Genomic DNA, 57,671 nt, shown 5'->3' with positions numbered 1-57,671 from the left:
GCCGACCCCGCCGCCACCGCCGCCTGGGCCGCCTGGTACGACGCCCAGGAAGGCGTCACCGCATACCCGATGACGACCAAGAAGCCGGCCGACGTGGCGAAGATTCCCGAGCTGTGCAAGGCGTTGGCGCCGCACCGCGGCGTGCCGACCAAGCCGCTGCGCATCATGATCATGGGCATTCCCAACGTCGGCAAGTCGACGCTGATGAATGCCCTGCTCAAGAAGCGCGTGGCCAAGGTCGGCGACGAGCCGGCTGTCACCAAGGCCCAGCAGAAGCTGTACCTGGACAAGAACACGGTGCTGGTCGACACTCCGGGCATGCTGTGGCCGAAGATCGCGATGGAAAGCGACGGCCTGATGCTGGCCGCCAGCCACGCCGTCGGCACCAATGCCGTGATCGAGGAAGAAGTGGCCGAATTCCTGGGCGGCTTCCTCCTGGAGCGCTACCCGCAGCTGCTGACGGCCCGCTACGGCTTCAAGACCGAGGGCCTGGACGGCTTCGGCGTGATCGAAGGCGTGGCCCAGAAGCGCGCCTTCCGCGTGCGCGGCGGCGACTACGATTATGAAAAGGCCGCGCACACGCTGCTGGTCGACTACCGCAGCGGCGCGCTGGGCCGCATCAGCCTGGAAACCCCGACGAGCCGCGCCGAGGCGCTGGAACGCCACCGCATCGAGATGGAAGAAAAGGCGCGCATCGCCGCGGAGAAGGCGGCGCGCAAGGCGGAAGAGGCGGCGCGCGGCAAGCGCGGGACCTGATATCCGGAGCACGTCGCGCTTCGATCTCGCGGCACGAACTAAAAGCCGGCGCAATGCCGGCGACGCACACGGTGACCAATGTTCCGCTCAGTCTTCGATAAGACGGATTAGCCCAGCGCCGGCCGACCCTTGCACGACGACCGAGCTAGTCGACGAGGTGAGATTTTTGCTGGAACAGCGATTGCGCCATGCGGTATTGAGTTTCTTGCGTACTGGATTCTCGAAAGCATAGAACGACATTGCACCGATACTGATGGCCAGCGCGGACATGAGGAACGCATTGCTGCCATATTCGATCGTCAAAGCGTGTAACGGTTGCTGCCAAAGGTAGAGAGAGAAAGAGCAAGTGCCGAACCACCGTAGTACAGCGTTTGACAGGATGGCCGTGACGACTCCAGGAACCCGGTCCATGAAATTGATGGCGCACGCCAGAAGAATCGGCGCGAGCGTGATATGGAGCCCTTTGTACTGGTAGCTCACAAAGCACCAATACGCGATGGCGATGCTCGCCAGAGGCAACCAGAACGGTATCATCGAGTAGATACGCAGGGGCGCATGGTAACGGATGTACCTCACCGTTGCGCCGCACAGCAAGCCGAGCGAGGCGACCTCGGTTCGTACCGAGAAATGGCTTGCACCGCTTGGCGGATACGAAAAATACCAGTTACCGATCGCCCAAGCGCCGATAGTAGCGGTCGCAAGCATAACGCCTGCTAACCAAGGGGTCTGTGCACGCCGGGTCAGCAGCGCAATCAACGCCAGGAAAACATAGCTGTGCTCTTCGACATTCAATGACCACAGATGCGCAATCGCCCAGTGCTCATTCGATATGGCCATGCCATACGGCAGATACGTACGCAAAAAACTAACGGTACTCGAGATTTCTGCGAACGAAGGAAGAAACGGATCAGGCTGTAGTGTGGCGGAGTAAACGAGCAGCCCAGCAATGAACAGCAGAAATGTCGGGTACACCCTTACACAGCGGCTTACGAAAAAATCCGACAGTGCTGTTTTCTTGATGAACAAAATATTGCACATCAAGTAGCCGGAAAGGACAAAAAAGAGGTGGACACCGAAAACGCCCACCCACCAGTATTTGCCGTGGCCATAGAAATGACCAAAATACACGGCCAAGATGGCCAAGCCGCGCCAGCCATCGAGGTAGGGAACGTGCTTATCGGAGCTGATCATGACAATGTTGCCGAAGTGAAAACCAGCAACATTATTTTATAAGTTATTTTAATGCAACAACTTTTAATCTTTTGTCTATCTGGCGCGACAGTCCCGTATCGATAGCTGCCGAATTCATTCTGCAAGCCTGCCAAACCTGAAACTCGACACCGTCAACCCGCCGAAGAAATGCTCTTCGTGGTACACGCACGCCGTCTCCTCGCGCTCGGCGGCGCCCAGCACCACCCACAGCGGCACCAGGTGATCCTCGCGCGGATGCGCATGGCGCGCGTAGGGCGCGTCGCTCCAGTGCAGCAGCGCCTGCTCGCGGTCCTCGGGCGACAATTCCAGCAGCACGTGCTGCAGCCAGGTGTCGAAGGCGCTGGAGGCGAGGGCGCCACCCTGGCCGAACAGGCGCAGGTTGTGGAAGGACAGGCCGCTGCCCAGGATCAGCACGCCCTCGTCGCGCAGCGGCGCCAGCGCGCGGCCGGCGGCCAGGTGGGTGGCGGGGTCGTAGTCGCGGCGGATCGACAATTGCACGACGGGCACGTCGGCATCCGGATAGATCGGCGCCAGCATCGAGAAGGTGCCGTGGTCGAAGCCGCGCTGGGCGTCGAGCGTCGTCGGCTGGCCGGCGTCGTTCAGCAGTTGCGCCACGCGCGCCGCCAGCTGGGGGTCGCCCGGCGCCGGGTAGCGGATCTCGTAGGTATGGGGCGGAAAGCCGCCGTAGTCGTAGATCATGCCCGGCGCCGCGCCGGACGAGACCATGAATCCGCCCTCCGTTTCCCAGTGCGCCGTCACGACCAGGATCGCCTTCGGGCGCTGGCCGACCTGGCGGCGGATGTCGACGAGGGAGGCTGCCAGCTTGTCGTAGGTGGGGCCGTACTGCTCCTTCATCCACGGCCACGGGCCGCCGCCGTGCGAGACGAAATAGGTGGGCAGGTGGGACATGGAGGCTCCTCGTGGACGTCGAAAGCTTCCATGGTAGCCGATCCGTGGTGCGTGCGTTGGATGGCGCCCCATCGTCGCCCCTGCGCAGGCAGGGGCCCAATCTGGCGCGCGGCACGGGAAATTGGGCCCCCGCCTGCGCGGGGGCGACGGGTCGTCGAGCTTCCTAGCGCGCCAGTTCCATCAGCGCCGCCAGGCGCGCGCCGCGCATGAACCCCAGCACGACCACGCCCAGCTGCGTCAGCAGGAAGGCCGCCACGGTGCCGCCCGCGCCCAGGGCCGGCACGTGCATGCGCGCCAGCAGCAGTACCGCGGCGATGGCCAGGCCGATGGCCGTGACGACGACATAGCTGCCCAGCACGGACAGCGGGCGGCGCAGCAGCAGTTTCAATCCGCCCCACCAGGCCAGGAAGGCGGAACGGCGCTGCGGCGCGTTGCCGAGGATGGCGCGGCCGGCATCGATGCTGGCATGGACGATGACCAGCAGGATCACGGTGGCGAACATGGCCAGGTGCGAGGCGTGGCTGGCGTCCGCTTCCAGGATCGCCGTCTCGGCCGTCTTGCCGGCGGCATTGAACGCCATGCCGGCGACGGCGCCCGCGATCCCCAGCGGCACGACTGCCCATGCCAGCATGCGCAGCAGGCGGCCGTAGTGGGCGGCGCCGGCGGACAGCAAGGGCACGAAGCGCAGGCGTTGCGGAGCGCGCACGGCGGCGATCGTCATGCCCGTCAGCAGGGGGGACAGCAGCAGTGTCAGCGCCAGCGCGACGAGGCCGCCGGCGCCCAGCGCGGCGCCGTGGCGTTCGCGGCCGACCACCAGCAGGTCCGAGATGGCCAGCATGTCGAGCTTCTCGGCCAGGCGCGCGGCGTGGACCGAGTGGTCGAGGTTGGCGGACAGCAGCTGCCACAGGGGCAGGGCGGCCACGATGGCCGGCAGCAGCAGCAGGATCGCCCACCACAGCAGCAGGCGCCATTGCAGGGCGGCGCCCGTGCTGCGCAGGGCGGAGACGAAGCCGGCGCGGCGCGGCAGCGCGGCATGCTGGGAGGCCAGCGAAGGGGCGTCCAGGGTCGATTGGGTATTCATCATACGTTCGCGATCAGGGAAAGAAGGTACTGGACGATGCTGGCGGCATCCATGCTCCAGCGGCGGCTGGCGCTGCCGTCGGCCTCGATGGTGCGGCTGTCGTCCAGCTTGCTCGTGTCGAGGTAGTGGACGCGCTGCGGGTCGAGCTCGGCGGATACGGCCTTGGCCGGCTTGGTCCAGCTGAACTTGTGCCACTTTTCGTTGGCGTCCCAGCGCACCGTCTCGCTGCTGCCGTCGGCGAATTTCACGACCAACGTCTGCGGCACGGCGGCGCCGTAGCGGCGCACCAGCACCTCGGTGCGGTAGGGGTAGGGACCCGTGCCTTCCTTGGCGTTCGGGTGCGCCTTCTTCCATTGCGCGCGGGTGTCTTCGATGCGCTTGTCGAGGTCGGCCTGCTTGTCCTCGGCCCAGTTGGCGCCGGCCTGGCGCGTGCCGGGAGCCGGCAGCACTTCGCGGCTGGCGAGCTCGCCGATGCGGTCGTCGATGCGCGCGCTCGCATACACCTGCTGGTCGAACACGGCTTCGATGGCGGCGCGCTGGCCCGTCACCTCGGCCAGCGTCTCACGCAGGTCGGCCGCGCTGGGGTGGCGGAACTTCCAGCGCCGGTAGTATTCCTTGAAGGCGCGCTCGGTGGTCTCCTTGCCGATCCTCGCTTCCAGGTCGCGCATCAGGATGGCGGTACGCGTGTAGACGGGACCGATGTCCTGCAGGCGGTCGTAGGCGTTCTGGCCGACGGGGTCGGCCGGATCGTTGCGCGGCGCGGCCAGGCGCTCGACGTCGAACACGGGGAAGCTCGGCGCGAAGCCCAGCTTGCGCAGCCGCGGCGTGGTGGCGAAGACCGGCTGGCCGCGGTCGCGCAGCATGCGGTCGTCCCAGAATTCGTTCAGGCCTTCGTCCAGCATGGGCTCCTCGAATTCGTTCGAGGCCAGGATGCCGTAGAAGTAGCCGTGGCCGAATTCGTGGATGGTGACGAAGTCCAGGCCGTACTGGTTGATGGTGCCCGGATCGACGTTGGCATAGCCCTCGGCCGTGAAGAAGGTCGGGTATTCCATGCCGCCCGCTTCCTCGGCGTTGTGCGGCGGGATCACGACGGTCAGCGTCTTGTACGGGTAGGGGCCCAGCGTGTTCGAGAAATAGGTCAGCGAATCCTTGGACGCCTTCAGCGCCGGCTTCGCGCTGGCTTCGTATTCGGGCGGGTAGAGCACGGTGATGGTCACGGTCGGGCTGCCGGGGCCGGTCCAGGTGTCGACCAGCGGCTTCGCCGTGCGCTTGTCGGCCGTCCAGGCGAAGTCGTGGACGTCGCCCTGCACGTAGCGATGGGTCAGCATGCCGTTCTTTTCCACCGGCGCGCCCTGCCGTTCGCCGGTGGCGCCGACCGTATAGGCCTTGGGCGCCGTGATGCGCACGTCGTAGCTGCCGAAGTCGGCGTAGAACTCGGAATTCAAGTGGAACTCATGCACGTTCCAGCGCGGCGCGGTGGCGCCCCGTTCGCCCGGCAGTTCCAGCACGCCGATCTTCGGGAACCACTGGCCCACCAGGTGGAAGCTGCCGAAGTAGCCGGTGCGCGCCATCACGCGCGGCAGCTTGGTGAGGAAGTCGATGTCCAGCGTGGTGGACGCGCCCGGCGCCACGGCCGCGGGCAGGTCGAAGCGCACGACGGTGTGGTCGGTGGCGGGGCCGTTGTCCGGGTGGACGAAGGTCCAGGGCACCTTGGCGCCGGACTGGGCCACCGATCGCAGCGCGATGTGGCCCCATTCGCCTTCCTTGATGTCGACGCCGGAGCGGAACGCGGCGTCGCGCTGCAGCTTCTCGGTGAAGAAGGTGCTGCCGCTGCCTTCGAAGGCGTTCATGTACAGGTGCAGGTAAACGCTTTTCACTGCCACCTGGCTCCGGTTGCGCCAGGTGAGCTTCTGGCGGCCCGTGACCGTGTGCTTGTCCGGGTCGAGGGTGGCGTCGATGTCGTAGTGGACGACGCGGTCCGACAGCGTCGCCTCCGTGCCGGTGCGCATGCCGCCCCAGGCGTCGGGGCTGCTCGGCACGCGCACGGCGGCGGCGTCCGGGGCGGCCAGGGCGATGCCGTCGGCCGACGGGGCCGGCGCCGCCGGGACGGTGGCGGGCGCGGCCGATGGCGCCGCGGGAGCGCCCAGGTGGTTGGCGGCAATGGTGACGCCAACGGCGCCCGCCGCCAGCACCACGCCGGCGGCGCCGGCACGCAGCCAGCCTCCCGGCGCCGGGTTGAAACGCAAACGCATGCAATAACCCCTTCGTGTCGAATTGTTGTGACGACTATAGATGAGTTGCCGGGCGAACAGGTGGTTTTTGCGACGGAATGCACGCAGACCTGGTTGGAATGCATGGGAGGAAGGTGGACGGGCAGGTATAATTCGCCGGTTCTGGTGCCCGCCGCGCGTCCCGCGCGAAGGTTAAACGGGAAACATGGAGCGCGTCCGCCGCCGGCGACGCGCCAACATGTGCTGCCCCCGCAACGGTAAGCAAGCATCGCCGCATGGCCGCCATGCGGCGACAAGCCACCCCGACAGCCACCGTGCCGCGCGCATGGGAAGGCGGGGCGGTCCGCCTTGCCAGCCCGGATACCGGCCAGACGAGGGGGAAGCCGGCCATGCGCCGCCGCTTCCATATGCTTGCCGGCGTGCGGGGACGCGCGCCGGTGCAACGATCGCATTCGAACAACATCCAATGAACCAAGCTGCCTTCTCCGGTAGCGCGCCGGCCGTCAAGCCGCTCGCGCTGGCCTGCGCCTTCGCCTTTTCCGCCCTGCCGGGCGCTTCCGCCATGGCCCAGGCCGATCCGTCCACCGTCGTCATCACGGGCGCGCGCTTCCCCAGCGTCGACCAGCTCCAGCCGATCGGCGCCACCGTCATCACCCAGGACGACATCCGCCGCGCCGGCGTCAACGACGTCAATGCCGCCATCCGCAAGATCGGCGGCGTGTTCGGCCGCCAGAGCCTGGATTCCTCGCCCGACTTTGCGCTCGACCTGCGCGGCTTCGGCACCAACAGCGCCCAGAACATGGTCATCATGGTCGACGGCGTGCGCCTGAACGAGAACGAACTGGCCAACTCCGTGCTGTCGACGATCCCCATCGACACCGTCGAGCGCATCGAGATCACCCGGGGCGGCAGCAGCGTGCTGTACGGCGAAGGCGCGACCGGCGGCGTAATCCAGATCCATACGCGCCGCGCGCGCGAGCAGGGCCTGCACGGCTCCGTGTTCGCCGAGGCCGGGCAGTTCCGCGAGCACGACGTGCGCGCCTCGCTGTCGGCCGTCACCGGCCCCGTCAGCGCCGACCTGAGCGTCGCGCGCCAGGGCAGCAATAACTACCGCGACAACAGCGACTTCGACCAGACCACATTCTCGCTGGGCGTGCAGACCCGCTTCGAAGGCGGCCGCGCCGGCCTGCGCGTGGAAAGCGCGCGCCAGGATTCGCGCCTGCCGGGCTCGCTGACGCTGGAACAGTTCGACGATAATCCGCGCCAGTCGCTGACGCAGAAGGACTTCGGCTCGCTCGACACCGACCGTGTCAGCGCCTTCGGCGAGTATCGGATCGGGACCGTCGACCTGGCCGCCGAGCTGTCGCACCGCGAGCGCAGGGTGCGTTCCAACTACCTCACGGGCTATACCTCGATCAGCGCTTACAACGGCCGCCAGGACCAGTTCTCGCCGCGCGCGCGCTGGGTCGGCGACGTCGGCGGCATGCTGGACGAACTCGTCGTCGGCGTGGACGCGATCCGCTGGAAGCGCGAAACGGTGTCCGACTTCTCCAGCGCGGACGCGAGCCAGACCTCGAAAGCCGTGTACTTCCGCAACGAGCTGCGCTTCGACCCCGCGCACGACGGCCGCATCGCCATCGGCGCGCGCCACGAGACCTTCGACAAGGACTACGTCGACGCCCTGGCGGGCGCGGCGCCGGAAGACCGTTCGCAGTCGCAGAACGCCTGGGACGCGCAGGCCAGCTACCGTGTGCGGCCGCTGCTGGAACTGTACGCCAAGGCGGGGCAGAGCTACCGCGTGGCCAACGTCGACGAGAATGGCTACCGCGACAGTGCCGATATCCTCAAGGCGCAGACCTCGCACGACCTGGAAATCGGCGCGACCCTGGGCGACGCCCGGCGCAAGCTGACGGCGCGCGCCTTCCGCCACAAGCTGAAGAACGAGATCTTCTACGACCCGACGCTGCTGGGCGGCTGGGGCGCCAACACCAACCTCGACCCGACCCGCCGCGAAGGTGTCGAGATCGATGCCGAGGCCGCCATCGCCCGCGACTGGCGCGCCAGCGCCCACCTGCAGCACGTGGTCGCCAAGTTCACCGAGGGCCCGAACGCGGGCCGCGAAGTGGTGCTGGTGCCGAAGAACGTGCTGACGGCGCGCGTTTCCTGGGTGCCGGGCAATGGCCAGTCGGCCGATGCCGGCGTGCAGTGGGTCGACAGCCAGCGCTACGGCAGCGACTTCGACAACACCTGCGCCGCCCGCATCCCGTCCTATGCGACCTTCGATGCGCGCTACGCGATCAAGCTGGGCGCCTGGGAACTGGCGGCGACGGGCCTGAACCTGGCCGACCGCCACTACTTCAGCAACGCCTTCGGTTGCCGCTCGGGCATCTACCCGAGCGACGGCCGCCAGCTGAAACTGTCGGCGCGCTACGACTTTTAACCGGCAACGTCGCCCCCGCGCAGGCGGGGGCCCAATTTTGCTGCTGGTCGATGGTGCGAAAATTGGGTCCCTGCCTTCGCAGGGACGACGGTAATTCCGTTGGTTACTTCGGTAAGCAATTGCAAAAATAAGCCTGGGCTAAGGCTGGAGAACGAAAAAGTGGTAATCTCCGGTCGTTTGCTCAACTCACCCTAGAAGGATAACTATGCGTTCCCTGCGTTTTGCCCTGATTGCCGCCAGCTTCGTCGCCAGCACCGCGTTTGCCTCGCCGACCGCCCCGACGAACGGCGTCGAGTACGTGACGCTCGCCCAGCCGCAACCGGTGCAGGCCAGCGGCAAGAAGGTCGAGGTGATCGAGTTCTTCATGTACCACTGCCCGCACTGCAATGCGCTGGAACCGATGTTCGAGCAGTGGGTCAAAAAACAGGGCGACAACATCGTGCTGCGCCGCATCCACATCCCGGCCGGCGGTCCCGCCGATCCGGAAGCGCACCTGTACCTGACGCTCGAGGCGATGGGCAAGGTCGAGCAGATGCATGCCAAGGTGTTCAAGGCGATCCACGTCGATCGCGTGCGCCTGAATCGCGACGACACGATCATCGACTGGGCCGCCAAGAACGGCCTGGACCGCAAGGCCTTCACCGACGCCTGGAATTCGTTCGGCGTGACGACCAAGCTGCGCCGCCTGCAGCAGCTCACCACCGACTACAAGGTCGACGGCGCGCCGACCATCGTCATCGACGGCAAGTACCAGACCTCGCCGGCCCAGGTCTATAACTCCACCAAGTCCGGCAACGAGCAGCAGCTGTTCCAGCAAACCCTGCAGGTCATGGACGCGCTCGTCGCCAAGGCTGCAAAAACGAAGTAATGAGCGAAGCGATCGAATGAGCGATATCGAAGGCAAGATCCTGAGGATCTACGACAAGTCCAAGCCGGAAGACGAGGACTTGTACGAGACCAGCAATGTCAACCACGTGGCCTGGGGCCTCGTGGTGGTGCTCGCCGGCCTGGTCGTGTGGCTGGCCATTGCGCTCGTCAATGCGGAGAACCAGCGCAATGCGCTGGCGTCGAAGCAGTGCCGGGATCCGCTGTTCACGGCCGAGATCGACCACCAGTGCCTGCTCACCGTGCGGTCGCGCGAGCACTGGTGGCAGCACCTGTGGTACGGCTTCACCCATGTGAAGCCGGAGGATCCGAATGCCGGCCACCGCTACGACCGCCGCAAGGTGCCGGCGCAGCAGGCGCAGCCTTAAAGATTGCTTAAGTAATATTTTCCGCAGCGAATGCTACTCTTCGGGTTCCCTACCTGAACCCGAAGGAACCTCATGCGTCTCCTGCGTACCGCCGTACTCGGCGCCTGCCTTTCCCTCTCCACCCTCGCGCTGGCCTCGCCGAGCGCGCCCCAGAACGGCGTCGACTACGTCACGCTGGCCCAGCCGCAACCCGTGCAGGCGGCCGGCAAGAAGGTCGAGGTCATCGAATTCTTCATGTACCACTGCCCGGTGTGCAATGCGCTGGAGCCGGGACTGGAGGCATGGATACGCCAGCAGGGCGACCGCATCGCGGTGCGCCGTGTCCACTTTCCGTTCACGGGACCGGCCGATCCGGAAGCCCACCTGTACCTGACGCTGGAAGCGCTCGGCAAGCTCGACGAGATGCACGCCAAGGTGTTCAAGGCCGTGCACGTCGACCGCGTGCGCCTGAACACGGATGCCGCCATCATCGACTGGGCGAGCAGGAACGGCATCGACCGCGCCGCCTTCCTGAACGCATGGAATTCCTTCGGCGTGACGATGAAGCTGCGCCAGTTGTCCAAGATCGTGGCCGACTACAAGATCGAGTCGGCGCCGACGCTCGTCATCGACGGCCGCTACGTGACCTCGCCGTCCATCGTCAACAAGGACCTCAAGACGAGCGACCGCAACGCGCTGTTCAATGCCACGCTGGAGGTGGCCGGCAAGCTGGTCGACCAGGCCGCCAAGGCGAAGTGATCAGCCGACGACGCCATCCGGCAGGCTGATCACGAAGCGCGCCCCGCCCAGGGGCGAGCGTTCGGCGACCAGCGTGCCGCCGTGCAGGGCGACCGCCTTGCGCGCGATCGACAGGCCCAGGCCGAAGCCGCCGGTGGCGCGGTCGCGGCTGCGGTCGAGGCGGAAGAAGGGTTCGAAGATGCGCTCGCGGTCCTCGTCGGGGATGCCGGGACCGTCGTCCTCGATGGCGATCTCGAGCCGGCAGCCGTCGCGCTGCGCGTGCAGGGCCACGCGCGCGGCCGCGTATTTCTGCGCGTTGCGCAGCAGGTTGCCGACGGCGCGCCCGAGCAGGCGGCGGTCGCCATCCACGCTGCCCAGGCGCTCGCCCAGGTCCAGCACCAATTGCTGCGGACGCGGATGCAGGCTGTCGGCGCATTCGCGCAGCAACGGCTCGACCTCGAACAGCATGCGCTGCGGTTCCTTTGCATTGTCGAGTTTGCTCATCGACAGCAGCTCGTTGACGAGTTCGTTCAGCTCGATGACGTCGCCTTCCATCGCCGCGATGCGCTTGACGAGGACGGCGCCGTCGATGTCCGGTCCGGCGGCGCGGTCGGCCAGCAGTTCCAGCGCGAACTCGAGGCGCGCGATGGGCGTGCGCAGCTCGTGCGACACGGAGTGCAGCAGGTTCTTCTGCGCTTCCAGCAAGTCCTGGATGCGCCCGGCCATCGCATTGATGCGCTCGGCCAGCGGATACACGGCATCCGTCGGCGCCAGGTGGGCGCGCGCCGACAACTGGCCGGCCCCGAAGTCGTCGGCCACGCGCGACAGCGTCTGCAGCGCCTGCCAATGCTTGCGCGACCACAGGGCGATCGGCACCAGCAGCGCCAGCGCCACCACCACGTAGCGCACCACTTCCATCAACAGGGCCTGGCCGAGGTCGATCGGCAGGCGGTCGGCACGGATCACCTCTTCGTCGCTGCCGATATAGCGTTCGCCCGTCAGGTCGACGCGCCGGTAGAACGCCTTGTTGGCCGGATCGAGCACCAGCCGGCCCGCGTCGAGCGCGGCGCGCTGGCGGCCGGGCAGGGCGTTCCTGGCTTGCGCCAGCGGAATCAGGTCGAAGCGCGCCTCGGACACTTCGCGCACCTTGTTCAGGCGGCCCAGCCATTCGTCGGCCGGAGCCTGGTCCACGTACTGTTCGAGCAGGAAGATCTGGGCCGAGGCCTGGCGCCGCGCGATGTCGTCGAGCGGATCGCCGAACACGCGCGCGAACACGAAATAGATGACGAACGTGGCCGCCGTGATCGACAGCATCACCAGCACGAAGAAGCGGAAGAACAAACGGTTCACGTCGCTCCCGGCTTACTGGTTGATGTTCGTCAGATCTTGCATGTATGAAATTGTATAGGACGTCAGCGCCGAAGAACCGGGTTTTACAAATTGACGACAAATGGGCGACATGTAGAGGATGAAAGACTTGTGTCCCCTGCGTACGATACATGGCATCAGGTTTTCCGTTTGGCCCACCTGATGCGCGAGCGATGGTGGGCCTTTTTTATTTGCAGGGACGGCCTCGCCGTTCCTCCGCCCCGCCGGTCCGCCCGACCTTTGGTCGATTCACCATGGAAACGACAACGCCGTAAGGAAGTATTGAGAGGAGGGAAACCATGCACGTAGAATGTTGGTTTTCCGAATCATCTGCCCGACCATGAACAAGCTTCTCTTCCTCGCGTTGACTGCCGGCTGCGGCGTTGCCTGGGCGCAGACGCCGGCGACCAACCCGATGCCGGACGGCAGCCGCGACATGTACGTCGGGCTGGGCGTGCAATCGGCGCCGCGCTACGAGGGGGCGGACGGCCACAAGGTTTCAGCATTGCCGGTGCTCCAGGTCCAATGGAGCAACGGCCTTTTTATTTCGGGCATGAGCGCGGGCTGGCACCTGTCGGATGATCCCACCTTCGAGTTCGGCCCGCTGGCGGCCGTGCATCGGAGCCGCGACGACGACGGCGCCGGCACCGAGATCGGCGGCGTCGGCGTCACCGATTTCGCCAGCGGCATTCCATCGCCCATCGACAAACGCCAGATTCCCGTCGCGCCGCTGAGCGGCATGGACAAGATCGGCGCACGCCTGCAGGCCGGCGCCTTTGCCAATTACTACCTGAATCCGCGCTGGCGCGTGACCAGCAGCGTGCTGTTCGGCGCCGGCAAGGATCGCGACGGCGCGCGCCTGGAATTGGGCGTGCAGCGGCTGGCCGTCGTCGATAACGCGCGCCACCGCGTGTCGCTGGCTGCCGGCGTGACCGTCGTCAACCGGCACTACAACGACAGCTATCTCGGCGTCTCGCAGGAGGAGTCGCTGCGCAGCCGCTTCCCCTACTACGAGGCGGCCGGCGGCCTGCACGACGCCCACGTCGGCGTGCGCTGGAACTGGACGCTGTCGCCGTCCTGGATGCTCACGACCAATGTACAGACGGCACGCCTGCTGGGCAGCGCGCGCTATAGCCCGCTCGTCGAGCGGTCCGCCAACACGACGGTTTCGACCGCCATCGCCCTCCGGTTCTGACGATGCGCCCGGTTCGCCCCTTCCTCGTCCCCATCGCCCTGCTGCTGGCGGCCCTTCCGGCCGCGGCACAGGTGCGCGATGGCGAGTGGGCGAGCTACCGCGATGCGTACCGCGCCATGGTGCGCTTCGAGAAATTCGGCGGCCCGAAGAACCTGCTCGTGAGCCAGCTGCAGGTGCAGGCTGCCGAGCGTGGTGCGCTGGGCGAGGGCGCGCAATTGACCGTGAGCGGCAAGACCACCCAGCTGAACCTGCCGCTCGATGCGCTGGGCCGCACCGTGTTCCCGCTGCAGAAGTCGTCCTATGACGAGAACGCCGTGCTGCAGCTGAACCGCAAGGGGCCGTTCAGCGTGCGCCCCCTGGTGACGATCGCGCTGCGCCCGGACGGCCAGTACGACAGCACCGAGCTGCGTATCGCCTGCGCCCAGGCGCTGGGCTTCGCGCGCTGGCTCGACGCATCGCGCCAGTCCCAGCAATGCGCGGGCGTGCGTTTCGTGTTCGCCAAACGGGAGCAGTCGGGCGTGCGCGTGCGCCGCGCGGACGGCCAGGAAGTGGCGCTGCCGGTGGCGGCCGGCGATGCGGAAGATGGCTTGCCGGTCGCGACCTGGCGCTTCGGCAGCGAACGGGCGCAGGTGACCACGTACAACGCGCCGCTGGCGATCGTGCCGGTGTTCGATTAACCGGAAAGCGAAACGACGTCGTCCCTGCGCAGGCAGGGACCCAATTTCGCGTGCGTTGCGGCGGCGCGAACACCTTGGGTCCCTGCCTGCGGAGGGACGACGCTGGTTTATGTGGCGTTAACGCTCAGTTCCACGCCGACGGCGAGAACAGATAACCTTCCCCCCACACCGTCTTGATCTTTTCCGACAGCGAATCGTCGAACTTGCGGCGCAGCTTGGAGATGCAGTTGTCGATGCTGCGGTCCAGGCCGTCGAACTCGATGCCGCGCATCTTCTTGAGCAGTTCGTCGCGCGACAGCACCCGCCCGGCCGCTTCGGCCAGCACGAGCAGCAGCTTGTATTCAGTATTGCTGAGCACGCATGGCTGGCCGCGCCAGGTCACGCTGCGGTCGTTGGTCATGATGCGCAGCTGGCCGAACTCGAGCATGCGCGTATCGGGCGCGGCCTTGGCCTGGGTGCGGCGCAGCAGGGCGCGCAGGCGGGCCAGCAGCACGCGCGGCTGCACCGGCTTGTTGACGAAGTCGTCCGCGCCCTGTTCCAGGCCCGACACCTCGTCATAGGTATCCTCGCGCGCCGTCAAGATCAGGATCGGCACTTCGGACACGTCGCGGATCTGGCGGCATACCACCATCCCGTCCATGCCCGGCAACATCAGGTCCAGCACGACGATGTCGGGAGGGTTGGCCTTGAAGTGCTCCAGCGCGGCGTCTCCACGCGTCACGAGGTCGACCGAGAATTCGTAGCCCGACAAATATTCCGTCACGAGTTCCGCGAGGCGCGGATCGTCTTCCACCAGCAGTACGCGATACATGAATTTCTCCTTGAGGCCGACATTCTATAAGAGGGGGCGACAAAGCTGCATGTTGGCTGGGTAAAGGTGACAAAATCCTACACTTTCACGACAAATGGAAGAGCTGCTCCCGCTGGCGTTAGTATTCGAGAGATTTTATTTCTTTCTGATAAGTATGATATCGATTCTTCGCTAACCGGATCCTGCCGCCATGCTGCGTATGTCGACTTTATTGGCCACTGCCTGCCTGGCGTGGGCCGCGCCCCTCGCTTCCATCGCGGCGGTTTCCCCGCCCGAGCCGCCTCCCGTCAAGGATTTCTTCGCATCGCCACGGTTCGCCGGCGCCTTCCTGTCTCCCGATGGCAAGAACGTCGCCTTGCTGCTCCGTGGACCGGAAGGCAATATCGTCCTGGCCAACATGCCGGCGGCCGGCGGCCCGGTGCGCGTCATCGCCGGCGTGCGGGGCATGGACGTGGTCGGCGTCCACTGGATCAACGACCGGCGCCTGGTCTATTCCGCCGTCCGTCCGGACCTGGAGGACGACGAGCGCGCGCGCAGCCCGGGCCTGCACGCCGTGAACCTCGACGGCAGCAAGCACGTGCTGCTGGTCGGTCACGCCTTGAACACGCAGACGCGCGATCCGGCCTTGCCGCCGAACACGCATTTCCTGGGAAGCACGCATGATGGATCGGATGACGTCTACGTGGTGCGCTACAACGTATTCGACGAGGACTTCAAGGGCTACCGGCTGTTTCGGCTGAATACGCACACCGTCAACCTGACCGCCGTCGACGCGCCCAACGGCGTCTCCAACGTCCTGATCGACGCCGGCGGCGTGCCGCGCGTGGCCACCCGGCGCGAGGCGGGGCAGGTGCACCTGATGTATAACGACCCCGCGGCCAGGACCTGGCGCGAGCTGGCGGCCTATCCGGGCAACGCGCCGACGACGCTGACGCCGCGCTTCGTCACGCGCTCGGGCGAGGTCTATGTCAGCAGCCGCAACGGCCGCAATACGGTGGGCCTGTACCGCCTCGATACCCGCACCGGCAAGCTCGATCCGGAACCGATGGTGGGGCTGAAGAACTTCGACTTCGACGGCACCCTGGTCCTCGCGCCCGACCACGACCGCGTGCTCGGCGTGCGCTACGAGACGAGCGAACCCATGACGGCCTGGGCGGACGAGGGCATGCAGCAGGTGCAGCAGCGGGTGGACGCCTTGCTGCCGTCCACGATCAACGAACTGCAGGTGGCCGCCGACGCGGTGGCGGATGCCGTCGTGGTGCACTCGTATTCCGATACCGAGCCCGGCTTCTGGCAGCTGTACCACATCGGCAGCGGCAAGCTGACCCCGCTGGGAACCAGCATGCCGCAAATCAATCCATTGCAGATGGGCGAAACCTCCTTCGTGCACATCAAGGCGCGCGACGGCCGCGACGTGCCGGCCTACCTGACGCTGCCGCGTGGAGAACGCAAGAACCTGCCGATGGTCGTGCTGGTGCACGGCGGACCGTGGGTGCGCGGCGGGCATTTCGCCTGGAACCCGCAAGTGCAATTCCTTGCCACGCGCGGCTACGCCGTGCTGCAGCCGGAATTCCGCGGCAGCGAAGGCTACGGCTACGACCATTTCATGGCCGGCTGGAAGCAATGGGGCAGGGCGATGCAGGACGATGTGGCGGACGCGGCGCGCTGGGCCATCGACCAGGGCGTGGCGGACGCGAAGCGCGTGTGCATCGCCGGCGCCAGCTACGGCGGCTATGCCACGCTGATGGGCCTGATCCGCGACCCCGCGCTGTTCCGCTGCGGCGTCGACTGGGTCGGCGTCACGGACATCAACCTGATCTACGACGAACGGTTTACCAGCACGTCCCAGGACGCCAAGACCTACACCTTGCCGGTGCTGGTCGGCGACCAGGACAAGGACGCGGCCATGCTGAAGTCCGTGTCGCCGCTGGAGAACGCCGCCGGCGTCACCCAGCCCCTGCTGCTGGCCTATGGCGGCAAGGACCGCACGGTGCCCATCGAGCAGGGCAGGAAGTTCCACGCGGCGGTCAAGCGCACCAATCCGCAGGTCGAATGGATCGAGTACGAGGACGAAGGCCACGGCTGGCGCTACGAGCGCACGCGGATCGACTTCTGGACGCGGGTGGAGGCATTCCTGGCCAGGCAGCTCGGTCCCCGCTAGGCACGGGACAAAAGCAAACGGCCCGCATGCGGGCCGTTTGCCGGGGTGTTCCGACCTGCCGGAACGGGGTATTACGCGAAGTTCTGGTTCACGAAGTCCCAGTTGACGGTGTTCCACCATGCCTCGACGAACTTCGGACGGGCATTGCGGTAGTCGATGTAGTAGGCGTGCTCCCAGACGTCGCAGGTCAGCAGGGCCTTGTTCTCGGTGGTCAGCGGGGTGCCGGCGTTCGAGGTGTTGGCGATGTCGACGGTGCCGTCCGGCTTCTTCACCAGCCAGGTCCAGCCCGAACCGAAGTTGCCGACGGCCGACTTCTGGAATTCTTCCTTGAACTTGTCGAACGAACCCCACTTGGCGTTGATCGCGTCGGCGACCGGACCGGTCGGCGCGCCGCCGCCGTTCGGGCTCATGCAGTTCCAGAAGAAGGTGTGGTTCCAGACTTGGGCCGAGTTATTGAACACGCCGCCCTGGGATTTCTTGATGATCTCTTCCAGCGGCAGGTTTTCGAACTCGGTGCCCTTGATCAGGTTGTTCAGGTTCGTCACGTAGGCCTGGTGGTGCTTGCCGTAGTGGTATTCCAGGGTCTCGGCCGAGATGTGCGGCTGCAGGGCATCCTTGGCATACGGCAGCGGGGGCAGGGTGTGTTCCATGTCTTGTTTCCTTTATGGGTTGGCAACGAGATGAATCTTGCAAAACGGCCGCTATTGTAATCCGGAACAAAAGATGCTGCTCATCCTTTGCGAAAACGGCAAGGTGCGCATTCGGTCAATTATTTCAGCAAATTATTCCAGCACATCCTGTACGCCGTTCACGTTCACTTCGACGCTGCCTTCGGCCAGGCGCAGGCGCAGCACGTCGCGCGGCTTGATCTGGCCGGGGGCGGTCAACACCTTGCCCTTGGCATTGCTGACGATCGCATAGCCGCGCTCGAGCGTGCGCTGCGGGTTCAGCAGTTCGAGCTGGGCCGCCAGCGCGCCTACGGCTTCGCGCCGGCCGCGCAACTGGCCCAGCATGCTGGCCACCAGGTGGCGCTGCTCGGATGCCAGCCGGGCTTGCAGCGACCGTAGGTCCGGGCGATGGCGCGCCCAGCGCTGCTGCAGCTGGGCCAGCAGCACGCCGTTGCGGTTGATGGGCGCGCGGACCGCATGGGTCAGACCGCTGGCCATGCCCAGAAGTTTCAAGCGCTGATGGGCCAGTTGGCTCGACGGGCTTTGCAGGCGGCGGCTCAAGCCGTCCAGTCCCTGGCCGGCATCGGACAGGATGCGCGCCATGGCGCGGCGCAGGTCGGTGCTGTCCGCGCGCAGCGATGCGAGCCAGTCGGCGCGCGCGGTGGCGGCCAGCTCGGCGGCGGCGGTCGGCGTGGCGGCCCGCAGGTCGGCGGCGAAGTCGGCGATCGTGAAGTCGGTCTCGTGGCCGACGCCGGAAATCACGGGCATGGAACAGGCGGCGATGGCGCGCGCGACGATCTCTTCGTTGAAGCTCCACAGGTCTTCGATCGAGCCGCCGCCGCGGCACACGAGCAGCACGTCGGCTTCGGCGCGGCGCGAGGCGGTGGCGATCGCGTCGGCGATGCGCTCGGCGGCGCCCTGGCCCTGCACGGGCGCCGGATACAGCACCACGCGCACGTGCGGCACGCGCCGCCGCAGCGCCGTCAGCACGTCGCGCAGCGCCGCCGCCTGCGGGCTGGTGACGATGCCGATGGTGCGCGCGAACAGCGGCAGGGGACGCTTGCGTTCCTCGTCGAACAGTCCCTCGGCGCCCAGCTTTTCCTTCAGGCGCATGAAGGCCTCGTACAACTGGCCGACGCCGGCGCGGCGGATCGCCTCGACGTTGATCTGGTAGTCGCCGCGCGCGCCGTACAGCGTGACGAGGGCGCGCACCTCGACCTTGTCGCCTTCGCGCGGCACGAAGCCGGCGTACTGGGCGCGGCCGCGGAACATCACGGCGCGCACCTGGGCCGCATTGTCCTTCAGCGTGAAATACCAGTGGCCGGAGGCGGCGCGGGTGAAGTTCGAGATCTCGCCGCCGATCCAGACCAGGGGAAACGTGCGTTCCAGCAGGCGCGCGACCTGCTGGTTGAGGGCGGTGACGGTCAGGACGGGAGGTGCGGCGTAGGCCGGATCGGTGGCGTCGGTGTCGAACATATGGATGAGCTGGACAATCTGTCCACAAAAAAGTCTATGCGAGCTGCGTAAAAAACAGCTCTCCTAAAATACCAAGTCTCGTTTCTAAATGCCTGATTCTTAACGAGATTTGTCATTGCTCGATTTCGATGCAGAAATAAAATTTCCTTACAGATCAAACACTTCCGATGCGGGGAGGGTACTTGGCCACAATCTTATCCACAGAAACTGTGAGGAAGTGGACAAGCGCTTCCCAGCGTAAGATCTGCTTAAAAATCGGTCATGCAGAACTTTTCTCAAAGGAATCAACAGCTTGGATCGGATGGCTGAGCCTTGCTCACATTGTTTTCCACAGTTTGTGTGCACAGCCTGGCGAGTGGAAAGGGGGCGTGCCCAAAAAAGCCGCATGCGGCTTTTTTCCTTTCCGATCAAGGACTTCGCCTCGCCTCTGCCACGTTGCTCACAATCTTTTCCACAAAATCTGTGAAGAAACGCAGACGGTCCAAGCCGGCCTGGCCATGTCATCGAGGGCAAGACTATACCGCAAGCGCGACCGTAGGTGCCCGGCGCGGCACCATGGCAGGCGAATACCCGTCAGCCGCCGGGGCTGCCTAAAATTTAGGCTTGTAGCTCCGTCGCCAATGAAATCAAGGACTTGGGTTGCCAGCGCGCCGTTTGCGCACATTGTTTTCCACAATTTGTGTGCAAAGTGGTGGAAAGTCTCTTGATCACGGTCTTTGCGATAGCTCAACGTGACCTGCCTAAAATTAGTGCAGGAGAAGTTTTCCCTTATAAATCAAGCTACTTGCATGCATGGTGTGCGTTTGCGCACAATTTTGTCCACAAAAAATGTGAAGAAACAGGGTGCCGCGAACCCTGCCGCCATGGCCTGCCACGCTGCCTTCTTTTTGAGCTATAAAATTTCCTTTAGAAAAATCAATGACTTGGCGTGCCGGGGAGGGTTTGGGCACAATTTTATCCACAGAAATTGTGAGCAACTCGGTTCGACGACGCGGGAGGCGTTGTTGCCGGGGATGCATCCTGCAATCCCTGCCACTCTTTTGGGCAATTAAAAATTTCCCTTAAGAATCAAAGTACTTCGTATGCATACGTGCCATTGCGCACATTTTTATCCACAGAAAGTGTGCAGAACTCCACTTGCCGCAATCTTGGCAACACGTTACATTGCGCAATTCCCTTGTCATGTTGTTTTTTACTTATCCAGGAGTTCCATTTGCTCGCCATTCTCCAAGCTGCCGGCTGGCCCATCTGGCTGTTGTTGATTGCCTCGATCATCGCACTGGCGCTGATCATCGAGCGCCTGATCTACCTGCGCCGCGAAAAGATCCTGCCGCGCCAGTTGCTCGACGAAGTCATCCAGGTCTATCGTGGCGGCAAGGTCACTCCTGACATCATCGACAAGCTGCAAGCCAATTCCCCGCTCGGCGCCGTGCTGGCATCCGCGTTGAAGAACGTCGACGCGCCGCGCGACGTGATGAAGGAATCGATCGAGGAGGCGGGCAGGGGCGTCGCCCACCAGCTGGAGCGCTTCCTCACCACGCTGGGCACGATCGCCTCGCTGGCCCCGCTGATGGGCCTGTTCGGCACCGTGGTCGGCATGATCGAGATCTTCGGCGCCCAGAACGCCAGCGGCACCAATCCGGCCCAGCTCGCGCACGGCATTTCGGTGGCGCTGTACAACACGGGCTTCGGCCTGGCGATCGCGATGCCGGCGCTGGTGTTCTACCGCCACTTCCGCGCCCTCGTCGACAGCTTCATCATCGACATGGAACTGCAGGCGGTGAAATTCGTCGACGTCGTCCACGGGGCCCGCAAATGATGAACTTCCGCCGCGGCCAGAAACGCGAGGATCCGGAAATCAACCTGATCCCGTTCATCGACGTGCTGCTGGTGGTGCTGATCTTCCTGATGGTGTCCACTACCTACAGCAAGTTCACGGAACTGCAGATCACGCTGCCGACGGCCGACGCCGAGAAGGCGCTGGACAAGCCGTTCGAGATCAACGTCACCGTCGATGCGAAAGGCAACTACACGGTCAACAACGTGCCCGTGTCCTTCCACGGCGTGGCCGGCCTGGCCGACGACCTCAAGCGTGCGGCCGGCACCGGCCCGGACGGCCAGCGCCTGGCGACCCCCGTCGCCGATCCCGTCATCATCGTCAATGCCGACCAGTTCGCGATGCACCAGATGGTGATCAACGTGCTGGAAGCGGCGCGCCTGGCCGGCTACGACAAGCTGACCTTCGCGGCCCAGACCGGCGGCGGGCAGAAGTAAGCCTGCAACAGTGAGCCCGCAACAGTGAGCCAGCAGAAGTATTTCCCTTGAGTTCTTCCCTCGAATCGACCCTGACCCGCGCCTGGCTGGCGCGCGGTCCCCTAGCGCTGGCGCTGTGGCCCGTGTCCTTGCCGTTCCGCCTGCTGGCGGCGCTGCGGCGCGGGTGCTTCCGCATCGGCTTGCTGAAATCGGAACGCCTGCCCGTGCCCGTCGTGGTGGTCGGCAATATCTTCATCGGCGGCACCGGCAAGACGCCGCTGACGATCTGGCTGGCCCGGCAGCTGCGCGCGGCCGGCCTGCGTCCGGGCGTGATCTCGCGCGGCCACGGCGGGGCAGAAGAGGCGCCGCGCGAAGTGCTGAGCAGTTCGAGCGCGCGCGACGTCGGCGACGAACCCCTCTTGATCGCCGCCCGCGCCGGCTGCCCGGTCGTGGTCGGCCGGCGCCGCGTCCAGGCCGGCCGCCACCTGCTGGCGCTGCATCCGAGCGTGGACGTGCTCATCGCCGACGACGGCCTGCAGCACTATGCCTTGCAGCGCGACGTCGAGATCATCCTGTTCGACGGGCGCGGCGTGGGCAATGGCTTCACGCTGCCGGCCGGGCCCCTGCGCGAACCGCCGTCGCGGCGCCGCGACGTCACCGTGGTGAACGCGCCGGAACTGACGCCCGCGCTGGCGCAGGCGGTCGGCGGGTCGCCCTGGCAGATGCGCCTCGCGGGCGACGTGGCCGAGCGCCTGATGGACGGCGGCGAGCGCCTGCCGCTGGCGGCCTTTGCCGGACGCCGCATCCTGGCCGCGGCCGGCATCGGCAACCCGGGCCGTTTTTTCGCCATGCTGCGCGGCGCCGGCCTGGACGTGATGGAAATGCCGCTGCCGGACCACCACGACTTCCGCGACGACCCGTTCCAGGGCGTCGAGGCCGATGTCATCCTGGTCACGGAGAAGGATGCAGTAAAATGTCGGCAACTTGAAAACATCAACGGCGATCCACGCGTGTGGGTCGTCCCGGTCAGCGCGCAGATCGATCCCGCGCTGGCCGCAATCATCTTGGAGAAATGTCGTGGACGCCCGACTGCTTGATATCCTGGTCTGCCCGCTGTGCAAGGGACCGCTCGAATATGACAAGAAGGCGCAGGAACTGACCTGCCGCCCGGACCGCCTCGCTTATCCGATCCGCGACGGCATCCCGATCATGTGGGCCGACCAGGCCCGCAAGGTCGAGCCGGCGCTGTGACCGGACCTGCTGCGGCATGAGCTTCGTCGTCATCATCCCCGCGCGCCTGGCCTCGACCCGGTTGCCGAACAAGCCGCTGGCCGACCTGGGCGGCAAACCGATGGTCGTGCGGGTCGCCGAGCGCGCCCGCGCATCGGGCGCCGCGCGCGTCATCGTGGCCACCGACCATGCCGACATCCTGGCCGCCTGCGCCACGCACGGCGTCGAAGCCTGCCTGACGCGCGCCGACCACCCGTCCGGCACCGACCGCATCGCGGAAGTGGCGCAGACGCTGGGCCTGGCCGACGACGCCGTCGTCGTCAACCTGCAGGGCGACGAGCCGCTGATCGACCCCAGCCTGCTATCGGCCTGCGCCGCGCGCATCGGCGCCGACGTGCCGATGGCCACCTGTGCCCATCCGCTGCACAGCGCCGAGGACGTGTTCAACCCCAACGTGGTCAAATTGTCCCTCGACAAGAGTGGGCGGGCATTGTATTTTTCGCGTGCCACCATTCCCTGGCATCGCGACGGTTTCGCGCACGACCGTTCGACCTTGCCGGAAGGGTATGTCCCGCTGCGCCATATCGGCCTGTATGCCTACCGCAACGACTTCCTGCAGCGCTACCCGCGGCTGGAAGCGTCGCCGCTGGAGTCGATCGAAGCGCTGGAACAGCTGCGCGTGCTCTGGCATGGCTATCCGATCGCCGTGCACGTGACCGACCAGGCGCCGCACGCGGGCGTGGATACCCCGGAAGACCTGGCTAGAGTACAACTTTACTACGCGTCTTGATCCATACGGAAACGGTTTCATCCGCTGTCTGCGCAAAGTCAATAGGCTGATCGAACGCCTTGGCTCAGTGGCGTCTGGCGCAGCTTTTGTGGTAAGTTTCGTATCGACTTGGTCATATTTGCATCAATCTCGGCCGCCTGCACGATATAGTCGCGTGCGGTGGCCGTCTTCAAAACTATTAGGAAAATCCTTCATGCGTCTCATTCTGTTAGGAGCCCCCGGCGCCGGCAAAGGCACTCAGGCCAACTTCATCAAAGAAAAATACAACATCCCCCAGATCTCCACCGGCGACATGCTGCGCGCAGCGATCAAGGCCGGCACCGAACTCGGCCTGGCGGCGAAAAAAGTGATGGACGCGGGCCAGCTGGTGTCGGACGACATCATCATCGGCCTGGTGAAGGAGCGCTTGAAGGATGCGGACTGCGCCAACGGCTACCTGTTCGACGGCTTCCCGCGCACCATCGCGCAGGCCGACGCGATGAAGGATAGCGGCGTCGCCATCGACTACGTGCTGGAAATCGACGTGCCGGACGAGATGATCGTCGAGCGCATGACGGGCCGCCGCACCCACCAGCCGTCGGGCCGCGTCTACCACGTCAAGTTCAATCCGCCCAAGACCGAGGGTGTCGACGACGTCACCGGCGAGCCGCTGGTGCAGCGCGACGACGACAAGGAAGAAACCGTCAAGAAGCGCCTGTCCGTGTACCACACCCAGACCGAAGTGCTGCTGGGCTACTACGGCAAATGGGCCGAGTCCGGCCTGCCGGGTGCGCCGAAGTACCGCAAGATCTCGGGCGTGGGCCCGGTCGAGCAGGTGCGCGACGCGGCGTTCGCGGCGCTGTCGGAGTAATGTTGGAATAAGAAATGCCGGGGCGCTTGCCGCGTCCCGTGGCTCCGGATGTCGGCGCCGTCTCCCCGGCGGCGCCATCACTGGCCTGTCGTGGTCGGCCGGCCTGTCGCTGGCCGGCTTCGCTGTCGTCACCTGGCTCGCCGTGTCCGCGCCCGACGCCGTGGTCGCCCCGGCGCCGCAGACGACGGCGCAACGGGCGGACGACGGCAGGGCAGGCGGCGCCACCGGTACCGATGGAACGACCATGCTCCCAGTGCCGCCTGCGCGGTGATGCGCGCCGCCCGCGCCGTCGCGAGCGGCCACGAAGCCGCTTGGCGCACCGGCGTGGGGTCTACCGTTTCTGCAGCGCCGCCGTCAAGGCCTCGCGCAGGGAATCGCGGTCCGAATCGCCCTGGTAGGGCACGCCGTTGATGAAGAAGGTCGGCGTGCGGCTGGCGCCGTGCTCGTTCGCCCGTGCCAAATCGGCCTGCACGCGCGGGCGGTGGCGGCGCGCGGCCAGTTCGCCGCGCACGCGCTCGGCGTCGAGCTCCAGGTCCCCGGCCAGGTCGGCGAGGTCGTCGTCGTTCATGAGCTCGAACTGGTTCTCGAACAGCGCGTCGTGCATCTCCCAGAAGCGGCCCTGGCTGGCGGCCGCCTCCGCCGTCTCGGCCGCCAGTTCGGCCAGCGGGTGCAGGTCGGACAGGGGCAGGTGGCGGAAGACGAGCCGGATGCCGCCGACTTCGCCGTCCAGTTCCTGCAGGGCCTGGTGCGCCCGTGCGCAATACGGGCACTGGAAGTCGCCGTATTCGATGAGTGTCAGCGCGGCATCTTCGGGGCCGCGCACGTGGTCGTCCTTGCCGATCTGTGCTGCTTGCTGCATGGGGTTCTCCTGTGGTTGGCGCGGCGCCGGTCCGTTCTTGCCGCGCCGCCGTCGCACCCATGATGGCATGGCGGCGTCATTCGTGCCGCAAGGTTCAGTCTGGCAAAACCCGGCCGGAAACAGTGTTGATATTCGCCGTGCATGTGTGGTGCGCTGCAGCGCAATCTCGCCAACTGCGGTAGAGTTCAACCATCAGCGCCGGCCAGCACCGGGCGCGCCATCTTACCAACCAAACGGAGCATGACCATGTCCCACCATGAAGCACAAGCGGGCGCCGAGGCCCGCATCCTCGAACCGGATCGCGTCCAGATGCAGCAGGGCGCAAGCCCGGCCGCGCAAGCCGATGCCGATCTTGCTGCACTGCAACGTCAACTGCTGATCTACGGTACCGCCGGCAAGCCCGCGCACGCCGGACAGGCGAGTTAAGCCGAGAACACGCACATCCGGTCCGCTTCCTCGCGCAGCCAGGAGCGGAAATCGGGATGGGCGATGGCGATCAGCGCCTGCGCGCGCTGTTTCGCCGACTTGCCGCGCAACTGGGCCACGCCCCATTCGGTGACGACGTAGTTGACGTCGTTCTTGCTGGTGGTGGCGTGGGTTCCCGGCGCCAGCGTCGGCACGATGCGCGAAATGCTGCCGTCCTTGGCCGTCGAGGGCAGCACGATGAAGGACTTGCCGCCACGCGAGCGGTTCGCGGCCCGCACGAAATCGACCTGGCCCCCCGTGCCGGAATAGGGCAGGTGGCCGATGCTCTCGCTGCCGCACTGGCCCAGCAGATCGACCTGCAGGCTCGCATTGATCGTCACCAGCTTGTCGTTCTGGCCCGCGATGTACGGATCGTTGGTGAAGTTCGACGGATGCATCTCCAGCATCGGGTTCTGGTGCATGAATGCGTACAGCCGGCGCGATCCCAGCGCGAAGGTGGCCACCATCTTCCCCGGCAACAGCGTCTTCCTGCTGTTGTTCACCGCCCCCGATTCCACCAGCTTCAGGATGCCGTCGCCGATCATCTCCGTATGGATGCCGAGGTCGCGCTTGCCCGTCAATTGCATCACCACGGCGTCGGGAATGCCGCCATAGCCGATCTGCAGCGTCGCGCCGTCCTCGATGTGCTCGGCAACCAGGCGTCCGATCGCCTCCTGCACGGGACCGATCGCAGGCAGGCCCACTTCCAGGATCGGCGCCTCGCTCTCGACCAGCGCCGTCACCTGCGACACGTGCACATGGCACTGGCCGTGCGTGAACGGCACGTTGGGATTGACTTCCAGCACCACTGCGCGCGCCTTCGCGACGGCCGCCATCGTGTAGTCCGTGCCCAGGCTCAGCGCGAAGTGGCCGGAGGCGCTCATGGGAGAGGCCATCGCGAACACGACGTCGGCCGGCATCAGGCCGCGCTCGATCAGCGTGGGGATCTCGGAAAAATAATTGGGGACGAAGTCGCACCAGCCGCCTTGCCCGCCGGCGCGCGAGGCGCCGCCGAAGAACAGCGCCGCGTGGCGCACATGGGGGCGGCAGGCCGGGTCGAAGTAGCCGTACTTGCGCATCGCCAGGATCTGGGCGACCTGGACGTCCTTGAAGCGGCCGCATTGAGCGGACAATGCCTCCAGCAGCGCGGGCGGTTCGCCGACGCCGGTGGGAACGACGATCATGTCCCCGTCGCGCACGTGCTCCAGGGCGCCCGCGGCGCTGGTGCGCCGGGCCCGGTACAGTTCCTGCATCGTCTGCATGCTTGTCTCCATGATGATTGTCCGTGGTCCTGGTCTGTGCCGGATCCTTGTTGTCCAGCATAGCCTAAGAAAGGATGCTGACAACAGCTTGACGCACAGCCGCGCGCCGGGTGCCTGTCGCGCGGCCGATAATGGAACGCCAAGGAAACGCCAAGACAGGGCCCATCGAACGAGGTACACCATGCAAACGAGACGAATCGCGCGCGCGCCGGGACTGCTGTTGCTGTTGCTGCTGCCGCTGCTCGCCGCCGCGCAGGCGCAGACCGCCGGCGCGCGCCAGGCGGAACAGGCCCGGCGCGACGCCGCCGTCGCGGACGAGACGCAGACGAAGCAGCCGGCGGCGCCGTCCTACGGCCCGGTGCTGACGCGACGCGATGCGCCCGGCACGCGCGCATCGCCGGCCCAGGCCGTCCCGGGACGCAAGGATCCGGCCGAGGTGCACGACGAGACCGATACGCTGATGCGCCACGAGCCGCAGCCGTCCGCGCAGCCGCCGTCCACGCAGCCGCCGTCCACGCAGCCGCAGCAGCAACCCGCACAGCCGGCGCGCCGGCGTCCCGGCGCCCAGGCCACGGGCCCGATGGCGCCGCGTCCGCTGCGCTCCCCGCAGGCCGTGCCGCCGGCCGGCGTGCCCGTGCCGCCGCCGGCCGCCGCGCCGCAGCCGGTCGTGCCCAGTTCGACGGCCGTGCGCGGCTGCCAGGGCAGTTTCTGCACGGACGCCGGCGGCAACAGCTTCTCGACGGGCGGCGGCGCGGCCGGCGTCAACAGCAGCGGACGGCTGTGCACGCGCAGCGGGGCGACGGTCCAATGTTTTTGAGTGCGTGAAGCGAAATTGGGTACAATCCGGGCAGGGATTGACGTTAACGTAAACGTCAACGAGCACAACAACGGAGGAGACCATGCAATTCCAGGACAATGTATTCATCGTGACGGGCGGGGCGTCCGGCCTGGGCGCCGCCACCGCGCGCACCATCGTGGCCGCCGGCGGCAAGGCCGTGCTGGCCGACGTGCAGGAGCAGGCCGGCCGCGCGCTGGCCGAGGAGCTCGGCGCTCAGTCCGGTGCAGCCGTCCGCTTCGTCAAGTGCGACGTGACGTCGGAAGCGGACGGCCAGGCCGTCGTCGCGGCGGCCCTGGAGATGGGCAGCTTGCGCGGCCTCGTCAACTGTGCCGGCATCGCGCCGGCCGTCAAGACCGTCGGCAAGGACGGTCCGCACCCGCTCGACCAGTTCCGCCGCGCGATCGACATCAACCTGATCGGCACCTTCAATATGTGCCGCCTGGCGGCCGACGCGATGGGCAAGGAGGAAGCGCTGGAACACGGCGAGCGCGGCGTCATCGTCAACACGGCCTCGGTGGCCGCCTACGACGGCCAGATCGGCCAGGCCGCCTACGCCGCCTCGAAGGCCGGCGTGGCCGGCATGACGCTGCCGATGGCGCGCGACCTGGCCAGGAGCGGCATCCGCGTGATGACGATCGCCCCCGGCATCTTCGAGACGCCCATGCTGATGAACATGCCGCAGGAAGTGCGCGACTCGCTCGGCAAGATGGTCCCGTTCCCGCCGCGCCTGGGCATGCCGATGGAGTATGCGCACCTGGCCAAGGCGATCATCGAGAACGTGATGCTCAACGGCGAGACGATCCGGCTGGACGGGGCGATCCGCATGCAGCCGAAGTAAGCGCCCGTTAGCCTCAACACGTCGTCCCTGCGCAGGCAGGGACCCAATTTCGCGAGCGCTGCCATGGCGCGCAGAAATTGGGCCCCTGCCTGCGCAGGGGCGACGATGGTGCGCACGCAATCCGGGCACCGTGCACCACCATGCCGCAACAATGAAGCGATGTGAGCGATCTGCTCATTTGCTGTAGGATGCTCCGTTGGTACCAGGCGCACGGCCCAGCCCGTGCGCCGTATTTATCGGAGAATCCATGAAGTCCACGCTGTCCACCCCCGCATCCTTTTCCCTGACCTTGTCTGCGCTGCTGGCCGCCACGCTGTTCGCCGGCGGCACGGCATTGGCCCAGGACGCCGGCCGTCCGGCGGCCCTGCAGCAGCAACCGGAAAGCGCGAGCGGCTGGAGCGAGAAGGCGGGATGGCCGGCGCGCAAGTACATGGTGGCGGCCGCCAATCCGCTCGCGGTGGAAGCGGGCTACGAGATGCTCAAGCAGGGCGGCACGGCGATCGATGCCGGCATCGCCACCCAGCTGGTGCTGACCCTGGTCGAGCCGCAATCGTCCGGCATCGGCGGCGGCGCCTTCCTCGTCTACTACGACGGCAAGAAGACCCATGCCTACGACGGCCGCGAGACGGCGCCGTCGAAGGCGACCGAACACCTGTTCCAGCATCCGGACGGCACGCCGCTGTCGCGTACGGAAGGGATCGTCGGCGGCCGCTCGACGGGCGCGCCGGGCGTGCTGCGGATGCTGGCGCTGGCCCACAAGGAACACGGCAAGCTGCCGTGGAAGACGCTGTTCGCGCCGGCGATCCGCCTGTCCGAACAGGGCTTCAAGGTCAGCCCGCGCCTGCACGGCCTGCTGGCCGGCGACGCCTACATCCGCAAGGACCCGACCGCGCGCGCCTATTTCTACGGCCCGGAAGGCCAGCCCTGGCCCGTCGGCCACCTGCTGAAGAACCCGGAACTGGCGAAGACGCTGCACGAGATCGCCGACGGCGGTGCCGAGGTGTTCTACACGGGCCGCATCGCGCGCGACATCGAGGCCAAGGTCAAGAGCCACCCGACCAATCCGGGCCTGCTCACGGCCGCCGACATCGCCGCCTACCGGCCCAAGGAACGCGACCCGGTCTGCAGCGATTACCGGACCTACGTCATTTGCGGCATGCCGCCGCCATCCTCGGGCGGCATCGCCGTGGCGCAGATGCTGGGCATGTTCGAGACGCGCGACATGAAGGCGCTGGCGCCGACGAATGGCGTGCCTTCCGCCGACGCCGTCCACGTGTTCTCCGAAGTGGGGCGTCTCGCCTACGCCGACCGCGACCGCTACGCCGCCGACACCGACTTCGTGCCGCTGCCGGGCCGCGGCCTGCCGGCGCTGCTCGATAAAACCTATCTGGCCCAGCGCGCCAGCCTGGTCAAGGACGACCGCTCGATGGGCAAGGCGCCGCCGGGCAATCCGCCGGGCGTGGACATGGCCTGGAACTGGGGCCTGGACAATTCGATCGAGGCCCATTCGACCTCGCACGTCGTGGCCGTCGACCAGTATGGCGCCGGCCTGTCGATGACGACCAGCGTCGAGGACGCGTTCGGCTCGCGCCAGATGGTCGACGGCTTCATCCTGAACAACCAGCTGACCGACTTCTCGTTCGACTCGAAGGATGCCAACGGCCCCATCGCCAACCGCGTCGAGCCGGGCAAGCGTCCGCGCAGCGCGATGAGCCCGACCATCGTGTTCGACAAGCAGACGGGCAGGTTCGTCGAGGCGATCGGCTCGCCGGGCGGCCCCCTGATCATCAACTACGTGGCCAAGGTGCTGGTCGGCACGCTGGACTGGGACTTGAACATGCAGCAGGCGATCGCGCTGCCGAACTTCGGCAGCCGCAACGGCCCGACCGAGCTCGAAGCGGGACGCTTCCCCGCGTCCGAGATCGCGGCGCTGAAGGCGCGCGGCCACACGATCCGCATCGGCGACCAGACGTCCGGCCTGCAGGGCATCGAGCGCATCCAGGTCGGCGGCGTGCCGCTGTGGTTCGGCGGCGCCGATCCGCGCCGCGAAGGTGTGGCAAAAGGCGACTAAAACGCGCCGAACCTGTTGACCGAACGGTAATTATTCGACCCAAGCGCGGCGGGATTTGTTAATCTTGCCGCGTGGACATTGAACGTATTCGGGGTGCAATCCCCGGCCCCGGGGCGGGCGCATGGACGAGGCGGCTGTGGCCGGCACTGCAGCTGTTGCGGGCGCTCGCGCTCGCCTGCCTGCTGGCCGCGCTGTGCCCGCTGCTGCCGGCCGCGGCGGCGCCGAACCCGACGCTGCGCTTCGAGCACTTGTCGGTGGACGACGGGCTGGCGCAGGAATCGGTGCTGGCCATCGTCCAGGATCCGGACGGCTTCATGTGGTTTGGCACCCAGTCCGGCCTGTCGCGCTACGACGGCTACCGCTTCACCAATTACCGCAACGCCGTCGGCGATCCGCGCACGCTGGCCAACAACTGGGTGCGCGTGCTCTACGTCGACCGCAAGGGGCGGCTGTGGATCGGCACCGATGGCGGCCTCGACCGCTATGAGCCCAGCACGGGCACCTTTACCCATTTCCTGCCCGACGAGCCCGCCAAGCGCGGCAACGGCAACCGCCACATCCGCGCCATCCTCGACGACGGCAGGGACGGGCTGTGGCTGGCCACGGCCGACGGCCTGCAGCACTTCGACATCGAGACGGGCCGCTTCGCGATCTGGCACCACGTGCCGGGCGTGGCCGACAGCCTTTCCTCGGACAAGGTCAACGCGCTGGCGCTGGGACGCGACGGGCGCCTGTGGGTCGGCACCGCGGCCGGCCTGGACAGCCTCGATCCGGACCTGATGCATTTCCGCCACCACCCGTCGCCGACGGGCGGCAAGTTCGACGTGATCCAGGCGTTGCTGGTCGACGCCGGAGAGCACCTGTGGGTCGGCAGCATGGCCGGGCTGGAACGCCTGCCGATCGGGCAGAAGGGCGAATTGCGCCGCTTCGGCCCGGCCGAGGGCATGCCCGCCGGGGAGATCAGCGTGCTGTACCAGGACGCCGAGCGCCAGGTCTGGGTCGGTTCGCACGACCGCGGCCTGTACCGCTGGATGCCGTCGCGCAACCGCTTCGAGAGCCACCCGCACCGCATCACGGACGGCTACAGCCTGGGCGACAACCAGGTCTCGGCCCTGTACGGCGACCGCGTCGGCACGTTCTGGGTGGGCACCTGGTACGGCGGCGTGTCGCGCGCGGACATGGGCAGCGGCGGCTTCGCGCGCATCGTGCGCGGCGCCGATTCGGCGATCGCCGTGGAAGACAACAAGGTGCGCGGCATGGCCGGCGACGGCGCCGGCGCGCTGTGGCTGGCGACCAATGGCGGCCTGCACCACTACGACCCGGTCAGCGGGATCGACCGTCCGTACCGGCTGGCGCCGGTGGAGGGGGGCATCTCGGGCGACGCCATGGCCACCGCGGTGGCGCGGGGCCGCGACGGCACGGTATGGGTCGGGGCCCGCAACGGCCTGGCGCGCCTCGATCCGGCCAGCGGCAAGCTCGAGCGGCGCCTGCTCGCGCCCACCGGCGACGGCGACGCCAACTTCGTGCGCAACCTGTTCGTCACGCGCGACGGCATGCTGTGGATCGCCACCCGCGGCGGCCTGCACCGGCTCGACCCGGCCAGCGGCAAGCTGGCCAGCTGGCAGCACGATCCGGCGTCGAGCTCCAGCCTGGCCGACAACGTCGTGCGGCCCATGCTGGAAGACCGCCACGGCCGCTTCTGGGTCGGCACCTTCGACGGCCTCGACCTGCTCGACCGCGCCACCGGCAAGTTCCGCCACTTCCGCCACGATCCGTCCGACCAGGCCAGCCTCAGCCACGACGAGGTCCACTACCTGCTGGAAGACCGCCACGGCACGCTGTGGGTCGGCACCGCCGTGGGTCTGAACAAGATGGTCATCGGCCCGGACGGCACGCCGCGCTTCCAGCGCTACACGACGCGCGACGGCCTGGCCGACGACGCCGTCGCCGCCATGCTGGAAGACCCGGACGGCTTCATCTGGGTCAGCAGCTCCAGCGGCCTGCACCGGCTCGATCCGGCCAGCGGCGGCTGGCGCAACTACAACTCGGCCGACGGCACCATCGAGGGCGCCTATTTCGACGCCTCGGCGCTGCGCGCGCCGGACGGCACGCTCTACTTCGGCGGCAACAACGGCATCACGGCGTTCGACCCGCGCGCGCTGCACGACAACCTGATCGCGCCGCGCGCGGTGATCACGGGCCTGCAGATCTTCGGGCGGCCGTGGCAGGATGCGCACCCGGGCCTGCTGCCGGGCCCCATCGAGCGCCTGTCCGGCATCACGCTGACGCCGGCCGACTCCGTGTTCTCGCTGGAATTCTCGGCGCTGCACTTCGCCGCGCCGGGCCGCAACCGCTTCGCCTACCGCCTGGCCGGCTTCGACCAGGACTGGATCGGCGTCGATGCCGGAAAACGCTTCGCCACCTACACGAACCTGGATCCGGGCAAGTACACCTTCCAGGTGCGCGCCGCCAACAAGGACGGCGTGTGGAGCGATTCCGCGGCCAGCCTCGAGGTCACCGTGCTGCCGCCGTACTGGAAGACCTGGTGGTTCCGCACGCTGTGCGGCCTGCTGGTGCTGGGCATCGGCTATGGCCTGTTCCGCGTGCGCGTGGACGGGCTGCGGCGCCAGAAGGACCTGCTCGAACACCAGGTCGGCGCGCGTACCGAGAAGATCGAGCAGCAGAACCGCCTGCTGGAACGCCAGACCGAGGAATTGCGCGAGCAGCAGCGCCAGGTCCGGCGCCGCACCGACGAACTGGCGTTGGCCAACGCGGCGCTGCAGGAAAACGAGGAGCGGCTGTACCAGGCCAAGCAGCGCGCCGAGGACGCGACGCGCCAGAAGTCCGAGTTCCTGGCCAATATGAGCCACGAGATGCGCACCCCGCTGGCCGGCGTGATCGGCATGCTGGGCTTCGCCCTGCGCGACGGCATGCTCAAGGATTCCACGCGCGAGCAGATCCTGCGCGGCCAGGCGAACGCGCAGTCGCTGCTCGCCATCATCAACGACCTGCTCGACTTTTCCAAGATCGAGGCCGGCAAGCTGACCATCGAGAACATCGACTTCGCCCTCGACGACGCGATCGAGCAGGTGGTCACCCTGTTCGAGGAACAGGCCGGTGCCCACAGCGTGGGCTTCGCCGTGCACCTGGACGACGACCTGCCGCGCTTCGTCGTGGGCGACCCCACGCGCCTGCGCCAGGTCCTCGTCAACCTGGTCGGCAACGCCTTCAAGTTCACCGACAGCGGCACCGTCACCGTGCGCGTCGAGCGCCGCCGCGCCGACCAGCTCGATGCCGACGGCCGCAACATGATCCGCTTCTCGGTCGAAGACACGGGCATCGGCATCGAGCCGGACGCCTTGCCGCGCCTGTTCCAGCAGTTCGAGCAGGCCGACGCGACCACCACGCGGCGCTACGGCGGCACGGGCCTGGGCCTGGCGATCTGCCGCCAGCTGGTCGAGCTGATGGGCGGCACCATCGCCGCCGCCAGCACGCCGAACGTCGGCTCCACCTTCAGCTTCGTGCTGCCGCTGGCCGACGGCGTGCAGCCGCCGGTGGTGCAGGACGCGCCGCGCGAGCCGCACACGCACCGCCTGCGCGTGCTGTGCGCGGAAGACTATCCGACCAACCAGATCATCGTGCGCATGCTGCTGGAAGAGCTGGGCCACCAGGTCGACGTGGTCGAGAACGGGGTGCTGGCCGTGGCCGCCTGCGCGCGCACCCGCTACGACCTGATCCTGATGGACGGGCGCATGCCCGAGATGGACGGTGCCAGCGCCACGCGCCTGATCCGCGCCGGCGGCCCGCTCGAGGCGCCCGTGCTGGACCAGCACCTGATGATCGTCGCACTGACCGCCAACGTCAGCGAGGAGGACCGCAACCGCTACCTGGCCTGCGGCATGGACGCCTTCCTCACCAAGCCGATCGACGACACCCAGCTGCACTACCACCTGACGCGCGCGATCGAGCGCCAGCTGCAGCGCGGCATCGCGCTGCCGCCGATGCCGCCGCCGGCCGCCCGCATCGCCTCCGGAATGGCGTCCGGCGCGGCGCCCAGCACGGCCGATCTCGACGCGATGTTCGGCGTGCTGACGGGCGCGCCGGCGGCGCCGGCGGCGCCGAACGCGGGCCGGCGCGCGGGCGACCTCAAGGACAAGCTGCGCCATACCTTCGCGGCCGACCTGCCGCGCCGGCGCGCCGAGCTGGCGGCGGCGCTGGACGCGTCCGACGGCGAAGCGGCGGGGCGCCTGCTGCACGGCCTGCGCGGCAGCGCCGGCTACCTGGACGAGCCCGCACTGTCCACGCTGTGCGGCGAGCTGGAGGCCGACGCGGACGCCGGCCGCCTGGATGCCGTGCGCGAACGCCTGCCCCAGCTGCTGGCGCTGCTGGCGCGTTTCGATGCCGCGACGGCGTGAGGTGAATGTGCGAGCGTGTACACCAGCGTAAAATCTGTATAATTTCTATTTAACAAGATTGCTGGAGCGGCAATGAAAGTCCTGATAGTCGACGACGATGTGGTAGCGCGCATGATGCTCATGCACATGATCGACGGCGCCGGCGTGGCCGCGGGCGCCGCCGCCATCGACGTGGAGGAAGCCGAGGACGGCGAGGACGCGTGGGGCCGGCTCGAAGGCGGCCTGGCGCCCAGCATCCTGTTCTGCGATCTGCGCATGCCGCGCCTGTCCGGCATGGAATTGCTGGCCCGGGTCAAGGCCGACGCGCGCTTCACCGCCTTGCCCTTCGTGCTGGTCTCGGCCGCCAACGATGCCGCCACGATGGAGCAGGCGCTGGGCCTGGGCGCCGCCGGCTATATCGTGAAACCCTTCGACGGTGCCAAGGTCGCGCAGCACCTGGCCGGCGTGCTGCCGGCGCGCGCGGCCGCACCCGATGACGGCGAGGAGTCCCCCGGTGCCGTCACGCGGCGCCTGGGCATCGACGTCGCCCGCCTCGTGATCTACCTCGGCGGCCTGCAGCGCCAGTTGCACGACGCCGGTCCCGAACTGGAGCGCCTGCTGGCCGCCGGCGACGTCGGCGCGGCGCGCCTGCGCCTGGCACGCTTGGCCGAGGGCTGCCGCACGCTGGGACTGGAAGCGGCGGGCGCGGGCCTGGAAGCGCTGGCGGCGGCCACGCTCGAGCGCGCCGGCGTCGCGCAGGTGCTGGAAGCGGCCGGCGCCGCCACGCAGCGCCAGACCGAGGCGGCGCACCGCCTGTTGCACTGACCATCCGCGCCGGCCGCCAAAGCACAGTCCGCTTGTCAAGCCGCGCCGCAATACGGCGTTGTAAATCCACCCATCGCCAACCCGATGTTTTTGGCATACTGAGCCGGTCGCACACGCCGGTCGCCGCCCACCAACGGCCGCTCCGGCATCGAAACGGACGCGCTGTGCGGGAGCGCGCCGGCGCGTTTCCGTACGCGTATCGCGCGCCGTCCGCACGACGATTCTCATTAACATGGTCGACTTTGCATGGTACTTGGCATCCGCGGATGGCGGGCCCGGCAGGGACGACGGCCAAGGGATGGCGAGCGGACATGACGACGACGATGCTGGATTCCAGCCCCACTTTCAGCCCCACTTTCCTTGCGTGCGGCGGCCGCATGGCGGCGCGGATCGCTGCGCATGACTGGTCCGCGACACGGCTCGGGCCCCTGGCGGCCTGGCCGGATTGCCTGCGCGGCGCGCTGGGCACCGCCCTCGGCTGCGGCTTTCCCTCGATCCTGTGCTGGGGCGCCCAGCTGGCCGCCTTCCCGAACGACGTTTGCCTGCCGCTGCTGGGCGAATGCGCGCCCGGGACGCCGCTGCCGGACGCCTGGCCCGCCGCCTGGAACGCGCTCGGCCCGCTGGTGCTGCGCGCCCGCGGCGGCGAGCCCTGCCATGCCGACGACGTGCCCGTGCTGCTGGAACGCCACGGCTATCCCGAACCGGCCTGGTACAGCTTTTCCTGCGCCCCCGTGCACGACGGCGCCGGCGCGGTCGCGGGCGTGCTGTGCACGATGACGGAAACCACGGCCAAGGTGCGCGCCCAGGCGGCATTGCGGCGGCGCGAGCAGCGCCAGCAGCGCCTGGGGGAGATCCTGTCGCACCAGGTGACGACGCATGCGATCGACCGCGACCGCCTGTGGCGCATCTCGCGCGACGTGATGGCGGCGGCCTCGCTGACGACGGGAAGGTTCCTGACCGTGAACCCCGCGTTCACCGACGTGCTGGGCTGGAGCGCGGCCGAAGCGACCGCGCGCCCGTTCATGCAGATGGTGTATCCGGACGATTGCGCCGACGTGCTGGAAAAGCTGCAGATGCTGGCCGCCGGCACGCCGCTGGTCGGCTACGAGATGCGCATGCTGCACCGCGACGGTTCGCTGCGCTGGCTGTCCTGGACCATCTCGCCGGAGGGCGAACTGCTGTACGGGGTGGCGCGCGACGTCAGCAGCGAGAAGCAGCAGGCCGACGCGCTGCGCCAGGCCGAGGAAGCGCTGCGCCAGTCGCAGAAGATGGAGGCGGTGGGCCAGCTGACGGGCGGCCTGGCGCACGACTTCAACAACATGCTGGCGGGCGTCACGGGCCACCTGGAACTCATGAAGCTGCGCCTGCGCATGGGCCAGAGCGGCGACCTGCCGGCACGCATCGACGCGGCGCTCGGCGTCACCCAGCGCGCGGCGGCGCTGACGCACCGCCTGCTGGCGTTCTCGCGGCGCCAGGCGCTCGACCCCAGGCCGACCAGCGTGAACGCGCTCGTGATGTCGATGACGGAACTGATCGAGCGCGCCGCCGGCCCGGCGATCGCGCTGCGCACGCGCCTGCAGCCGGCCGTGTGGACCACGCTGTGCGACCCCAACCAGCTGGAAAGCGCCTTGCTGAACCTGGCCAATAACGCGCGCGACGCCATGCCGGAGGGCGGCCTGATCGACGTCGAGACGGGCAACGTGGCATTGACGCCCGCGCAGGCGCGCCGCCACGGCGACCTGCGCCCGGGCGACTACGTGCAGGTGATCGTGCGCGACAACGGCGCCGGCATGCCGCCCGACGTCGTGGCGCGCGCCTTCGACCCCTTCTTCACGACCAAGCCGATGGGGCAGGGCACGGGCCTGGGCCTGTCGATGGTGTACGGCTTCGCGCAGCAGTCGGGCGGCCACGTGCGCATCGAGTCGCGCGCCGGCCACGGCACCGAGGTGCGCCTGCTGCTGCCGCGCCACGTGGCCGAGCCGCTGCCCCAGCTGTTGCCCGGCGCCTGCGGCGAGCGGGACGCGCCGCTGCAGCAGGCCGACCGCATGGGCCTGGTGCTGGTGGTCGACGACGAGGACGACATCCGCGCCGTGATGAGCGAGGTGCTGCAGCTGCAGGGCTACACGGTGCTGGCCGCGGCCGACGCGCCGCAGGCGCTGCGCATGCTGCAGGACCAGCGCGGCGAGGTTCGGCCGGACATGCTCGTCACCGACGTCGGCCTGCCCAACGGCATGAACGGCCGCCAGCTGGCCGACCAGGTGCGGGTGCGCTGGCCGCAGCTCCCCGTGCTGCTGGTGACCGGCTACGCCGAGAGCACGGTCATGAAGAACGAGACGCTGCCCGCGCAGATGGAATTGCTGACCAAGCCGTTCGCCATGCACGCGCTGGTGGACAAGGTGTGCGCCATGCTGGCGCAGGCCGCCGCCGCCGATGCCGTGCAGCCGGACCTGCCGCACATCCCGCGCCGGGTCGGCGCGTGAGCGCGCGGGTGCGCGAGCGCGGAATCCTGTTTTCACGTCCGATGGTCGAGGCCCTGCTGGCCGGCCGCAAGACCCAGACCCGCCGCGCCGTGCGCGACCGCGCGACGGCCGATCCCGCGCGCAATCCGGCAGCCAATCCGGCAATGAATCCTTTCGGCGCGCCTGGCGAGCACTTGTGGGTGCGCGAGACCTATGCCGCCTTCGGCCATTGGACTCGGCGCTGGAACCCCGGGAAGGAGCGCGAGGAATGGGCGTTCGCCGACCTGACGCTGGCGACGGGCCGGCGCTGGCGCTTCGACCATGACGCGCTGGACGTGGACGGCACCCGCGACGCCGCGGCGCCGCCGCGCTGGCACAAGCGCCCGGCGCTGTTCATGCCGCGCGCGGCCAGCCGCATCCTGCTGGAGATCGTCGCCGTGCGCAGCGAACGCCTGCTGCAGGTGAGCGCCGCCGACGCGCTGGCCGAAGGCGTGCCGCCGTCCGCCGATCCGGTCGCGGCCTACCGGGCCGTGTCGGAGGACATCAATGGAGCGGGCAGCTGGGAGGCCGATCCGCTCGTGTGGGTGGTCACGTTCCGGCGCCTGGCTTCCACGTCGCCACCCGGTACAGATACCAGCTGAGCAGCAGGCCCAGCACGGCCTTCGAGACGGGATCGACGAACTCGGCCACGTGTTCGTACTGGTCCTTCAGCACGAAGCCCGTCGCGGCCAGCAGGGCGGTCCAGGCCAGCGAGCCGAGCGCCGACAGCAGCAGGAAGGTGGGCAGCTTCATCGCGGCGATGCCCGCCGGCAGCGACACCAGCGTGCGCAGCGCCGGCACCAGGCGGCCGAACAGCACGGCCTTGCCGCCGTGGCGGTCGAAGGCGTGCAGCGCCTTGTCGACGTCGCCGCAGGTCAGCGCCAGCCAGCGGCCGTGGCGCGCCGCCGCCCGCTTCAGGCGCTTGGCGCCGTAGGCGCGCGCCGCGTAGTACCAGGGCAGGGCGCCGACCACGGAGCCGAGCGTGCCCGCCAGCAGCACGCCGGCCAGGTGCAGTTCGCCGTGCGCGGCCACGAAGCCGGCGAAGGGCACGATCACTTCCGAGGGGATCGGCGGGAACACGTTTTCCAGCACCATCAGCGCGAACAGGCCCAGGTAGCCGTGCTCTTTCAGGAAGTCGGTGATGAATTCGAACATGCGAGGCCTCGTCGGATGGATTGGCCACAGCATAGCCGGCGCCGCCGAGCCGCGGCGCCGGGTTGCGCGTCCGGTCCTGATCAGGCGGCGACGCTGGGCACGGGCACGCGGTAGTCGTCGATGGCGTCGGGCTTGACCAGTTCGCCGAAGTGCACGGTGCGCCCGGCGATGTCGTGGTAGGCGCCGACCAGGCCCATCTCGCCGCGCGCGATGCAGCCGCGCAGGAACTCGCTGCCGGCGACGATGTCGGCCAGCGAATTCTCGATGTTCTGGCGCGTCACCTGTTCCAGCAGGGCAGCATCGAGCGCATGATCGCCGGCGTCGCCGTGGGACGCGCCGCAAGTGCACTGGCGGACCGCCTTCTGGATCTTGCCGGTGATGGCGCCGACGCTGTGCGCCTGCTCGTTCTTCAGCGCCAGGCCGACCGCGCCGCAGCGCGAATGGCCCTTCACGACGATCAGCTTGGCGCCCAGCTTGTGGGCGATTTCCAGGCTGCCGATGATGTCGCGGTTGATGACGTTGCCGGCGATGCGGATCGTCAGCAGGTCGCCCAGGCCCGCATCGAAGATGATTTCCGGCGATGTGCGCGAGTCGATGCAATTGACGACGACCGCCATCGGGTGCCGGCCGGATGCCGTCGCGTCGACCTGGTCCAGGTAGTATTTCTTGGTGAAGCGGCCGGCCCGGAAGCGCTCGTTGCCGTCGCGCAGCAGGTGCAGAACGTCTTCCGGACGCAGGCGGTCGCGCGTTTCCTTGTCGAGGGCGGGCACGAACTGGATCGGATCATTCAGCTGGTATTGCTCGCGCAGGCCGACGACGTTCAGGCGGATGCCGCGTTCGGCAGCCACCACGCGGAAGTCCTGGATGATCTCCAGCACGTCGTTGTCGATGTAGTCGGCATTGCTGGCATCGATCAGCACGTTGGCGCCGTCCGGGATGTCCCACAGCGTGCTCTTGATGGTGGCCTTGTTCAGGAACGAGACCTGGTTCGGCAATTCCATCTTGATGACGTCGCCGATGTGCATGCGGTACTGCTCGATCGAGTACGGATTGCGGAAGTGGCTGCGCATCAGGTAGAACAGGCTGGCGAACAGGCCCACCAGCACGCCGCTCAGGAGGTCGGTGAACACGATGGCGGCGATGGTGATCGCGAACGGCAGGAACTGCGACCAGCCCTTGCCGTACATGTCGCGGAACAGCGAGACCTTGGCCAGCTTGTAGCCGGTGACGATGAGGATGGCGGCCAGCGCGGCCAGCGGGATCTGGTTCAGCAGCGGGCTGAGCGCGACCACGGCGACGAGCAGCAGCACGCCGTGCAGCACGGCCGAGGCCTTGGTCCGGTTGCCGGACTGGATGTTCACGGAGCTGCGCACGATGACCGACGTGACCGGCAAGCCGCCCAGCAGGCCCGCGCAGATATTGCCGACGCCCTGCGCCACCAGCTCGCGGTTGGGCGGCGTTTCGCGCTTGTGCGGGTCTAGCTTGTCGACCGCCTCGACGTTCAGCAGCGTCTCCAGCGAGGCGACGAGGGCGATCGTGAAGGCGACCAGCCAGACGTCGTGGTTGCCGAAATGGGCCAGGTCGGGCAGTTGCACGTAGGCCCCGAGGTTGCCCACGTCGAGCGGCGGAATGTCGACGAGGTGCATGGGTTCCACGCTCAGCGCCGGGACGAAACGGGCGAACAGCAGGTTCATGCCGATGCCCAGCGCCACGACGAACAGGGGCGCCGGCAGCAGTTTCAGGCGGGCGAGCGGCGTCTTGTCCCAATTCACCAGTACCAGCATCGATACCAGCGTAATGAGGAGGGCGCCGGGCGTGATCACGGCGAATGCGCTGGCGATCGCCGACAGGGTATTTTCGCCATTCGCCTGCCAGAACGACAATTCGTCGGCATTATTCGCGTCATAGCCGATTGCGTGCGGAATCTGCTTGAGAATTAATAATATGCCGATCGCCGCCAATAATCCCTTGATCACGTTGGAGGGCACGTAATTCGCAATAAAACCGGCGCGCAGGCAGCCCATGGCGACCTGCAATACGCCGGCGATCGAAATCGCCACCAGCAGGACGTCGAATGCGCCCAGTTTGCCGATCGACGCAAGCACCACGGCGGCCAGGCCGGCCGCCGGTCCGCTGACGCTGGTCTGGGAACCGCTGATCATACCGACGACGATGCCGCCGATGATGCCGGAGATAATCCCGGAAAACAGGGGGGCGCCCGAGGCCAGGGCAATGCCCAGGCACAGGGGCAGGGCGACGAGGAACACCACCACGCCGGCGGGCAGGTCGTACTTGAGGGTTTGCATATTCATGGGCTCTCGCTTGAAACGACTGTTGGTCGGTAAGGTTTGCCGAAGCGCTTTCGCTTCATGCGAAAAGAGTGGCGTCGGCAATTAAATCAGCATGCGGATGGATATGTCATCAATAAATTCGCGGCCTCGCGTTATTGATTGGGGTGAATCAAATAAAAGGAAATGCGGCGGCTTTGCGCAATTGTTTATTGTGCGGTTATAAATACGGAGAGCAAAAAATATAGCATGCGCATTACAGATTTTGTGCAGTGCGCCATGCGATTGTTACAAAAAAATTTCGGAGAAATGACAATTGCAGAGAAGATAGTTTTATTCTTCGATTGCGCGATTTCTCTTATTCAATTCATTTGATCGTTCTGGAAAGTGGAAAGACAATGGAGGGATATTGCGCGCGGCATTCGCAGGCGCGGTGGATCGGGCGGGGAGCGGTCAGGCAGGGACGGGGGACGGGGATGACGTGGCGCGATTGTGGGCACGGCGGCGGTAGGGTAGAATACCTGGCTGCAACACGCGTGTGTCGCCATAGTACAATGGATAGTACAAGGTCCTCCTAAGACTTAGATGCAGGTTCGATTCCTGCTGGCGACACCACTCCCGCATTTCCCCCATCCCCGCACACATTTCTCCTCCGCGCTGTACCGCGATCTCTGGGTCGAAGGCCGTCCCAGTCGGTACAATGCTCGCTTCTTCGACCCTTTCGTCCGCCGCCCTCGCGCGCCGCGGCTTTGCTTACAGAACATGGCAGTCATTTCCCTCTCTTCCGCGCAACTGGCATTCGGCCACGTCGCGCTGCTCGACCATGCGGACTTTTCGCTGGAAACGGGCGAACGCGTCGGTCTCATCGGGCGTAACGGCACCGGCAAGTCCTCGCTGCTGAAAATCATTTCCGGCCGCTCCAGGCTGGACGACGGCTTGCTCGTCATGCAGCAGGGCCTCAAGATCGCCTACGTCGAGCAGGAACCCGTGTTCGATCCCGCCATGAGCGTGTTCGACGCCGTCGCCGCCGGCATGGGCGAACAGAAGGCGATGCTGGCCGAGTACGAGTCGCTCACCGGGCAGTTTGGCCAGGGCAACGACGACGCGCTGATGGAGCGCATGCACGAGCTGCAGGTCAAGCTCGACGCCACCGACGCCTGGAACCTCGGCAACAAGGTCGAGACGACGCTGGGCCGCCTGGGCCTGGCCGGCGAGGCGGCAATGGGCACCTTGTCCGGCGGCATGCAGAAGCGCGTGGCACTGGCCGTCGCCCTCGTGTCGGGACCGGACGTGCTGCTGCTCGACGAACCGACCAACCACCTCGACTTCACGTCGATCCAGTGGCTGGAAGGCCTGCTGCGCGAATTCCGCGGCTCCGTGCTGTTCATCACCCACGACCGCCGCTTCCTCGACAACGTGGCCACCCGCATCGTCGAGCTGGACCGCGGCAAGCTGCTGTCCTTCCCGGGCAACTTCAGCAAGTACCAGGAACGCAAGGCCGAGCTGCTGGCCAACGAGGAAGTGGAGAACGCCAAGTTCGACAAGGTGCTGGCCCAGGAAGAAGTATGGATCCGCAAGGGCGTGCAGGCGCGCCGTACCCGCGACGAAGGCCGCGTGCGCCGCCTGGAAGCCTTGCGCCTGGTGCGCGCCGCCCGCCGCGAGCAGCAGGGCCAGGTCAAGCTCGACATCGGTACCGGCGAGCGTTCCGGCAAGATCGTGGCGGAGCTGGAGAACGTCTCCAAGCGCTACGGCGACAAGGTGATCATCAGCGACTTCACGGGCACGGTGCTGCGCGGCGACAAGGTCGGCCTGATCGGTCCGAACGGCGCGGGAAAGACGACCTTGCTGAAGATTATCCTGGGCGAGGAAACGGCGGACAGCGGCACCGTCAAGCTCGGCACCAAGTTGAACGTCGCCTACTTCGACCAGATGCGCGCCCAGCTCAACGAGGAGGCGACGCTGGCCGACACGATCTCGCCGGGCAGCGACTGGGTCGAGGTCAACGGCCAGCGCAAGCACGTGATGAGCTACCTGGGCGACTTCCTGTTCGCGCCGGAACGCGCCCGCTCGCCCGTCAAGTCGCTGTCCGGCGGCGAGCGCAACCGCCTGCTGCTGGCCCGCCTGTTCGCCAAGCCCGCCAACTGCCTGGTGCTGGACGAACCGACCAACGACCTCGACATCGACACGCTGGAACTGCTGGAAGAGCTGCTGACCGACTATGCCGGCACCGTGTTTCTCGTCAGCCACGATCGTACCTTCCTGGACAACGTCGTTACCCAGGTCATCGTGTCGGAAGGGCAGGGCCAGTGGCGCGAGTACGTGGGCGGCTACAGCGATTGGGAACGGGTGAAATCGGCCACGCCGGCCGGCAACGCGGCGTCGGTGCCGGCCGCCCCCGCGAAATCCGGCTCGACAAAAAGCGCTGATATGTCATCCAGCGCACAGAACGTGGTTAGCAAAAAGGTAAAGTTGAGCTACAAGGAGCAGCGCGAGCTGGAGGAGTTGCCCCAGCTCATCGCGAGCCTTGAAGACGAGCAGTCGGCGATCACGCTCCAGCTGAATTCGCCCGATTTCTACAAAACGAATCCCGCCGACGCGCGCCGCATGAATGCGCGTTTCGCGGAGATCGAGGATCTGTTGCTCGACGCCCTGGAGCGCTGGGAGCGGCTTGAAGCGCGTACCAGGGGCGAGTAGCCTATGAACTAGGGATGCGGGCCAGGTGCCCGCCGATGGAGGAACATGACCGAGCATGACGATCGTTACGCCGTGCCCAGCGCGGCTGCCTTGCCCGCCGACGCTCCCATGTTCAATCGCGCGGCCTGGATCCGCATCCTGCCCTTCGCCGCCTACCTGGCCTTCATCGTCATCGGCGACGTGCTCGAACGCATCGGCATGTCGCAGGACGCGCTGGTATGGCTGTACCCGGCCAAGATCGCCGTCGTGACCGTCCTGCTGGCGCTGTTCTGGCGCCAGTACGAGGAACTGCGTTTTTCCTCTTCTCCTTTCCGTCTATCGCCCGCCGCCATCCTGGCGGCGCTCGCCGTCGGCGTCGTCGTGCTGGTGCTGTGGATCCAGCTGTCCAGCGGCTGGATGGTGGTCGGCTCGCCGGCCGGCTACGATCCGCGCACGGACGGCCGCATCGACTGGCTGCTCGTGACCATCCGCATCGCGGGCGCCGCCCTCGTCGTGCCCGTGATGGAAGAATTGTTCTGGCGCTCCTTCCTGATGCGCTGGATCGCCGCCCCCGATTTCCAGGCCGTCGCGCCGTCCCGTGTCGGCCTCAAGAGTTTCGTCATCACTGTCGTGCTGTTCGGCTTCGAGCATAACCTCTGGCTGGCCGGCATCGTTGCGGGCGCGGCCTACAGCCTGCTGTACATGCGCTATTGCAACCTGTGGTCGCCCATCCTCGCCCATGCCGTGACCAACGGCCTGCTCGGGCTGTGGGTGGTGCGGACCGGCAGCTGGTCCTTCTGGTAAGCCGTCCGGCGTTTCATTAAGAAGATAAACAATATGTTCAAACCCCGCGTGCGTCCCCTGGTGCGTCCCCTGATGCGTCCCTTTGTTCCTCTGCTCTGCGCGGTGTTCGCCGTCCCGGCCGGTGCCGGTCCGAGCGACGCGCTGCACGTGTACGGCGGCGTTGCCTACGGCCATGACGACAACTTGCTGCGCGTGCCCGAAGGCCAGCCCGGCTACGATGGCCATTTGTCGGACTCCTGGTGGACGCGCGAGGGTGGCTTGATCTTCGATAAGACTTATAGCCGCCAGCGCATTTCCGTCATCGCCAAACTGTCCAAGACCGACTTCGACTACTTCAAGCAATTGAACTACGACGGCAAGGACATGCAGGCGAACTGGTTCTGGCAGCTGGGCAACCACCTGGAAGGCAAGGTCGGCGCGACCTACCAGCAGGTGCTGGCGCCGTACACCGACTTCCAGAGCGACGAGCGCAACCTGCGCACCAGCCGCAGCCAGTACGCCGAAGGCGCCTGGCGCTTCCATTCCTACTGGCGCGTGCGCACGGGCTTCCAGCGCGACAAGTACGACTACGAGCTGCTCAGCCAGCGCTTCAACAACCGCACCGAGGACGCCACCGAGCTGGAGCTGGACTACCTGGCGCGCAGCAACAACACCGTGGGCCTGGTGGCGCGCAAGGTCAAGGGCAAGTATCCGTATGCGCGCCTGATCAACGGCGCCTTGCTGAGCAATAACTTCGACCAGGACGAACTGAAGGTCCGCGTGAAGTGGCAGGCGACCGGCTCCACCGGCTTCGACGCCCTGGTCGGCTACACGCAGCGCGACCAGCCTTCCTTCAGCAAGGACAAGACCAAGGGCGTGGCCGGCAAGGTCAAGGCGACGTACCAGCCGCGCGGCAAGATGACCTATAACGCGTCCGTGTGGCGCGACTTCGCCCCGCTCGAAAGCACGCTCGTCAGCTATACGCTGAACAAGGGCGCGAGCGTCGGCGCCCAGTGGGATGCGACGGCCAAGATCAAGGTCAATGCCGACGCCATCTACGAGCGGCGCAACTACAACGCGCGCAACGAGTTCGCCGGTTCCGACGACCTGCGCGACTCGATCCGCACGGCCAGCCTGCGCGCCACCTGGGCGCCGCGGCCGACCATCCAGGTATCGGCCGGCGTCGCGCACCAGCAGCGCAGCGGCTCGCCGATCCTGGGCACAGGCAGTTTCAAGTCGAACAGCATGACGCTGTCGGCCAATGCGCAGTTCTGATCCCAGCCTATGACCGTCAATGACATACCTCTGATTTCATTTTTCCAGCGCGTACTCGATCCCCTGATCGTGATGGGGACGCTGTACCTGTCGGCCCTGCTGTTCCACGAGCCGTTCTCGGGCTACCTGCTGGTATTGATGATCCTGGCCTTCTTCATTTCGTCGGCCGTGTACCAGCACGTCGACCCTTACCGGACCTGGCGCAGCGGACGCATGTGGGCGTATGCGCGCGACGTCGTGTTCGGCTGGTGCGTGACGATCGCCGTGCTCGTGTTCCTCGGTTCGTCCAGCGGCCTGAAGTATTACTTCGACGAACGCGTGGTGCTGGCCTGGTTCGTCGCCACGCCGGTGATTTTGCTCACCAGCCACATCGCGGCGCGCATGGCCAAGCGGCCCGGCCACGACAAGGAGGTGCGCTCAGTGCTGGTGGTGGGCGCCAACGACGTCGGCCTGAAGTTCGCCGGCATCTGCGACCGCCACCCGAACCTGTTCATGCAGGTGCGCGGCTTCTTCGACGACCGCGGCGAGGAACGCCGCCCGCCGGGCATGCAGCACCCGATGCTGGGCAAGACGAGCGAGCTGGTGCAGTATGTGCGCGAGCACGGCATCAAGATGATCTTCATCAGCCAGCCGATCTCGGCCCAGCCGCGCATCCGCAAGCTGATCGACGAGCTGCAGGACACCACGGCCTCGGTCTATTTCCTGCCGGACGTGTACATCTTCGACCTCATGCAGGCGCGCTTCGACAACGTGGGCGGCATGCCCGTCATCGCGATCTGCGAGACGCCGTTCATGGGCATCAACAGCATGATCAAGCGCGCGTCCGACATCGTGCTGTCGAGCATCATCCTCGTGCTGCTGACGCCGCTGCTGCTGGTGATTGCCCTGGCCGTCAAGATGAGTTCGCCCGGTCCCGTGATCTTCCGCCAGCGCCGCTACGGCCTGTACGGGGAAGAGATCATCGTCTACAAATTCCGTTCGATGACGGTGATGGAAAACGGCGGCACCGTCACCCAGGCCAGCAGGAACGACCAGCGCGTCACGAAGATCGGCGGCTTCCTGCGCCGCACGTCGCTCGATGAATTGCCCCAGTTCATCAACGTCCTGCAGGGACGCATGAGCATCGTCGGACCGCGTCCACATGCCGTTGCGCACAACGAGCAGTATCGCAAGCTGATCAAGGGATACATGCTGCGCCATAAGGTCAAACCGGGGATCACCGGCTGGGCGCAGGTCAATGGCCTGCGTGGCGAAACGGCCACGCTCGACAAGATGGAAGCGCGTATCCAGTACGACCTGGATTACCTGCGCAACTGGTCGCTCTGGCTGGACCTGTGGATCGTCGTCAAGACGGTCAAGGTCGTGCTGGCTCGAGAAAATGCTTTTTAGAAGCATTCTCTCGGGAAATGAATGCACTTAGGGCTGACTTAAAGGTGCATGTTCAATCGAAGCGCCGCTTGCGGCATCCGATGGGCTGCGTAGAATAATTGATGAGATTGCAATTTTTTAAGGGTATGGACTAGATAAGGTCTTTTCCCTGGAAAGCAAGGCACATGAAAAAAGCGTTGATCACCGGTGTGACGGGCCAGGATGGTTCCTATCTGGCCGAACTGCTCCTGGAAAAGGGCTATGAAGTCCATGGCATCAAGCGGCGCGCCTCCATGTTCAATACGGGGCGCATCGACCACATCTACCAGGATCCGCACGTCGACAATCCGCATTTCTTCCTGCACTACGGCGATCTGTCGGACACGTCGAACCTGAACCGCATCATGTGCGAGATCAAGCCCGACGAGGTCTACAACCTGGGCGCCATGAGCCACGTGGCCGTGTCCTTCGAGTCGCCCGAATACACGGCCGACGTCGACGGGCTCGGCACGCTGCGCCTGCTCGAGGCGATCCGCTTCCTGGGGCTGGAAAAGACCACGCGCTTCTACCAGGCCTCGACGTCGGAGCTGTACGGCCTGGTGCAGGAAGTACCGCAGCGCGAGACGACGCCGTTCTATCCGCGCAGTCCGTATGCGGTGGCCAAGCTGTACGCGTACTGGATCACCGTCAATTACCGCGAAGCTTATGGGATGTATGCCTGCAACGGCATCCTCTTCAACCATGAGTCGCCGCGCCGGGGCGAAACCTTCGTGACGCGCAAGATCACGCGCGGCCTCGCGAACATCGCCCAGGGACTCGAGCAGCAGCTATTCCTCGGCAATATGGATGCCTTGCGCGACTGGGGGCATGCCCGCGACTACGTCGAGATGCAATGGCTGATGCTGCAGCAGGATACCCCCGAGGACTTCGTCATCGCGACCGGACGCCAGTATTCGGTACGCCAGTTCGTCGAGCTTGCCGCGCGCGAACTGGGGATCGAGATCGCCTGGCAGGGCGAAGGCGTCAACGAGCGCGGCGTCATCGCTTCCGTCACCGGAGACAAGGCGCCTGGGGTGGTGGTGGGTCAACCGATCGTTGCGGTCGACCCGCAATACTTCCGTCCGACGGAAGTCGAAACGCTGCTCGGGGACCCCGGCAAGGCGCGCGAGCGCCTCGGCTGGGAACCCCGTACCAGCTTCGAAGCGATGGTCCAGGAAATGGTGGCGTCCGATCTCGACACAGCGCGCCGCCACAAGCTGCTGGCCTCGCATGGTTACAACGTCGCAATTTCACTGGAGTGAACGTTGAATACTCAACCCCGCATCTACGTGGCCGGCCATAACGGGCTGGTCGGCTCGGCCATCGTGCGCACCTTGCGCGCACAGGGCCATACCAACATCGTCACGCGCAGCCACGCGGAGCTCGAACTGACGGACCAGGCCCAGGTCCGCGAGTTCTTCCGCAACGAGCGCATCGACCAGGTCTACCTGGCTGCGGCCAAGGTGGGCGGCATCCACGCCAACAATACCTATCCTGCGGACTTTATCTACGACAACATGATGGTGCAGGCGAATGTCGTGCACGAAGCGCGTGCCAACGGCGTGCACAAGCTGCTTTTCCTCGGCTCGTCCTGCATCTACCCGCGCATGGCCCAGCAGCCCATCAAGGAAGAGTACCTGATGAGCGGCATGCTGGAGCCGACCAACGAGCCGTATGCGATGGCCAAGATCGCCGGCATCAAGCTATGCGAGAGCTACAACCGCCAGTACGGCACCGACTACCGCAGCGTGATGCCGACCAATCTGTACGGCCCGGGCGACAACTACCACCCGGAGAACAGCCACGTGATCCCGGCGCTGCTGCGGCGCTTCCACGAAGCCAGGCTGACCAATGCGCCGGAAGTCGTGATCTGGGGCAGCGGCAAGCCGATGCGCGAGTTCCTGTTCGTCGACGACATGGCCGAGGCCTGCGTGCACGTGATGAACCTCGATCACGCCACGTACGCGAAGTACACGGATCCCATGCATTCGCACATCAACGTCGGCACCGGCGAGGACGTCACGATCGCCGACCTGGCCCGCCTGGTGGGCGAGGTGGTGGGCTACCGCGGCCGCATCGGCTTCGACACCAGCAAGCCGGACGGCACGCCGCGCAAGCTGCTCGACGTCTCCAAGCTCAAGGACCTGGGCTGGCAGGCGAAGACGCCGCTGCGCGACGGCCTGCAGATGGCCTACGACGCCTTCGTCGAACTGATGGCCGCCGAGGAGAACCGGGTCGCCGCGTGAGCGGCCCGCACGCGCTCGGTCCATGGATGAGTTGCATGGAAGAGTGTTAATTGACGAACAGATACTCAACCGTGCGGCTCCCAGAATGGGGAGCGACATAAAAAGAGTTCCGTGGCGGCCTCTTGCGAGACGAGAGCGCCGCCTTCCATCAACCCAAGGAAACTATCTTGAACAACAAATACAGGCTGCCATGATGAAGACTTCCTCTCCCACTACCCCGAAACGCGTGCTGTGCGCCGCACTCATCCTGGTTGCGGCAACCTTGAGTGCGTGCGGCGAAAAAGCCAAGGAGAAAAAGCCCGGCCAGGCGCTGGCGAGCGTGAACGGCGAGGAAGTCACCGTGCTGCAGCTCAACGAGGAATTGCAGCGCGCGGGCGTCCAGCCGGCCCAGCAGGATGCCGCCAGCAAGCAGCTGCTGCAGGTGCTGATCGACCGCCAGCTGCTGCAGGAAGCGGCCGCCAAGGAAAACCTGGACCGCGATCCGAAGGTGATGCAGGCAATCGACCGCGCCCGTTCGCTGATCATCGCCCAGGCCTACCTGCAGAAGCGCATCGGCACGCCGACGAAGCCGACGCCGGCCGAAGTGGAAACCTATTACAACGCGCACCCCGAATTCTTTTCCAACCGCAAGCAGTTCAGCATGAACGAACTCGTCGTCGCCGCGAATGACCTGACGCCGGAACTGCGCGCCGCCGCCGACAGCGCCAAGTCGCTGGAAGAGGTGGCCGTCTGGCTGGATGCGCACAAGATCCGCTACGGCCGCACCCAGGTCACGCGTTCGACGGCCGACGTGCCGCCGCAACTCTCGTCCAAGCTGCTGGGCATGCCGAAGGGCCAGCTGTTCGTCGTCAAGGAAGGCCAGCGCGCCATGTTCATCTCCGTGGCCGAAGTCAAGGATGCGCCGGTCTCGCTGCAGGTGGCCCAGGCCCAGATCGAGCAATTCCTCGTGAAAAAGAAAAACCAGGAACAGGCATCGGGCGAACTGCAGCGCCTGCGCGCCGACGCCAAGATCGAATACCTGAACAAGTCGATGATGCCGGATCCGAAGGCCGCCCCGGGCACGCCGCCGGGCGCGCCGACCAGCGCCGTGGCCGGTGCCGAGGGCGCGCCCGCGGCAGCGGCGGCAGCGGACGACACCGCTCCGGCGGCCGCCCCGGCCGACGGCAATACCGACAAGGCCGCACTCGACCGCGGCGTCGCCGGCCTGAAGTGATATCCCACGACCTGACGAACAAGAAGGAGAACCCATGAAACGACTCGTACACTGGATGATCGCTGCGACCCTCTCGCTGGCAGCGGGGCTGGCCGGCGCGGCCGAGATCCTGCTCGGCCCGGGCGACGTGGTCAAGGCTTCCGTCTACGGCAGCCCGGACCTGGCGGTCGAGACCCGCGTGTCGGAAGGCGGCACGCTGACCTTCCCGCTGCTGGGCGAAGTGCAGGTCGGCGGCCTGACCACCCAGCAGGCCGAGAAGAAGATCGGCGGCCTGCTCGAGAAGGGCGGCTACCTCAAGAAGGCCCAGGTCAACCTCCTGATCACCACGCTGGCCAGCCAGCAGGTGTCGGTGCTGGGCCAGGTGAACCGTCCGGGCCGCTATCCGGTGGACGGCAAGCGCAAGGTGCTCGACCTGCTGGCCCTGGCCGGCGGCATCGGCAACGAAGGCGGCGACATGGTCACCCTGGTGCGCACCCGCGACGGCCAGACCACCCGTGAAACCATCGACGTCGTCGACATGGTGCGCAAGGGCGAGCTGAACCGTGACTACGAAGTCGCCGGCGGCGACATCATCTTCGTCGAGCGCGCACCGCGTGCCTACATCACGGGCGAAGTGCAGCGTCCGGGTCCGTTCCGCATCGAACGCGCCATGACCGTGCAGCAGGCGATCTCGGCCGGTGGCGGCCTGAGCCTGCGCGGCACCCAGCGCGGCCTGCAAGTGACCCGCAAGGATGCCAGCGGCGTCGCCAAGACCATCGATGTGAAGACCGACGACGTCCTGCAACCGGACGACGTGGTGATTGTGAAAGAGTCCTGGTTCTAAGCAGTGCGCGGGCCTCGACGCCGGGGCCCGCTCGTTTGTCCTGTATCCAGTTTCATCTTGCTCGTTTGCGGTTTCCTGAAGTACCTGGTTTCCTGATTCCTGATCCACGCTTAAAAGGTTCAACATGAACGTCCAACAATTCCTGCTGATCTTGCTCGCACGGAAGAAGATCATCCTGGCGACCCTCTTCGTGACGGTCGTGCTGGCGCTCGGCTTCAGCCTGGTGCAAAACAAGACCTACAAGGCGACGGCTTCCGTTCTGTTGAACTACAAGGGCGTGGACCCGTTGACGGGCTTGACCATGCCGGGCCAGCTGCTGCCGGGCTATATGGCGACCCAGATCGACATCATCAGCAGCAAGAATGTTGCCCTGCGCGTCGTCGATGCGCTGCGCCTGGCGAACAGCCCGGCCGTGCAGCAGCAGTTCGCCGAAGGCGGCGGCAAGGGTTCGGTGCGCGACTGGCTGGCCGACCTGCTGCTGAAGAAACTCGAGATCGTGCCCTCGCGCGAATCGTCGGTGGTCGAGATCAGCTTCAAGGGCGCCGACCCGGCGTTCGCCGCCGCCGTCGCGAATGCCTTCGCCGACGAGTACCAGAAGATCTCGGTCCAGCTCAAGACCGAGCCGGCCAAGAAGGCGTCGAGCTATTTCAACGAACAGACCAAGCAGCTGCGCGACAACGTCGAGGCAGCCCAGGCGCGCCTGTCGAAGTACCAGCAGGAAAAGGGTATCGTCAGCCTGGACAACAACCGCGTCGACGTCGAGCTGTCGCGCCTGAATGAACTGTCGAGCCAGCTGGTGGCCGCCCAGAGCGCCACGATGGAAGCGAATTCGCGCCAGGCCGGCGCCAGCGGTTCGGCCCTGGCCTCGCCGGACGTCGCCAACAATGCCCTGATCCAGACCATGCGCGCCAACCTGGCCGTGGCCGAGGGCAAGTTCGCCGACACGGCGCAACGCTACGGCCGCAACCACCCGCAATACCAGGCCGCCAAGGCCGAGCTGGACAAGGTACGTGCCGAGTTCAACGCCGCCACCGGCACCGTGACCCGCAGCGTGGGCGCCAACGCCCAGGTGTACCGCCAGCGCGAAGCCGACCTGCGCAAGGCGGTCGACGAACAGAAGGCCAAGGTGCTGGAACTGAACCGCGCCCGCGACGAACTGGGCGTGCTGCTGAAGGACCTCGACAGCGCCCAGCGCGCCTTCGACGCCGCCTCGCAGCGCTTCTCGCAGACCCGCATCGAGGCGCAGTCCGAGCAATCCGACATCTCGCTGCTGAACCCGGCCGTGGCGCCGACCGAGCCGTCCGGTCCGCGCGTGCTGCTCAATACCCTGGTCGGCTTCCTGGCCGGCACCATCCTGGGCCTGGGCCTGGCGCTGCTGCTGGAACTGCTGAACCGTCCGGTGCGCTCCGCCAGCGACGTCAAGGACATGCTGGGCATTCCGGTGCTCGGCACCATCGAGTGGAAATCGCCGCGCGCCAAGGCCGGCGGCATCCGCGCCCTGATGGCGCCGCGTCGCCTGCTCCGTCTGAACTAACCGAATGGATTTACCATGAATTCACCGATCCTCAATGCAGTTCCCGAGCGTACCGCCGAATCGAGCATGGGCGCGCTGCTGCTCGACTCGGGCAAGCTGAATCCGGAAGATGCCGAGCGCGTGCTGCGCATGCAGAAGGAAACGGGCATCCGCTTCGGCGAGGCGGCCGTGCGCCTCGGCCTGGTCAGCGAAGACGATATCCAGCAGGTGCTGGCACGCCAGTTCTCCTATCCCTACCTCCAGAAGGGACAGGCCGGCCTGTCGCCCAAGCTGATCGCCGCCTACGAGCCGTTCTCGCCCCAGGTGGAGTCGCTGCGCGCCATCCGCAGCCAGCTGATGCTGCGCTGGTTCGCCCGCGGCCGCCGCGCGCTGGCCATCGTCGGCGTCGATCCGGATGACGGCGCCGCGCTGTTCGCGTCCAACCTGGCGATCGTGTTCTCGCAACTGGGCGAACAGACGCTGCTGGTGGACGCCAACCTGCGCGCCCCGCGCCAGCAGGACGCGTTCGCGATCAAGCCGCGCCAGGGCCTGTCGGACCTGCTGGCCGGCCGCGCCGACCTCGACGTGATCGCGCGCGTGCCCGCCTTCGTCGACCTGTCGATCATGCCGGCCGGCACCTTGCCGCCGAACCCGCAGGAATTGCTGGCGCGCGAAGGCTTCCGCAACCTCAACGTCCAGCTCGAATCGCGCTACGACGTCGTGCTGTACGACGTGCCGCCGTTCCAGGCCGGCGTCGATTCGATCGCCGTGGCCAGCCGCGCCGGCGGCGCGCTGCTCGTCACGCGCAAGAACTACACCCGCATCTCGCACATCGGCCGCGCGGCCGAGCAACTGGCCGACGCCGGCTGCGAAGTGCTTGGTTCGGTGGTGATGGAGTTCTGACATGGGAACCCCAGCCCGCTCCAGCCTTCCGCCAGCCGCTGACGCAGTTCGCGCCGCGCTGCCCGAATGGTGGCCGGTGCTGCTCGGCCTGGCAGTCATGTTCGTGCCGACGTTTTATTACCTGTTCACGGGGCCGTGGATCGGCGAGGAACAGGGCCATGGACCGATCATCTTCGGCCTGGCCTTGTGGCTGATCTACCGCAAGTGGCCCGACATGCTGGCCGCCACCACGCCGCCGCGCGCGAGCTGGACCGGCTGGCCCGTCCTGGTGCTGGGCCTGCTGGCCTACCTGCTGGGACGCTCGCAGAAGATCCTCATGATGGAAATCGCGTCCATCATCCTCGTGATGGCCGCCGTCCTGCTGATCAAGCGGGGCGGCAGGGCGCTGCGCGTGCTGTGGTTCCCGTTCTTCTTCATGCTGTTCATGGTGCCGCTGCCGAGCGAATTCGTGGCCGCCGTGACGATGCCGATGAAGATGGCCGTGTCCTGGGCGACCGAGCACATCCTGTGGTTCCTCGGCTACCCGATCAGCCGCTCCGGCGTGATCCTGCAGATCGGCCAGTACCAGCTGCTGGTGGCCGATGCCTGCGCCGGACTGCAGACGCTGCTGACGCTGGAAGCGCTGGGCCTGTTTTACCTGAACCTGATGCGCCACCCGTCGGCATTCCGCAACATCGCGCTGGCGCTGTTCATCGTGCCGATCTCGTTCTCGGCCAACGTGATCCGCGTGATCGTGCTGACCCTGATCACCTATTACTACGGCGACGCGGCGGGGCAGGGCTTCCTGCACGGCTTCGCCGGCATGGTGCTGTTCGTCACGGCCCTCGTGCTGATCCTGTCCGTCGACTCGGCGCTGCAATGGTATGTGCGGCGCCGCCACGGCGACGACGGCAGCGGCCATGGCGGCCCCGGCAGCGGCCAGGCGGCGCCCCTGCGTACGAAGGAGGCGACATGAGCGCGCGCATGGATGGAACCACCAGCGGAACCATGGGCGGAACCCCGAACGGGACGGTCCGCCGCAAGCTGGTCGCCAGCATCGTGCTCGGTGCCGCCATGGCGGGAACGGGCGCGCTGACGGCGCTGGCGACGCCGAAGAACAAGGTCGCGGCCGTCCAGGACAAGTTCAACCTGGAACAGATGATCCCGCAACGCTTCGGCAACTGGCGACTCGACACGAGCATCGTGCCGCTGACGCCGGACGCGACCCAGCAGGAACTGATCGAGGCGCTGTACGACCAGACGCTGGCGCGCACCTACGTCAACGACGCGGGCCAGCGCGTGATGCTGTCGATCGCCTATGGGGGCGACCAGAGCAAGCAGCTGCAGCTGCACCTGCCCGAGGTGTGCTACGTGGCGCAGGGCTTCGACATGGTCGACGAGAAGAAGGGCGAGCTGGCCACGCACTACGGCCCCGTGCCGATCAAGCGCCTGGTGGCGCGCCAGAACGCGCGCAACGAGCCGATCACCTACTGGGTGACGGTGGGCGACAAGGCGGTCTCGTCGGGCCTGGGCCAGAAGTACCAGCGCTTCGTGTATGGCCTGACGGGCAAGATCCCGGACGGCATGCTGGTACGCGTATCGACCATCGAGGCCGACGCGGGCCACGCCTACGGGGTGCAGGACCGCTTCGTGAACCAGATGCTCGACGCGCTGTCGCCGCATGACCGCGCGCGCCTGGTCGGCCTCGCCACCAACCGGGGTTGACGCCCCGACGCTTTTCGTAGAACGGATTCCGCATGCAGACCTTGCTTCTGTACATCTATACTTCGCTGCCCTTCATCGCCGTCCTCGCCCTCGCGGTGGCGTCGATCTGCGGGGTGGGCGTGGGCCTGGTCTGGCCCCGCTTCCTGGTCTACGGCTACCTGGCGGTATTCTTCTTCAAGAACTCGACCAGCTACGGCGCGCTGGCCGCGACCGGTCCCGGCATCTACAGCCGCGGCTCCGGCATGCTGCTGTTCCCGCTGCTGTTCTGGTGCATGTTCGGCGCCTGGCTGTGCGCGCGCGTGTCGGCCGGCTTCCAGGGCTTCAAGGCGTCCCAGTGCAACCTGCGGCCCTGGTTCCTGGCCTGGTTCCTGCTGCTCGGCGGCCACGTCGCGATCGCCCTGTTCAGCAACGTGACGCTGGCCGCCGCCGTGGCGCCGTCCGGCTTCTCCAACATCGTGTGGATGGCGCCGCTGGTGTCGCTGATGCTGCTGTCGTTCCGCACCCGCGAGCACGTGATCGAGTTCTCCCGCTTCATCCTGCTGGCCGGCTTCCTGCGCGCCTCGTTCGGCCTGGCGCGCTGGGCCTTCCTGGGCGGCGACCCGAACAACGTCTACGCGAACATGAACGCGATCAAGATCAAGCTGACCTTCTTCGACATCAACGACAGCCTGTTGTGCACGGTCGCCTTCGCGATCGCCGCCGTCAACCTGTTCCAGGTCGTCAAGAACAAGCGCTCGCAGTTCTGGACGATGGTCGACTGGGCCACGCTGTGCACCACGGTCGCCTGCATCGTGCTGTCCTACCGCCGCAGCGCCTGGATCGGCTTCCTGCTGGCCTTCCTGATCATCATGATGCGCTTCCCGCTGCAGCGCCGCATCCACCTGATGGTGCTGGGCCTGCCCGTGGTGGGCGCCGGCCTGCTGTACGCGGCCGTCAAGCGCCTGGGCCAGACCAAGGGCGCGGGCGGAGGCCTGTCGAGCCTGTTCTACGACATGGAATCGAAGCGCTTCGGCGCCGAGAGCGAGCGCGTGCTCGAACTGAAATTCGCGCTGGGCGACTTCTTCTCGCACCCGCTGACGGGTATCGGCAGCTGGGGCCGCTATTCCGGCTACCAGCAGATTTCCTGGCAGTCCGGCCAGGACGGCGGCCTGTTCCTGCACAGCGGCGTGCTGCACATCGCCTTGAAGACCGGCATTCCCGGCCTGATCCTGCTGGCCGGCACCATCTGGGCCTTCACCGTGTTCACCCGGCGCGCCTTGCGCACGCTGCCGCCCGAGCTGCTGGGGCTGGCGACGGCGGGCGCGGCCGGCCTCGCGTTCATGCTGCCCGACTTGCTGGTCGGCACGCCGTTCCCGCAGGTGCGCACGACCCAGATGCTGGCCATCTGCCTGGCCTTGCCGTATGTCGCGATGGCCGTGTGCCGCGAGGCGAAAGCGGTCGAACCCGCCAAGGCCGCACGCCGCTACGGCATGCCGCCGGCACCGACCCGTCACCCGATCACCGCCTGAACGCCACCGCATGAATCTCAGTCTCGTCCGTAACGCCGTTTCCAACCTGCTG

49 protein-coding genes, 1 tRNA gene and 1 riboswitch (2 of these 51 only partly in view) are annotated in these 57,671 nt (G+C 66.5%); of the genes, 37 read left to right on the top strand and 13 right to left on the bottom strand.

All coding sequences use genetic code 11. The annotated features are described in order from the left end of the window. Window positions 1–756 carry the 3' portion of a ribosome biogenesis GTPase YlqF gene (gene ylqF, locus QPK32_RS05350; protein ID WP_290411731.1) on the top strand. 192 nt of this gene lie to the left of the window's left edge, so only the last 756 of its 948 coding nucleotides appear in the window; the start codon falls outside the window, past its left edge; it ends in the stop codon at window positions 754–756. Between the two features lie 87 nt (window positions 757–843). Here the strand turns inward: ylqF and QPK32_RS05345 are convergent, their stop codons facing one another. The 4 genes from QPK32_RS05345 to QPK32_RS05330 all read right to left on the bottom strand — a co-directional run bounded on the left by QPK32_RS05345 (window position 844) and on the right by QPK32_RS05330 (window position 6,210). Then, window positions 844–1,947 carry an acyltransferase gene (locus QPK32_RS05345; protein ID WP_290411730.1) on the bottom strand — a complete coding sequence of 368 codons (1,104 nt, stop codon included), beginning with the start codon at window positions 1,945–1,947 and terminating at the stop codon, window positions 844–846. 114 nt (window positions 1,948–2,061) lie between these two features. Next, complete coding sequence (locus tag QPK32_RS05340) at window positions 2,062–2,877, bottom strand: class III extradiol ring-cleavage dioxygenase (protein WP_290411729.1); 816 nt, start codon at window positions 2,875–2,877, stop codon at window positions 2,062–2,064. 163 nt (window positions 2,878–3,040) lie between these two features. Then, window positions 3,041–3,961 carry a hypothetical protein gene (locus QPK32_RS05335; RefSeq protein WP_290411728.1) on the bottom strand — a complete coding sequence of 307 codons (921 nt, stop codon included), beginning with the start codon at window positions 3,959–3,961 and terminating at the stop codon, window positions 3,041–3,043. After that, entirely contained in the window at window positions 3,958–6,210 is a 2,253-nt protein-coding gene (locus tag QPK32_RS05330) for a M1 family metallopeptidase (RefSeq protein WP_290411727.1), read from the bottom strand. The genes QPK32_RS05335 and QPK32_RS05330 overlap by 4 nt, the downstream gene beginning before the upstream one ends. 125 nt (window positions 6,211–6,335) lie before the next feature. Further along, window positions 6,336–6,576, top strand: a riboswitch (cobalamin riboswitch). Window positions 6,577–6,655: 79 nt separating this feature from the next. Here QPK32_RS05330 and QPK32_RS05325 point away from each other — a divergent pair. The 4 genes from QPK32_RS05325 (at window position 6,656) to QPK32_RS05310 (ending at window position 10,620) form a co-directional block, all read left to right on the top strand. Next, complete coding sequence (locus QPK32_RS05325; protein ID WP_290411726.1) at window positions 6,656–8,629, top strand: TonB-dependent receptor; 1,974 nt, start codon at window positions 6,656–6,658, stop codon at window positions 8,627–8,629. 205 nt (window positions 8,630–8,834) lie between these two features. Next, window positions 8,835–9,497, top strand: coding sequence for a thiol:disulfide interchange protein DsbA/DsbL (locus QPK32_RS05320; protein WP_290411725.1), 663 nt, complete (start codon window positions 8,835–8,837; stop codon window positions 9,495–9,497). Window positions 9,498–9,513: 16 nt separating this feature from the next. Continuing rightward, the gene (locus QPK32_RS05315) at window positions 9,514–9,882 is read left to right on the top strand and encodes a hypothetical protein (protein ID WP_290411724.1); all 369 of its coding nucleotides are present in this window, start codon (window positions 9,514–9,516) and stop codon (window positions 9,880–9,882) included. Window positions 9,883–9,954: 72 nt separating this feature from the next. Then, entirely contained in the window at window positions 9,955–10,620 is a 666-nt protein-coding gene (locus QPK32_RS05310; protein WP_290411723.1) for a thiol:disulfide interchange protein DsbA/DsbL, read from the top strand. Here the strand turns inward: QPK32_RS05310 and QPK32_RS05305 are convergent, their stop codons facing one another. Continuing rightward, a complete protein-coding gene (locus QPK32_RS05305; protein ID WP_290411722.1) occupies window positions 10,621–11,949 on the bottom strand; it encodes an ATP-binding protein in 1,329 nt (442 codons plus the stop codon). Between the two features lie 358 nt (window positions 11,950–12,307). Between QPK32_RS05305 and QPK32_RS05300 the strand changes: the two genes are divergently transcribed. Further along, on the top strand, window positions 12,308–13,162 hold the full coding sequence (locus QPK32_RS05300; RefSeq protein WP_290411721.1) for a MipA/OmpV family protein: 855 nt from the start codon (window positions 12,308–12,310) through the stop codon (window positions 13,160–13,162). Between the two features lie 2 nt (window positions 13,163–13,164). After that, entirely contained in the window at window positions 13,165–13,839 is a 675-nt protein-coding gene (locus QPK32_RS05295; RefSeq protein ID WP_290411720.1) for a hypothetical protein, read from the top strand. 124 nt (window positions 13,840–13,963) lie between these two features. Here QPK32_RS05295 and QPK32_RS05290 read toward each other — a convergent pair whose 3' ends face one another. Continuing rightward, window positions 13,964–14,650, bottom strand: coding sequence for a response regulator transcription factor (locus tag QPK32_RS05290; protein ID WP_290411719.1), 687 nt, complete (start codon window positions 14,648–14,650; stop codon window positions 13,964–13,966). Window positions 14,651–14,840: 190 nt separating this feature from the next. Between QPK32_RS05290 and QPK32_RS05285 the strand changes: the two genes are divergently transcribed. Continuing rightward, a complete protein-coding gene (locus QPK32_RS05285) occupies window positions 14,841–16,811 on the top strand; it encodes a S9 family peptidase (RefSeq protein WP_290411718.1) in 1,971 nt (656 codons plus the stop codon). A gap of 71 nt (window positions 16,812–16,882) precedes the next feature. On the opposite strand, the gene QPK32_RS05280 is transcribed toward QPK32_RS05285, so the two are convergent. The 3 genes from QPK32_RS05280 to QPK32_RS05270 all read right to left on the bottom strand — a co-directional run bounded on the left by QPK32_RS05280 (window position 16,883) and on the right by QPK32_RS05270 (window position 19,905). Next, window positions 16,883–17,461 carry a superoxide dismutase gene (locus QPK32_RS05280; protein WP_290411717.1) on the bottom strand — a complete coding sequence of 193 codons (579 nt, stop codon included), beginning with the start codon at window positions 17,459–17,461 and terminating at the stop codon, window positions 16,883–16,885. 132 nt (window positions 17,462–17,593) lie between these two features. Next, window positions 17,594–18,955, bottom strand: a complete 1,362-nt coding sequence (xseA, locus tag QPK32_RS05275; protein ID WP_290411716.1) for an exodeoxyribonuclease VII large subunit — start codon at window positions 18,953–18,955, stop codon at window positions 17,594–17,596. 746 nt (window positions 18,956–19,701) lie between these two features. Next, window positions 19,702–19,905 (bottom strand): hypothetical protein, encoded by a 204-nt coding sequence (locus QPK32_RS05270; RefSeq protein ID WP_290411715.1) that lies wholly within the window; start codon window positions 19,903–19,905, stop codon window positions 19,702–19,704. Between the two features lie 263 nt (window positions 19,906–20,168). Between QPK32_RS05270 and QPK32_RS05265 the strand changes: the two genes are divergently transcribed. The 6 genes from QPK32_RS05265 (at window position 20,169) to adk (ending at window position 24,078) form a co-directional block, all read left to right on the top strand. After that, window positions 20,169–20,774: a MotA/TolQ/ExbB proton channel family protein gene (locus QPK32_RS05265; RefSeq protein WP_290411714.1), complete on the top strand. Its 606-nt coding sequence runs from the start codon at window positions 20,169–20,171 to the stop codon at window positions 20,772–20,774. Continuing rightward, the gene (locus tag QPK32_RS05260; protein ID WP_290411809.1) at window positions 20,774–21,229 is read left to right on the top strand and encodes a biopolymer transporter ExbD; all 456 of its coding nucleotides are present in this window, start codon (window positions 20,774–20,776) and stop codon (window positions 21,227–21,229) included. Before QPK32_RS05265 ends, QPK32_RS05260 begins: the two co-directional genes overlap by 1 nt. 47 nt (window positions 21,230–21,276) lie before the next feature. Further along, on the top strand, window positions 21,277–22,305 hold the full coding sequence (gene lpxK, locus QPK32_RS05255; protein WP_290411713.1) for a tetraacyldisaccharide 4'-kinase: 1,029 nt from the start codon (window positions 21,277–21,279) through the stop codon (window positions 22,303–22,305). Beyond that, complete coding sequence (locus QPK32_RS05250; protein ID WP_290411712.1) at window positions 22,286–22,459, top strand: Trm112 family protein; 174 nt, start codon at window positions 22,286–22,288, stop codon at window positions 22,457–22,459. The genes lpxK and QPK32_RS05250 overlap by 20 nt, the downstream gene beginning before the upstream one ends. Before the next feature lie 16 nt (window positions 22,460–22,475). Continuing rightward, window positions 22,476–23,228, top strand: a complete 753-nt coding sequence (gene kdsB / locus QPK32_RS05245) for a 3-deoxy-manno-octulosonate cytidylyltransferase (RefSeq protein ID WP_290411711.1) — start codon at window positions 22,476–22,478, stop codon at window positions 23,226–23,228. Between the two features lie 193 nt (window positions 23,229–23,421). Beyond that, entirely contained in the window at window positions 23,422–24,078 is a 657-nt protein-coding gene (gene adk / locus QPK32_RS05240) for an adenylate kinase (RefSeq protein WP_290411710.1), read from the top strand. Between the two features lie 331 nt (window positions 24,079–24,409). On the opposite strand, the gene QPK32_RS05235 is transcribed toward adk, so the two are convergent. Continuing rightward, window positions 24,410–24,937: a DsbA family protein gene (locus QPK32_RS05235; RefSeq protein ID WP_290411709.1), complete on the bottom strand. Its 528-nt coding sequence runs from the start codon at window positions 24,935–24,937 to the stop codon at window positions 24,410–24,412. Between the two features lie 246 nt (window positions 24,938–25,183). Here QPK32_RS05235 and QPK32_RS05230 point away from each other — a divergent pair, with 246 nt between their 5' ends. Continuing rightward, complete coding sequence (locus QPK32_RS05230; RefSeq protein ID WP_290411708.1) at window positions 25,184–25,363, top strand: hypothetical protein; 180 nt, start codon at window positions 25,184–25,186, stop codon at window positions 25,361–25,363. Here QPK32_RS05230 and QPK32_RS05225 read toward each other — a convergent pair. Beyond that, entirely contained in the window at window positions 25,360–26,655 is a 1,296-nt protein-coding gene (locus QPK32_RS05225) for an acetyl-CoA hydrolase/transferase family protein (protein ID WP_290411808.1), read from the bottom strand. The two genes, QPK32_RS05230 and QPK32_RS05225, sit on opposite strands and share 4 nt — an antisense overlap. 190 nt (window positions 26,656–26,845) lie before the next feature. Here QPK32_RS05225 and QPK32_RS05220 point away from each other — a divergent pair, with 190 nt between their 5' ends. The 7 genes from QPK32_RS05220 to QPK32_RS05190 all read left to right on the top strand — a co-directional run bounded on the left by QPK32_RS05220 (window position 26,846) and on the right by QPK32_RS05190 (window position 38,730). Next, the gene (locus QPK32_RS05220) at window positions 26,846–27,481 is read left to right on the top strand and encodes a hypothetical protein (RefSeq protein WP_290411707.1); all 636 of its coding nucleotides are present in this window, start codon (window positions 26,846–26,848) and stop codon (window positions 27,479–27,481) included. A gap of 82 nt (window positions 27,482–27,563) precedes the next feature. Beyond that, window positions 27,564–28,340 (top strand): 3-hydroxyacyl-CoA dehydrogenase, encoded by a 777-nt coding sequence (locus QPK32_RS05215; RefSeq protein WP_290411706.1) that lies wholly within the window; start codon window positions 27,564–27,566, stop codon window positions 28,338–28,340. Between the two features lie 247 nt (window positions 28,341–28,587). Next, window positions 28,588–30,411 carry a gamma-glutamyltransferase gene (gene ggt / locus QPK32_RS05210; protein WP_290411705.1) on the top strand — a complete coding sequence of 608 codons (1,824 nt, stop codon included), beginning with the start codon at window positions 28,588–28,590 and terminating at the stop codon, window positions 30,409–30,411. A gap of 155 nt (window positions 30,412–30,566) precedes the next feature. Then, window positions 30,567–34,826 carry a two-component regulator propeller domain-containing protein gene (locus QPK32_RS05205; protein ID WP_290411704.1) on the top strand — a complete coding sequence of 1,420 codons (4,260 nt, stop codon included), beginning with the start codon at window positions 30,567–30,569 and terminating at the stop codon, window positions 34,824–34,826. 72 nt (window positions 34,827–34,898) lie between these two features. Then, the gene (locus QPK32_RS05200; protein ID WP_290411703.1) at window positions 34,899–35,630 is read left to right on the top strand and encodes a response regulator; all 732 of its coding nucleotides are present in this window, start codon (window positions 34,899–34,901) and stop codon (window positions 35,628–35,630) included. Between the two features lie 311 nt (window positions 35,631–35,941). Further along, window positions 35,942–38,110, top strand: a complete 2,169-nt coding sequence (locus QPK32_RS05195) for a PAS domain-containing sensor histidine kinase (RefSeq protein ID WP_290411702.1) — start codon at window positions 35,942–35,944, stop codon at window positions 38,108–38,110. Next, entirely contained in the window at window positions 38,107–38,730 is a 624-nt protein-coding gene (locus QPK32_RS05190; protein WP_290411701.1) for a hypothetical protein, read from the top strand. Before QPK32_RS05195 ends, QPK32_RS05190 begins: the two co-directional genes overlap by 4 nt. Here the strand turns inward: QPK32_RS05190 and QPK32_RS05185 are convergent. Next, the gene (locus QPK32_RS05185; protein WP_290411700.1) at window positions 38,678–39,283 is read right to left on the bottom strand and encodes a DedA family protein; all 606 of its coding nucleotides are present in this window, start codon (window positions 39,281–39,283) and stop codon (window positions 38,678–38,680) included. The two genes, QPK32_RS05190 and QPK32_RS05185, sit on opposite strands and share 53 nt — an antisense overlap. An 80-nt stretch (window positions 39,284–39,363) precedes the next feature. After that, complete coding sequence (locus QPK32_RS05180; protein ID WP_290411699.1) at window positions 39,364–41,595, bottom strand: bifunctional SulP family inorganic anion transporter/carbonic anhydrase; 2,232 nt, start codon at window positions 41,593–41,595, stop codon at window positions 39,364–39,366. Window positions 41,596–42,111: 516 nt separating this feature from the next. On the opposite strand from QPK32_RS05180, the gene QPK32_RS05175 reads away from it, so the two are divergent. From QPK32_RS05175 to QPK32_RS05105, 15 genes are all read left to right on the top strand, one after another. Next, a tRNA-Arg gene (locus tag QPK32_RS05175) sits at window positions 42,112–42,186 on the top strand. 147 nt (window positions 42,187–42,333) lie between these two features. Next, window positions 42,334–44,265 (top strand): ATP-binding cassette domain-containing protein, encoded by a 1,932-nt coding sequence (locus QPK32_RS05170; protein ID WP_290411698.1) that lies wholly within the window; start codon window positions 42,334–42,336, stop codon window positions 44,263–44,265. Window positions 44,266–44,310: 45 nt separating this feature from the next. Then, window positions 44,311–45,048, top strand: a complete 738-nt coding sequence (locus tag QPK32_RS05165) for a CAAX prenyl protease-related protein (RefSeq protein ID WP_290411697.1) — start codon at window positions 44,311–44,313, stop codon at window positions 45,046–45,048. Between the two features lie 33 nt (window positions 45,049–45,081). After that, window positions 45,082–46,302: an XrtB/PEP-CTERM-associated polysaccharide biosynthesis outer membrane protein EpsL gene (gene epsL, locus QPK32_RS05160; protein WP_290411696.1), complete on the top strand. Its 1,221-nt coding sequence runs from the start codon at window positions 45,082–45,084 to the stop codon at window positions 46,300–46,302. 9 nt (window positions 46,303–46,311) lie between these two features. Continuing rightward, window positions 46,312–47,691 (top strand): undecaprenyl-phosphate glucose phosphotransferase, encoded by a 1,380-nt coding sequence (locus QPK32_RS05155; protein ID WP_290411695.1) that lies wholly within the window; start codon window positions 46,312–46,314, stop codon window positions 47,689–47,691. A gap of 164 nt (window positions 47,692–47,855) precedes the next feature. Continuing rightward, window positions 47,856–48,971, top strand: a complete 1,116-nt coding sequence (gene gmd, locus QPK32_RS05150; protein WP_290411694.1) for a GDP-mannose 4,6-dehydratase — start codon at window positions 47,856–47,858, stop codon at window positions 48,969–48,971. A 3-nt stretch (window positions 48,972–48,974) separates the two neighbouring features. Next, on the top strand, window positions 48,975–49,955 hold the full coding sequence (locus QPK32_RS05145; RefSeq protein WP_290411693.1) for a GDP-L-fucose synthase: 981 nt from the start codon (window positions 48,975–48,977) through the stop codon (window positions 49,953–49,955). Between the two features lie 190 nt (window positions 49,956–50,145). Continuing rightward, the gene (locus QPK32_RS05140) at window positions 50,146–51,168 is read left to right on the top strand and encodes an EpsD family peptidyl-prolyl cis-trans isomerase (protein WP_290411692.1); all 1,023 of its coding nucleotides are present in this window, start codon (window positions 50,146–50,148) and stop codon (window positions 51,166–51,168) included. Between the two features lie 34 nt (window positions 51,169–51,202). Next, entirely contained in the window at window positions 51,203–51,991 is a 789-nt protein-coding gene (gene epsE / locus QPK32_RS05135) for a polysaccharide export protein EpsE (RefSeq protein ID WP_290411691.1), read from the top strand. Between the two features lie 124 nt (window positions 51,992–52,115). After that, window positions 52,116–53,525, top strand: a complete 1,410-nt coding sequence (epsF, locus tag QPK32_RS05130) for a chain length determinant protein EpsF (protein WP_290411690.1) — start codon at window positions 52,116–52,118, stop codon at window positions 53,523–53,525. A 15-nt stretch (window positions 53,526–53,540) separates the two neighbouring features. Continuing rightward, window positions 53,541–54,407, top strand: coding sequence for a chain length determinant protein tyrosine kinase EpsG (gene epsG, locus QPK32_RS05125; protein WP_290411689.1), 867 nt, complete (start codon window positions 53,541–53,543; stop codon window positions 54,405–54,407). A 1-nt stretch (window position 54,408) separates the two neighbouring features. Further along, window positions 54,409–55,362 carry an exosortase B gene (xrtB, locus tag QPK32_RS05120; RefSeq protein WP_290411688.1) on the top strand — a complete coding sequence of 318 codons (954 nt, stop codon included), beginning with the start codon at window positions 54,409–54,411 and terminating at the stop codon, window positions 55,360–55,362. Next, complete coding sequence (gene epsI, locus QPK32_RS05115) at window positions 55,359–56,111, top strand: exosortase-associated protein EpsI, B-type (RefSeq protein ID WP_290411687.1); 753 nt, start codon at window positions 55,359–55,361, stop codon at window positions 56,109–56,111. The genes xrtB and epsI overlap by 4 nt, the downstream gene beginning before the upstream one ends. A 32-nt stretch (window positions 56,112–56,143) precedes the next feature. Continuing rightward, window positions 56,144–57,619 (top strand): O-antigen ligase, encoded by a 1,476-nt coding sequence (locus QPK32_RS05110; RefSeq protein WP_290411686.1) that lies wholly within the window; start codon window positions 56,144–56,146, stop codon window positions 57,617–57,619. Window positions 57,620–57,629: 10 nt separating this feature from the next. Further along, on the top strand, window positions 57,630–57,671 hold the beginning of the coding sequence (locus QPK32_RS05105) for an oligosaccharide flippase family protein (RefSeq protein WP_290411685.1). It continues 1,476 nt past the right edge of the window; the window shows 42 of its 1,518 coding nt (coding positions 1–42); its start codon is at window positions 57,630–57,632; the stop codon falls past the right edge of the window.

Source organism: Massilia sp. YIM B02763, assembly GCF_030412015.1.
GTDB lineage: Bacteria > Pseudomonadota > Gammaproteobacteria > Burkholderiales > Burkholderiaceae_D > Telluria.
Note: the sequence above shows the minus strand (reverse complement) of the source record. Positions and strands in the feature narration are given on the sequence as shown.

What these genes read in the sequence shown, in the direction of transcription:
- QPK32_RS05340 (WP_290411729.1), bottom strand. Translation starts at nt 2,877, where the DNA reads ATGTCCCACCTGCCCACCTATTTCGTCTCGCACGGCGGCGGCCCGTGG.
- QPK32_RS05230 (WP_290411708.1), top strand. Translation starts at nt 25,184, where the DNA reads ATGTCCCACCATGAAGCACAAGCGGGCGCCGAGGCCCGCATCCTCGAA.
- QPK32_RS05220 (WP_290411707.1), top strand. Translation starts at nt 26,846, where the DNA reads ATGCAAACGAGACGAATCGCGCGCGCGCCGGGACTGCTGTTGCTGTTG.
- QPK32_RS05320 (WP_290411725.1), top strand. Translation starts at nt 8,835, where the DNA reads ATGCGTTCCCTGCGTTTTGCCCTGATTGCCGCCAGCTTCGTCGCCAGC.
- QPK32_RS05345 (WP_290411730.1), bottom strand. Translation starts at nt 1,947, where the DNA reads ATGATCAGCTCCGATAAGCACGTTCCCTACCTCGATGGCTGGCGCGGC.
- xseA (WP_290411716.1), bottom strand. Translation starts at nt 18,955, where the DNA reads ATGTTCGACACCGACGCCACCGATCCGGCCTACGCCGCACCTCCCGTC.
- QPK32_RS05195 (WP_290411702.1), top strand. Translation starts at nt 35,942, where the DNA reads ATGACGACGACGATGCTGGATTCCAGCCCCACTTTCAGCCCCACTTTC.
- epsF (WP_290411690.1), top strand. Translation starts at nt 52,116, where the DNA reads ATGAACGTCCAACAATTCCTGCTGATCTTGCTCGCACGGAAGAAGATC.
- QPK32_RS05235 (WP_290411709.1), bottom strand. Translation starts at nt 24,937, where the DNA reads ATGCAGCAAGCAGCACAGATCGGCAAGGACGACCACGTGCGCGGCCCC.
- epsG (WP_290411689.1), top strand. Translation starts at nt 53,541, where the DNA reads ATGAATTCACCGATCCTCAATGCAGTTCCCGAGCGTACCGCCGAATCG.
- QPK32_RS05295 (WP_290411720.1), top strand. Translation starts at nt 13,165, where the DNA reads ATGCGCCCGGTTCGCCCCTTCCTCGTCCCCATCGCCCTGCTGCTGGCG.
- QPK32_RS05335 (WP_290411728.1), bottom strand. Translation starts at nt 3,961, where the DNA reads ATGATGAATACCCAATCGACCCTGGACGCCCCTTCGCTGGCCTCCCAG.
- QPK32_RS05200 (WP_290411703.1), top strand. Translation starts at nt 34,899, where the DNA reads ATGAAAGTCCTGATAGTCGACGACGATGTGGTAGCGCGCATGATGCTC.
- xrtB (WP_290411688.1), top strand. Translation starts at nt 54,409, where the DNA reads ATGGGAACCCCAGCCCGCTCCAGCCTTCCGCCAGCCGCTGACGCAGTT.
- QPK32_RS05300 (WP_290411721.1), top strand. Translation starts at nt 12,308, where the DNA reads ATGAACAAGCTTCTCTTCCTCGCGTTGACTGCCGGCTGCGGCGTTGCC.
- QPK32_RS05215 (WP_290411706.1), top strand. Translation starts at nt 27,564, where the DNA reads ATGCAATTCCAGGACAATGTATTCATCGTGACGGGCGGGGCGTCCGGC.
- QPK32_RS05330 (WP_290411727.1), bottom strand. Translation starts at nt 6,210, where the DNA reads ATGCGTTTGCGTTTCAACCCGGCGCCGGGAGGCTGGCTGCGTGCCGGC.
- QPK32_RS05180 (WP_290411699.1), bottom strand. Translation starts at nt 41,595, where the DNA reads ATGAATATGCAAACCCTCAAGTACGACCTGCCCGCCGGCGTGGTGGTG.
- epsE (WP_290411691.1), top strand. Translation starts at nt 51,203, where the DNA reads ATGAAACGACTCGTACACTGGATGATCGCTGCGACCCTCTCGCTGGCA.
- QPK32_RS05170 (WP_290411698.1), top strand. Translation starts at nt 42,334, where the DNA reads ATGGCAGTCATTTCCCTCTCTTCCGCGCAACTGGCATTCGGCCACGTC.
- kdsB (WP_290411711.1), top strand. Translation starts at nt 22,476, where the DNA reads ATGAGCTTCGTCGTCATCATCCCCGCGCGCCTGGCCTCGACCCGGTTG.
- QPK32_RS05310 (WP_290411723.1), top strand. Translation starts at nt 9,955, where the DNA reads ATGCGTCTCCTGCGTACCGCCGTACTCGGCGCCTGCCTTTCCCTCTCC.
- QPK32_RS05285 (WP_290411718.1), top strand. Translation starts at nt 14,841, where the DNA reads ATGCTGCGTATGTCGACTTTATTGGCCACTGCCTGCCTGGCGTGGGCC.
- QPK32_RS05140 (WP_290411692.1), top strand. Translation starts at nt 50,146, where the DNA reads ATGATGAAGACTTCCTCTCCCACTACCCCGAAACGCGTGCTGTGCGCC.
- QPK32_RS05290 (WP_290411719.1), bottom strand. Translation starts at nt 14,650, where the DNA reads ATGTATCGCGTACTGCTGGTGGAAGACGATCCGCGCCTCGCGGAACTC.
- QPK32_RS05155 (WP_290411695.1), top strand. Translation starts at nt 46,312, where the DNA reads ATGACCGTCAATGACATACCTCTGATTTCATTTTTCCAGCGCGTACTC.
- epsI (WP_290411687.1), top strand. Translation starts at nt 55,359, where the DNA reads ATGAGCGCGCGCATGGATGGAACCACCAGCGGAACCATGGGCGGAACC.
- QPK32_RS05225 (WP_290411808.1), bottom strand. Translation starts at nt 26,655, where the DNA reads ATGCAGGAACTGTACCGGGCCCGGCGCACCAGCGCCGCGGGCGCCCTG.
- ggt (WP_290411705.1), top strand. Translation starts at nt 28,588, where the DNA reads ATGAAGTCCACGCTGTCCACCCCCGCATCCTTTTCCCTGACCTTGTCT.
- adk (WP_290411710.1), top strand. Translation starts at nt 23,422, where the DNA reads ATGCGTCTCATTCTGTTAGGAGCCCCCGGCGCCGGCAAAGGCACTCAG.
- QPK32_RS05280 (WP_290411717.1), bottom strand. Translation starts at nt 17,461, where the DNA reads ATGGAACACACCCTGCCCCCGCTGCCGTATGCCAAGGATGCCCTGCAG.
- QPK32_RS05315 (WP_290411724.1), top strand. Translation starts at nt 9,514, where the DNA reads ATGAGCGATATCGAAGGCAAGATCCTGAGGATCTACGACAAGTCCAAG.
- epsL (WP_290411696.1), top strand. Translation starts at nt 45,082, where the DNA reads ATGTTCAAACCCCGCGTGCGTCCCCTGGTGCGTCCCCTGATGCGTCCC.
- gmd (WP_290411694.1), top strand. Translation starts at nt 47,856, where the DNA reads ATGAAAAAAGCGTTGATCACCGGTGTGACGGGCCAGGATGGTTCCTAT.
- QPK32_RS05110 (WP_290411686.1), top strand. Translation starts at nt 56,144, where the DNA reads ATGCAGACCTTGCTTCTGTACATCTATACTTCGCTGCCCTTCATCGCC.
- QPK32_RS05165 (WP_290411697.1), top strand. Translation starts at nt 44,311, where the DNA reads ATGACCGAGCATGACGATCGTTACGCCGTGCCCAGCGCGGCTGCCTTG.
- QPK32_RS05325 (WP_290411726.1), top strand. Translation starts at nt 6,656, where the DNA reads ATGAACCAAGCTGCCTTCTCCGGTAGCGCGCCGGCCGTCAAGCCGCTC.
- QPK32_RS05185 (WP_290411700.1), bottom strand. Translation starts at nt 39,283, where the DNA reads ATGTTCGAATTCATCACCGACTTCCTGAAAGAGCACGGCTACCTGGGC.
- QPK32_RS05260 (WP_290411809.1), top strand. Translation starts at nt 20,774, where the DNA reads ATGAACTTCCGCCGCGGCCAGAAACGCGAGGATCCGGAAATCAACCTG.